Below are 56,476 nucleotides of genomic sequence, written 5' to 3' on the forward strand. Positions count from 1 at the left end.
GCACGGGCAACATGGACCTGCTCGTCGCACTCGGCACGTCGGCCGCGTTCGGCCTGAGCCTGTGGATGCTGCTGCGCGACCCCGCGCACCCCGGCCACCTGTATTTCGAGGCATCGGCCGTCATCGTCACGCTGGTGCGCTTCGGCAAATGGCTCGAAGCGCGCGCGAAACGCCAGACGACGGAGGCGATCCGCGCACTGAACGCACTGCGCCCGGACCGTGCGCGCGTCGTCGAGCACGGCGTCGAACGCGACGTGCCGCTCGCGCAGGTGCGCGTCGGCACGACCGTCAGCATCCGTCCCGGCGAGCGTGTGCCCGTCGATGGCCGGATCGTGTCGGGCCGCTCGCACGTCGACGAATCGCTGATCACCGGTGAAAGCCTGCCGGTGCCGAAGGACGACGGCGACCCGGTCACGGCCGGGTCGATCAACGGCGAAGGCGCGCTCGTCGTCGAAACCACCGCGATCGGCGCGGAAACGACGCTCGCACGCATCATCCGCCTCGTCGAATCCGCCCAGGCGGAGAAAGCGCCGATCCAGCGGCTCGTCGATCGCGTCAGCGAAGTGTTCGTGCCGGCGATCCTCGGCATCGCCGTGCTGACGCTGATCGGCTGGCTGATCGCCGGCGCCGGCACCGAAACGGCGATCCTCAACGCGGTCGCGGTGCTCGTCATCGCGTGCCCGTGCGCGCTCGGCCTCGCGACGCCCGCGGCGATCATGGCCGGCACCGGCGTCGCGGCCCGCCACGGCGTGCTGATCAAGGACGCCCAGGCGCTCGAACTCGCGCAGCGTACCACCGTGATCGCGTTCGACAAGACCGGCACGCTGACCGAAGGCAAGCCATCCGTGACGGCGTTCGACGCCGTCGGCATCCCGCGCGAGCAGGCGCTCGCGCTCGCGGCCGCGGTCCAGCGGCAAAGCGATCACCCGCTCGCGCGCGCGGTGGTCGCCGCACACGATGCTGACATCCTGGCTCGCGGCGGCGCGGGTTCGGCCGAGATCGTCGCGGCCGATGCGCGCGCGGTGGCCGGACGCGGCGTCGAAGCGCGTGTCGACGGGCAGCTTCTCGCACTCGGCAGCACCCGCTGGCGCGACGAACTCGGCATCGTCGTGCCGCCCGAACTCGACGCGCGTGCCGCGGAACTCGAACGCGCGGGCAACACGATTTCGTGGCTGATGCGCGCCGATGCGCCGCGTGCGCTGCTCGCGCTGATCGCGTTCGGCGACACCGTGAAGCCCGGCGCGCGCGACGCGGTCGCGGCCCTGTCGGCACGGGGCGTCGCGAGCGTGCTCGTGACGGGCGACAACCGCGGCAGCGCGGCGGCCGTCGCAGCGACGCTCGGGATCGGCGAAGTGCATGCGCAGGTGCTGCCCGACGACAAGGCACGCGTGGTGGCCGAACTGAAGCGTACGCACGGCGGAATCGTCGCGATGGTCGGCGACGGGATCAACGACGCGCCCGCGCTCGCCGCGGCCGATGTCGGCATCGCAATGGCCACCGGCACCGACGTCGCGATGCACACGGCCGGCATCACGCTGATGCGCGGCGACCCGGCGCTCGTCGCCGATGCGATCGACATCTCGAAGCGGACGTACCGGAAGATCCAGCAGAACCTGTTCTGGGCGTTCGTCTACAACCTGATCGGCGTGCCGCTCGCGGCGCTCGGCTGGTTGAATCCGGTGATCGCGGGGGCAGCGATGGCGTTCTCCAGCGTCAGCGTCGTGACGAATGCGTTGCTGCTGAGGAGATGGAAAGGGCGGGCGCGATGAGCCGGTGCGGCGCGAAAACGGGCGGGACTGCAACCCGCACGCTCGCCGCCGCGCGCAGGATTCAACGGCTTCGACGAATCCAGAAACAATACGCGCCGATCGCGACCAGCATTGCGCCATCGACAATACCCGGCAACGGGAGCGGATTCGTCCACTTGTCCATATTGGTCGTCCGCGCGTAGTAGGGTGGTCCGTCGCCGTATGCCTCTTCGAGATTGATCGCGTTGAACGCAAAAACGAGTAGGATCGAAATCAGCAGCGCCACACCAATCAAGATATGCAACGGGCGTTTTCGCATGTCAGTATTGAATCGTCAGTGGAACGTAGCACTCGGGCGCGTCCTTCGTCGCCGCCTCGATGTCTCGAACGAAATTTTCCATTCCGGAATGAAGATTGATGCATCCGGCAGATCCCGCGTTCGTGCCGCCATGGATGAAGAATCCACTGCGACCGAACGCTCGGGTTCCGGGCATGACATGAATGGTCAGTCGGTGATCGCCCCATGCTGCGTATGAGTACGCCAAACTGTTGGCCCGCTCATCATAGGATCCACACGGGATTTCGGTTGCCATGCCGGCTGGGGGGGCCCGCGTTCAAAAGGCCAAATCGGACTCGCAGGCCCATCCAGAGCGCACCACGGCCCGCGTGTGCGCTGACGTGAAATCGTGTCGAAACGAAAACGTTGCGCCTGCGGTGTCGAATCTTCGTCGTTAGCCAGAGACGACCGGCTTGATCAGCGTCGTCGTGATCGGCGCGAAGCCGCACGCCCGATACAGCGCACGGGCAGCCGTGTTGTGATTGAACACCGACAGCCCGATCTCGGTGACGCCATGGCGGCGTGCCTCGGCCTCCAGCGCATCGAGCGCGCGTGTGGCCCAGCCCTGGCGGCGCCGTGACGGGACGATGTCGAGGTCGTAGATGAACAGCGTGCGGTTCGGCCCTTCGGGCACGATCGCGTACCAGAGATCGCCGACCGTGTCGCCGCTGGCAGCGTCGATCAGTTGGACGAGTGTCTGGCCGGAAGTGAGCAGGCCGTCGGGCAGCAGCGTATCGAAGCAGGCGCGGGCGCGGCTCGCCGCGTCGTCGGCCGCATTCTGCCCGGACGACACGAGATCGCGCGCGTAGCCGTCGATGGCGCGCGTGCGGTATGCGTGGAATTCACCGGCCGTCATCGGCCGCATCTGCAGCATGGCCCGGGTGTCGCGAGGGAAGTCGGACTTCCAGTGTAGCGGGACGGTCACACCGGCGCGCGATGCGACGGCGGAAAGCGGGCAGGCAGTTGCAGCGAGCGCTGCGCCGGATCAGCGGATCAGCGGATCAGCGGATCAGCGGATCAGCGGATCAGCGGATCAGCGGATCAGCGGATCAGCGGATCAGCGACGATACAGGACGATCGGCACGAGATTCGCACGACGCACGCGCTCGGCTTCGGCGCGACGCGCAGCGTACGAATATTCCGCGTCGAGCGGCAGGTGCGGGGAGACGAACAGGTCGTCGATCTTTTGCAGCAGGGCAAGAATGAAGCTCATGTGAGACTCCTGACAGATGGCTCTAGGGTTTTCCCTTAGACGGACATCATTCTAAGGGTTTTCCCTGAAGTCTGCCAGCGCGCCGCATCAGTTTGCCGCACCCGTGCAACCGCCAACGGTCGGTCTCCCGCGACGCGCCTTGCCAGGCCGGGTTTGCAGGTAGGGTCGGACGATTTAGTGCGTTCGACGCACGCGCTTCGCGGCCGCCGCCTCGCGGTTCGCATTGCGTTGCAGCCGGTCGACCTGTGACAGCATCGCTTCGTGGTGTTCCGCGAGCGTCATCAGCGTTGCCTGCTGCGTCGACAGATCGGCAGCCAGCCGGTCGATCCGCTGTTGCCGGGCATCCAGTTCCTGCTTCAGGTGCGCAATCTGCCGTGTTTGCAGCACCAGTGCGGTGAGCCCCGCGAACACGACGATCGCCAGTGCCAGCAGCAGCCGGTTGACGCGACGCATCTCGCGATCGGCCGCCTGCTTCATGCCGGCCGTGTCGGCCTGCAGGGTGGCGAGCCGATCCGACAGCGGGCGCAGATGCGTGTCGGGATCGAAGGCTGGCCCGCTCGACGCGGCCGGTTGCGCGCGATCCGCCGACGGCTTCGTCACGAACGACGCCGCGGACGCCACCGGCTGCACGACCGGCGAGGCCGGCGCTGCGGCTGCTCGCGCAGCATCAAGGGTACTCGCGGCAATCGCGGCAGCGACCGGCCCGGCCGGTTCGGCGGTCGCTTGCGGTTCGGCGCTCGCCTGCGTTTCGGCCGTCGCTTGCGGTTCGGCGGACGGCGGAGTGTGCTGCGCCGGAGGCACCTCCGCCCCGGCGCCGACAGCCGCTGCTCCCGGCACACTACGCACCGCTGGCGCTGCCGCTTCGCGCGTGCCGGCAGTCGCACGTCGCTTGCCGCCGGAGGATGCGCGACGCCCCTTCGTGGTCTCGCCGGGCGCCCGCGCCGCGTCATCGTGTGTGACCGGCACGGCGGCACCTTCGGCCTCCCCGCCCGCTTTCACGAGACGATCGGCGATGGCCGCATCGACCGCACCACCCACCGCATCGGCATTCGCGGTCGAACGATCGGCGCTCGTCCCGGCCGCGCCGCCGGCTTCCGACACGCTGCCGGCCTTCATCTGGCCGCCGCCCGTTGCCGGCTCACCAGCTGCGCGCGCGCCGCCACCATCGGACAGCCGCGCCCCGCCGGGCTTCGTCGTGTCGGCAGCGGGCGCGGGCACGACATCGGCACCGACCGCATCGCCGTTTCCACGCGTCGAAGCAGGCTCCGTCGTCGTCGCGACGTCGGGAGCCGGATCGACCGCATCGGCAGCGGCGCCCGACGTGGCGAATCCATCCAGCGTCGCCTGCCGAGCGGCGTCCTCGCCGTCCACAACGGCGGCCACCGTCTCGGCGTCCGCCACCGCGTCATCACGCGAGACGGCCGGCGCACGCGCAGCCGGCTCGCGCACCGGATCGCCGAACAGGTCGAGCGTGTGTTCGTCCCGCGGCGCATCGCCGCCCGCGTTGCCGGACCGCGCGGTTGCCTTGGCGGCGGTGTCTGCCGCGGCCGCGGCGGAACGCGGGCGCGAACGGGCCGATGAACGGTCGGAGCGGGAATGGGAACGGGAGCGAGGCACGGAAACGGATTCGGTCATGGAGTCGGATTGCAGGCCCGCGAGCGCGGAACCGAAGGTCGAACGGAATCAGTGACCGGCCATTGTCGCATGACCGATCGCCGATCCGGCCGATCGGATGCCGTCTATTCGTCGCCCGGCACGCCGCCGCCTTGCTCGAATCGCGTCACGCACGACAGCCCGCGCAGCTTGTCGCAGATCGCGCGGTATTCGAGATCCGACACGCGCCCGAGCGCGATGCGCACCTCGTCGTGTTCGCCCGTGTCGTCGGCGCGCTGCACGATGAATTGCTTCACGCGCGCGCTGTCGGGGCCGAGCGCCGCGTGCAGCGAATCGAACGTCAGCGCGCCGCTCACCACCGTCAGCGCGAGCTGGCGCCGCTGCCGCACCGTGAAGTAGCGCCGCTCGAGCGGCTTGATGCCGGCCAGGATGATCAGGATGATGAGCGTCGCGGCAATCGCCGCGATGTACAGGCCGCCGCCCACCGCGAGGCCGATCGCGGCGACCGACCACAGGCTCGCGGCCGTCGTCAGCCCGCGCACGATCTCGCCGCGCAGCAGGATCGAGCCCGCGCCGAGAAAACCGATCCCCGATACCACCTGCGCGGCGATCCGCGACGGATCGAGCACGACGTGGTCGCTGCTGCCCAGCACATCGGCGAAACCGAATGCCGATACGATCATGATGAGCGTCGAGCCGACACAGACCAGCATGTGCGTGCGCAGGCCGGCCGCCCAGGAAAGGCGCTCGCGCTCGATGCCGATGACGCTGCCGAGCGCAGCCGCGAGAACCAGCCGCATCACGAGTTCCAGGTTGCCGAGCATCCGATTTCTCTCCTTTTTTGGCGTCGGCCGCGCGGAATGTTTTATCCTTGGCCCCGGCCGCGCCGATCCTCCGGGCCGCGCCGACACGTTTCGATCCAAGCGCATAACCCCGTCATGTCCGTTTCCGACTCCGCTTCCGCCCAGGCCGCCCAGCTGCGCCGTCATTTCGCGCACGTCGTCTTGCCGATCTGGCAGGGTTCAGGGTTCGACCACACGCTGCGGCTACCGTTCGAGGCCGTCGACCCGGCCAGCCATGCACCGCTGCCCGTCACCCGTTATCGCGCCATGGCCTGCGCGCGGCAGCTGTTCGTGTTCGCGCAGGCCGGCAACATCGCGCACGCGGCCACGCTGTTCGATTCGCTGTGCGGCCGCTTCCGCGACCCGCGCCACGGCGGCTGGTTCTACAGCGTCGACGCGCAAGGCGCGCCGCTCGACACGACCAAGGACCTCTATACGCACGCGTTCGTCGTGTTCGCGTGTGCCGCGTGGCATGCGGCGTCGGGCGACGCCGCGGCACGCGCGGCCGCCGAGGACACCGCCGCGCTGATCCAGGACCGCTTCGCGCCGCAGCCGGGCGACGCGCTGCTCGACGCCGCGCGTCACGCCGATTTCTCGTCGTCGGGCAGCGGCGCGCTGCAAAACCCGCTGATGCACCTGACCGAAGCGTGGCTCGCGGCCGCCGATGCGTTCGGCGACGCGGCGTTCGACGATGCGCTCGCGCGCACCGCGCAGGCCGTCGAACGCACGTTCGTCGATACCGCGACCGGCTGCGTCGCCGAGCTGCCGCTCGGGGCGGCCGACAACCGCTTCGAGCCCGGCCATCAGTTCGAGTGGTTCTATCTGGTCGACGCGGCAGGCGCGCGCCTCGCGCAAACCGGGCTGCCCGGCGCACTCGCGCGCGCGTTCGCGTTCGCCGAGCAGCACGGGGTCGATCCGCAGACGGGCGCCGTGTGCGCGGCGGTCGACGCACGAGGCGCATGCCTCGACGGCACGCAGCGGATCTGGGCGCAGACCGAATACCTGCGCGCGCTCGCGACGCACGGCGGCACGCCGGCGTCCGCGCCGCTCGCGCGGCAGATCGAGCGCTTCGCCGCGCGCTTCCTGCATCCGCGCGGCTGGTTCGAGTGCAAGACGGCCGACGGGCAGGTGTCGCGCGCCGACATGCCGTCGACGACGCCCTACCACCTCGCGACCGCTTACGCGGCGCTGCCCGCCGTTTCGTAACCGGCGTCGGCCGGCGACGGCGACCCGCGCTCGTCGCGAACCCCGCGAGCCGCGCGCGCGTCGCCCAGTTCGAACACCGACACCGCCTGCATCAGGTGCGCGGTCTGGTCGTTCAGCGACGCGGCCGCCGCCGCGACTTCCTCCACCAGTGCCGCGTTCTGCTGCGTCAGCTGGTCCATCTGCGTGACGGCCTGGTTGACCTGCTCGATGCCGACGGTCTGCTCGACCGACGCGGCCGTGATCTCCGACATCGTCTGCACGACCCGCGTGATCGACGCCGAAACCGTCCGCATCGCGTCGCCGGCCCGTTCGACGAGTTCCGAGCCGCCGTCGATCTGCGCGACCGACTCCTCGATCAGCGCCTTGATCTCCTTCGCCGATTGCGCGCTGCGCTGCGCGAGCGAGCGCACTTCGCCCGCGACCACCGCGAAGCCGCGGCCCTGCTCGCCGGCCCGCGCGGCTTCGACCGCCGCGTTCAGCGCGAGGATGTTGGTCTGGAAGGCGATGCCGTCGATCACCGAAATGATCTCCGCGATCCGCCCGGAGCTCTGGGCGATGCCGCGCATCCGGTCGATCACGCTGTCGACCACGCCGCCGCCGTGGCGCGTCGCGTCGAGCGCCGCGTCGGCCAGCGCGCTGGCCGCCCGTGCGCTGTCGGTGTTCTGGCGCACGGTCGCGGTCAGTTCCTCCATGCTCGCGGCGGTTTCCTCGAGCGACGCAGCCTGCGTGCCCGTGCGCGCGGACAGGTCCGCGTTGCCGCCGGCGATCTCGCCCGCGCCGAGGTGGATCGCGTCGGACGCGTGACGCACGGTGCGCACGGTGTCCGCGATGCTCGCCTGCATCGCGGCGAGGCCGCGCAGCATCCGGTCGATCTCGAACACGCCACCCGCCCGCACGGCTTCGTCGAGCCGGCCCTGCGCGATCCGCTCGAAATGGCGGCCGGCTTCATCCAGCGGCGCGACCACCGCGCGCCGCGCGGCCGCGTAAATGGCCGCGCTCGCCGCGAGCATCGCCACGAGCAGCACGATGCCGACCCACTTGAACCACTGCATCCCGCTGTCGATCGTGGCGAGCGCGTCGCGGCTCGACGCGCCGCCGTAGTCGGCGAAGCGGTGCAGTTCGGCGAGGTACGCGTCCTGGAAGCCTTGGGTCGGCTGGTCGAGGAACGCCTGGATGTTGTCGGCATCGAGGAACTGCACGAGTTCGCCCAGCGCGCCGCGCAGCGCGCGATAGCGCTCGGCGAGCGCGGCGACGCGCGCGCGGTTCGTCGCGTCGACGGCCTGTGCGGCCGTCAGCGCGGCGAACGCCTTGTCCGCTTCGCCGAGCGAAGCGCTGGCATGACGGATGATCTCGTCGGGCTTCGGGCCGCCGCGCACCATCCGCGTGCCGGCGCGCGACAGGTTCACGCGGGCGTCGAGCAGGCGCTCGGTCGCCTGGCTGGCCGCGTCGACCTGCGCGATCGCGACGTTCGACAGATCGTCGACGCCACTGCGCGTCGACGCGAGCGCCCAGAAGCCGAGCGCCTCGATCGCGAACAGAAAGAGGCAAAACACGGTCAACACGCCGAGCAGACCCGACGCGAGCTTGATTTTTCCGAACATGGGGGAGATTCCTGGAGAGCCGACGATGAAGCAATGCCCCGGCATTAGCGGCATTTCTTCGTCGGACTTTAGGAACATCCGGCGAGAGGCGCCCGGCCAGTGCCCGCCATTCCCGTCGAATCGCCGGCAAACGAGGACAACGCGCGCGTTCGACGCAATCATCACGTCGCATCGCGCCGGCATCTGCGCGAAATGCGGACGAATTTCCTTGCTTATCCGCGGCCCCCTTCCTAGAGTTCAGCGCAAGCGGACACGCATTGGGGAAGTCGATGACGGACATCACGGACCACGCGCGCGGCGCATTGCGCGCGCAACCGTTCAGCATGCTGCTGGGCACGGAGCTGATGCATATCGGCGACAACGAAGTGTCGCTGTGCCTGCCCGTGCGGGAAGAACTGCGGCAGCAGCACGGCTTCGTGCACGGCGGCGTGATCGGCTATCTCGCCGACAACGCGCTGACGTTCGCCGGCGCGCTGGTGCTCGGACCGCGCGTCATCACCGCCGAATACAAGATCAACTACCTGCGGCCGGCCGTGAACGGCACGCTCGTTGCGCGCGCGAAGGTCGTCTACGCGGGCCGGCACCAGGCGACCTGCCAGTGTCATGTGTTCGTCATCGACGGCGATCACGAACGGCTCGTCGCAATCGCGCAAGGCACGATCAACCGCGTCGGCGACGGCAAGATGCCGGATGCGCGGGAGGAAACGGCGTAAGGCAGATTCGTCGGCGAATCGTTCGGCTGTCTTATTGCTCGCCCTGAACCGAAAATTGAAATGGAATCTCGGGACGCGTAAATCGAAGCCGCACTTCGTTCAGGGCCGGAACAAAGCGCCGCTTTTCAAACGTGTAGTACGAAATTAATAGGCCGAGACGGGTCTCTTGTGCATCATCGAACAGATAGCTGTTCTTCGGAAATGCAAGCAATCCGGCCTTTGTTGCCAATACGGCCCGACAGGACGAAAGCAGACTCGGCAAATGAAGAAATGCCGCGCTTTTTCTAAACTCGAACGGGTTGGTCAGCAAGTAGATTTGGCGATGGCGGCCAGATTCACCAGACCCGCTGCTGTTTCCCTCCACACAGAGAGCCGACGGACGATGGTCCGCGGCTCCAGTAAAAAATATGCTCGCGCTTCCGGGGTAGATATCCACCGGATGTTCACCGGGGAAAGTCGTTGCGTTCGAAAAGCGATAGATCCTGCCGCCAATCGATATCTGGCGCTCCGCTACTGTGACGTGTACCGTCTTCCCGTCCAAGTCGATTTGAAAATTCTGGTATACGCCTCCATTGCCGCGATCGGAATATAGAAGGCTTGCGCGTTGCTGGACTGGACTGCCAAACAATGCACTCGATTGGGCCGCATAGAACTCGTCATAGCTGTCGTAGATCGTAGCGCCATGAGCGCTCCTTGCGAAGGCAACCAGGATCGCCGCCAAGGTCATTGCGGGTTTCATCGGTATGCTTTTCCTCCGCTCGCCTTCAGATAGTCGGGATTGTGCTTCCAAAATACCGTATCCCCGTGCGCGGCTGTCGAAACCCACACCGAATCGTAACGCCCGCGCTCACCCCCATCGACGATCTTCCCGGTCCTTTTATTGCGGATTTTCCATCGAACGATGACCTCGCGCCGCTTCTCCGGCACGCCAAAAATGTTGTCCGATTGCGAACCCCATTTGAAGCCATCACGAACCTTGGGATGGTTTCCGTAATTGGTTTTGAAGTCCAGGCCGTCCCACCAAAATGCCCCATTCGAGGGGTCCGGCCGCTCGTTGGCCAATGCTTTTTGAGCCCAGTCAACAGCCAGCGCCATGCCAGGATTCAACGCAATTTCGCTGTCAGGCGTGCGCATCAATTTGTTGAATCTTGCGTTGGAGCCATCCCATGCATACGAGTAATTCGGGTCCGCCGCACGCAGTTCCGACACCATTTTTCCTCCCCACGCTCGGCACCGATTTGCGACGGCAAACGCAATCCCTCCGATTTCCTGCGAATCGTTCGCCGTGGACGCCTCCCCATACGCAATCGCGGCAAGTAATCGCACGTTCCCATCAATCATGCCTCTCATCGTACGTCACCCTCGCGCCATGCCACGAAGATGAGATTCGGATGCGCCTTCACCGAGAAAGCGCGAGTTTCCCCTTCCGTTAGCGCCGCGTCGCAGACAAGGGATTGCTCGTCACTCGAGAGCCTGTAGATCATTCCCTCGACAGGGGTATCGGTCATCGCATCACGGATTTCGAAGTAGCACTCGAGATCGTCATCTACGTCCACGTGCGCCCGACTATGTGTGCGAGCGTGTGGAGTAACAAGAGTCGCCGCTTCCTCTGCCGTAAAAGACATGCTCATGCCGCGCTCCGCATAAAAAACGGGCGGCGGATTGCAACCACAGACGTTGATGTCACCGCTCAACGCCCAAGGCTTGCCATTCGGCCCGGTACCCGGCCAGCGTGGACCTGCCGGCGCAATAAATCCTTCCTGCTTGCAGGCTGCGCAGTACGTTTTCATGTAGAGCGTCGCGATATGCACGCGTGGCGGCGGATTGGAACACGTGACGTGCTCCAATCCTTCCGTAATGCTCGCACTGCCACCCTGATCGCCCCTCGCAAGGAAATAGCGGATCACGCGACGTCTCCTGGGCGTGCCGTAGTCGAACGCTTCACCAGCGTGAAGGTAAAGGCGGATACGAGACCCTCGCGCTCCGGGCTGTCCGTAATGATGTCGCCGTTATCGAGTTCGCTTCCGACAAAAGCCAGCGGCTCGAAGTCACGGTTATCCGCCAGGGCAAGACCGCTTACGATTCGCGCGGTAGAACCGTCCGCATAGTGGACCTGATTACCCACGATACCAGCCTTGCCAAGCCGGACACCGGTGTTCCAGGCACCGGTAGCGTTGCGCAGCACGCCACCTCGCGCAGTCGTTGCGCCTCGCACCGCGAGCCGGTGGCGCGGCGGCTCAGGCGAAGGCACATAAGCCGCATCGAACAAGCCTTCGACCGTCTCACCCGCCGGAACATGAATGCCCCATAACCGCTGAAGTGTTTCGACGATACGATCGCCATTGCTCAATCGGCTACCTACCAGTGCAAATGGCCTTTCTCGGCAAACCGCATAATTGCCCGCACCGTCGGTAATGACTGCCTCACTGCCATCCTCGTACGTGACGACATCGCCAACCCGGGCAACAGCAAGCCCAGCGACAGCAAGGCCGCTGCTAGCTTGGGTCACACGACCACCGCGCTCAGTGAGCGCTCCGATGGTGGCGAAAAGATAAGTCGGCGCGCTCTGCTCGTTCTTCATCTGGATGTCCTTTCTCGACGAATGGATAAGGATTGTTCGACGCAAAAATTTGCGTGATCGAGAAAGGAAAAACAATCAGACGAATTCGAAACTCCTACCGACAAGAGGATTATTTTTTTCTGTCTCAATACCTCGATGCGGTCGGCATTATCCGAGATATATCCGACTTGGGATGCGCTTAAGCTTCATCGCCCGTCAACGGCAGAAAACGTGGCGCCACGCGCGCCCGAACGTTGCCGCTCGCATCGGTACGATAGATCCCGCGCGCCGCATTGTGCGGATGCTCCAGCGCGTCGGCCACGCTCAGCACCGGCGCAAAGCATGCGTCCGTCCCTTCGAGCAGCGCGCGCCAGTGCGCGGACGGCTGCTGTGCGAACACCTCCGCGAAACGCACCTTCAGCGCCGGCCAGCGCGCGCGATCGTACTGCGACGCCGGATCGACATCGCTCAAACCGAGCCGCTCGACCAGCAACGCATAGAACGGCGGCTCGAGCGCGCCGATCGTCACGCATTCGCCGTCCTCGCAGCGATACACGTCGTAGAACGGCGCATCGTGGAAGAGGCTCGGCTGCGCGCCATCGAGCTGCCCGTTCGCGCGTGCCCACAACGCGAGCGAGCCGAGCATCGACACGATGTCGACGATCGCGCCGTCGACCACGCGCCCGGGGCCGCCGCCGCGCACGTCGAACAGCGCGCAGACGATCCCGAACGCGAGCCCGAGCGCGCCGCCCGCATCGCCGACGACGGTCGGCGGCACGCCGGGCCGGCCGTCGCGCGGTGCCGACAGCGACAGCAGCCCCGTCAGCGCGACGTAGTTCAGGTCGTGCCCGGCGGCCGTCGCGAGCGGTCCGTCCTGGCCCCAGCCCGTCATGCGTCCATACACGAGCTTCGGGTTGTGGCGCGCGCAATCGTCGGGCCCGAGGCCGAGGCGTTCCATCACGCCGGGACGCAGGCCCTCGATCAGCGCGTCGGCCTGCGCGATCAGCGCGAGCGCCGCGTCGCGGCCCGCCGGCGTCTTCAGATCGAGTTCGACGATCGTCTTGCCTTCGCGCAGCAGGTCGCCGTCGCGGCCCTGCAGCGCGTCCGGTGCGCTGGTGCGGCCGGCCGGACGCGCGATCAGCGTGATGCGCGCGCCCATCCCGGCGAGCATCCAGCCCGCGAGCGGGCCGGGGCCGAGGCCTTCGAATTCGACGATGTGGACGCCGGAAAGCGGCGCGTTCAATGACATGGCGACCTCGCGGAAATGCAACCGGACAGGGGCGAAACGAAACGGCGCTCCGATTTTATGCGAACGTGCGCGGCGCCGACGGCAAGACGGCCGATACGCGAGGTTCGCGTCGACACCGGATGACCACCCGCCGCCGTCCGCCCGATGCCGGCGGAGACCGCCGCAGGCGGACGGGTCGCCGCACAAGCGACCGCGCGACTAGCCGACCGCTTCGTCCATGCGCTCGGCCAGCGCCTCGCGCATCGCGAGCACGATCGCGCCGCGATGTTCTTCGATCCGCTCGACCGGCCCGGCGACGCCGATCGCGAGCGGCATGCCGTTCCAGCCGTCGGCGATCACCATCGAGATCATCGCCGCGCCTTGCGTCACCGTATGCGCCGAATACGAATAGCCGAGCCGGCGCGTCTCTTCGACCTTGTCCAGCACGACGTCCTCGTCGATCGTCCTGCCCGACCTTCCGATGCGCCGGATGCTGCGCGCCACGAGCCGGCGAATCGTGCTGTCCGGCTGCCGGCTCAGCAGCGCCCAGCCGAGCCCCGACATGCAGATCTCGCGACGCGTGCCGATCGGCGCATAGAACTGGACCGGAATCCGGTGCGCGCCCGCGACGGCGTCGATGTACTGCACGTACAGGTCGCTCTGCACCGCGATCACGACGGCCTCCCGCGTGCCGGCCGCCAGCCGTTTCGCCACGGCGTGCCAGTACCGCCGGCTGCCTGCCGCCGAATCGACGAGCGCTTCGCCGAGATTGACGAGCCGCGCCGTCGGCGCATACGCGTGCGTCCGTTCGTCATACGACAGGTAGCCGAGCATCTTCATGCTGGTCAGCAACGCCGCCGCGCTCGACCCGGGATAGCGGCAGCGCGTGGCGATCTCGCGCACGCTCAGCGGCCGCTGCAGTTCGCTGAACAGCTCCAGTACCTCGAACACCCGCGCCGCGCTCTTGACCACGTTTCCGTTCATCCCGCCCCTCCGCGCCCGTCACGGCGGCCCCTTCCACATATGTGGAACGGAATTTCCCGCCGCCAACCGTCGTGACGATACTAGGCTTCGGCCCGCGGCGTGAAGCCCCGCGGTACAGAACATACGGAGACGCCATGTCAGCCTTTCTGATCCGTGAACGGCAGGGACCGATCCTGACCGTCACGATGAACCGCCCCGAAACGCGCAACGCCATTTCGGATACCGATGCGATCGATGCACTGGTCGCGTGCTGCGACGAAGCGAACCGCGACGAGTCGATTCGCGTGCTGGTCCTGACCGGCGCCGGCGCCGTGTTTTCGTCGGGCGGCAACGTGAAGGCGATGCGTGCGCTCGCCGAGTCGGGCCTGCATGACCTCGCGGCGATCCGCACCCGCTATCGCCGCGGCATCCAGCGCCTCGCGCACGCGTTCCAGCAGCTCGAAGTGCCGGCCATCGCGGCGATCAACGGCCCGGCCATCGGCGCCGGTACCGACCTTGCTTGCATGTGCGACATCCGCATCGCCGCCGACAGCGCGCGCTTCGCGGAAAGCTTCATCGCGCTCGGCCTCGTGCCGGGCGACGGCGGCGCGTGGTTCCTGCCGCAGATCGTCGGCGCGGCCGTCGCCGCCGAGATGTCGTTCACGGGCGACGCAGTGGACGCGCAAACGGCGCTGCGCCACGGGCTGGTGTCGCGCGTCGTCCCCGACGGCGAACTGCTGGCCGACGCGCACGCGCTCGCCGCGCGCATCGCGCGCCATCCGGGCACCGCACTGCGCCTGACCAAGCGGCTGCTGCGCGAAGGCCGGCACGCAAGCCTCGATACGCTGCTCGACCTGTCCGCGTCGTACCAGGCGTTCGCCCATGCAACGCCGGAACACCGCGCGGCCGTCGAAGCGCTGTTCGCCGCGCGCGACTGAACCCGCGGCGCTTCGCCCGGCACCCAGCAGGCGAACGCCAGCATCGCCGACCATCGAAGGAAACATCGTCATGATCATCAGCAACGAAGGCGCGCTCGCGGGCGTGCGCGTAGTGGACCTGAGCCGCGTCTACGCGGGCCCGTTCTGCACGCAGACGCTCGCCGACCACGGCGCGGACGTCATCAAGATCGAACCGCCGCAAGGCGACGAAACACGCGACTGGGGGCCCGCGATGCCGAGCGGCCTCTCCAGTTACTACTGGGGGCTCAACCGCAACAAGCGCAACCTCGCGCTCGACCTGTCGCATCCCGACGGCCGCGACGTGCTGTTCCGCCTGCTCGAGACGGCCGACGTGCTGGTCGACAACTTCAAGCAGGGCACGCTCGAACGCTGGGGCATCGGTTACGCCGATTGCCTGCGCGAACGCTTTCCGCGCCTCGTCCATTGCTCGATCTCCGGCTACGGCACCGACGGCCCGCTCGCGCGGTTTCCGGGCTACGACGCCGTCGCGCAAGGGCTCGCCGGCTTCATGTCGATCAACGGCGAGCCGGGCGGCATGCCGCTGAAGGTACCGTTTCCGGTCGTCGACTACGCGGCCGGGCTGAGCGCCGTGTCGAGCATCCTGCTCGCGCTGGTGGAACGCACGCGCTCCGGGCTCGGGCAGCACGTCGACATCGACCTGTTCAGCACCGCGCTGTCGATGCTGCATCCGCTCAGCACGACCTGGATGGCGACGGGCGACGTGCCCGTCGCGACGGGGAACGTCTACGCCGCGATCGCGCCGTACGGCGTCTATCCTTGCAAAGACAAGCCGGTGGCGACGGGCGCGGGCAACAACCGCACGTTCGCGAAGCTGGTCGAAGCGCTCGGCGTGCCCGAGCTCGCGCGCGATCCGCGCTTCGCGACCAACGCGGAGCGCGTCGCGCACCGCGACGCGCTCGACTCGCTGATCGGGCAGCTGACCGCCGAGCTGCCCGCCGACGAGGTCGTCGACCGGCTGATGCGCGCCGGCGTCGCGACGGGACCGGTCAACACCATCGCCGACGGGTTCGGCCATCCGCAAGCGGTCCGCAACGCGATGTTCGTCAAGAACGACACCTACACCGGCGCGGGCATCCCGGCCAGGCTGTCGCGCACGCCCGGCTCGATCCGCCGGCCGCCGCGGCCGTTCGCGGCCGACACCGACGCGGTGCTCGACGCGCTCGGCCTCGACGCGGCCCGCCGCGACGCGCTGCGCAGGGCCGGCGTCGTTCACGACGAGCGCGCCACCACCGGGAGCGCGTCATGACCACGCCGCGCACGTTCTCCTCCCTGACCGGCGACGACGCCCCGTCGATCCTGCGCAGCGACGACGACAGCATCGCGTGGCTGACGATTCATCGCCCGCATGTCGCCAATGCACTGTCCGCCGACGCGATCCGGCGCCTGTGCGACGAGCTCGTCACGCTCGACGACAACCCCGCGGTGCGCGCGATCGTGATCCGCGGCGCGGGCGAGCGGGCCTTCAGCGCGGGCATCGATCTCGGCGATCCCGAGATGCGCGGCATGCGGCCGATGCGCGGACTTGAACGCAACGTGCACGAACTGATCCTCGAACTGCGCAAGCCGACCATCGCTGCCATCAACGGCTACGCGGTCGGCGGCGGCTTCGAAATCGCGCTCGCGTGCGACCTGCGGATCGCCGCCGATCACGCGTATTTCGCGCTGCCCGAAGCGCGAGTCGGCATGGGCGCGAACTTCGCAAGCGTGCTGCTGCCGCGCATCCTGCCGCGCGCGGTCGCGATGGAGCTCCTGTTCACGGGCCGCCGCTTCGACGCCGAAGAAGCGCTGCGCGTCGGGTTGCTAAGCCGGGTCGTCCCCGGCGCCGCGCTCGACGATACCGTGCGCGAACTGGCGCAGGCGATCGCCGCGAACGCGCCGCTCACGATCCGGCGCATCAAGGAAACGGCGACCCGCAGCTGGGGCCTGCCGGTTGCCGCGGCGCTGCGGCTCGACGTCGGTCCCGACGTCTATACAAGCGAGGACCGGGTCGAAGGCGCCCTCGCGTTTCTCGAGAAGCGCAAGCCGGTGTTCAAGGGACGCTGAGCCCGGCGGCGCGCGGCCCCGTCCGCCGCGCGCCGTCGATCGCCGCCCCGCACGCGGGCGCGGCGCATAACAAACATGGAACGGAGACACACATTCATGCAATGTAAAGCACTCCTGATCGGCGCCTGCGTGCTGTGCACGCCGCATGCGCACGCGTCGTCGGTGACACTGTACGGAATCGTCGACAGCTACGTCGAATTCGATCGGATCGGCAGCCGGTCGAGCTTCCGGCAGAGCGGCGGCGGCGGGTCGACGAGCCGCGTCGGTCTGACGGGCGTCGAGGATCTCGGCGGCGGCACCTCGACGAAATTCGTGCTGGAAAGCGGCTTCTTGCCGGCCGACGGTTCGCTCCAGGGCGGCACGCTGTTCTACCGGCAGGCGTACGTGGCGCTGCAGGACACGCGCTACGGCGACCTGCGGCTCGGCCGGCAATACACGCCGTCGTTCTACATCGTGTACGAGGGCGACCCGTTCGGCCTGAACGAACGCATGTCGCCGCTCGCGCTGCTCGCGACGTCGACGGACTCGATCACGACCGCCACGACGCCGCCGATTCCGCGCTTCAACCAGGCGGCGTCGTATCTCGGCCCAGACTGGAACGGCCTGCGCGTGATGGCCACCTACGGCTTTCCGACGCCGAACGCACTGTCCACGCAGGCCGGCCGCAACTACGGCGCGGGGCTCCAGTACCGGATCGGCGGCCTCTACGTCGGCGCCGGCTTCCAGGACGACATGTCGGCCGGCAACCTCGCACCCGTCGTCCAGCCGACGACCACCCGCCACTACGTATTCGCCGCCAACTACGCGTTCGCGCGGGTCAAGCTGTACGGCGCGTTCCTCCACGGCGCCAGCACGGCGCCCGGCTCGCCCGCGTTCTCGACGGCGGGCGTCGGCGCGACGGTCGACGTCGGCGCGCTCGACCGCCTGCTGGTGTCGGCCGTGCGCCGGGACGTGAAGGGCTCGGCAAACGACGCGACCGCGTTCGGCCTCGGCTACGACCATCCGCTATCGAAGCGGACCTCGCTCTATGCCCGCTACCTGTACATGAAGAACGGCGGCCGCGCGCGCAACACCGTCGTCGCCGGCTTGCAACCGCAACCGGGCGGCACCGAGCAGGTGCTGGCGCTCGGCATCACTCACCGCTTCTGACGGAGTGCCCATGACCTCGACCCTGTCCACCCCGGCCGGCGTACGCGACGACGCGATGCCGGCGCTCTACCGCCGGATCTCGCGGCGCCTGCTGCCGTTCCTGATTCTCTGCTACACGCTGTCGTTCATCGACCGCATCAACATCGGCTTCGCGCACGCGCAGATGGCCGCCGAGCTGCGCTTCTCCGACGCCGTCTACGGGCTCGGTGCGGGCATCTTCTTCATCGGTTACATGGCGTTCGAGATTCCGAGCAACGCGCTGCTCGCGCGGATCGGCGCGCGCCGGACCATCGCGCGGATCATGGTGCTGTGGGGGCTCGGCTCGGCCGCGACGATGTTCGTCGCGACGCCTGCGCAGTTCTACGTGTGCCGGTTCCTGCTCGGCGTGTTCGAGGCCGGCTTCTTCCCCGGCATCCTGTTCCATCTCGGCGCGTGGTATCCGCCGAAGCAGCGTGCGAAGGCGTTCGCCCTCTTCATGAGCGCGCTGTATCTGGCGGGGCTGATCGCCGGCCCCGTGTCGGGCGTGATTCTCACGGTCTTCGACGGCGTCGCCGGCCTGAGCGGCTGGCAATGGCTGTTCGTCGTCGAAGGGCTGCCGAGCAGCGCGCTCGGCTTCGTCGCGCTGCGCTTCCTCGACGACCGGCCGGAAGACGCGCGCTGGCTGTCGGACGCCGACAAGGCCGCGCTGCGCGATGCGCACGCGCAGGCCGATGCCGACGTTGGCAACGGCGTGGCGTCGACACGGCCGTTGCTCGCGCTTCGCGACTTCTGGCTGCTGTGCGCGGCCAATTTCTCGATCGCGGCGGCCGGCTACGCGCTCGTATTCTGGATGCCGGTGATCCTGCACCGCGGTGGCCTGCACGGCGCGATGCAGATCGGCGTGCTGTCCGCGCTGCCCTACCTGTGCGGCGTCATCGGCTTGCTCGGCATGGGCTGGCGCACCGAACGCCGGCAGGCGTGGCGCGAACACGGCGTGGCCGCGATGCTCGCGTGCGCGGCGGCGCTCGTCGTGCTGGCGCGCGTCGACGGCGCCGCGAACCTGACGATCGCGCTCTGCGTCGCGGTCGCCGCGCATGCCGCGGCGCTGCCCGCGTTCTGGGTGCTGCCCGGGCTCGTGCTGCCGAAGCGCTCGATGGCCATCGCGATCGCGGCGATCACGATGTCCGGCGCGATCGGCGGATTCGCGAGCCCGTTCCTGATGGGCGTGCTGAACACCGCCAGCGGCTCGATGCGCGGCGGCCTCTATTTCAACGCCGCGTTGCTCGCGGCCGGCTGCCTGGCGCTCTTCGGCACGCTGCGCGCCCGGGCGGCGTCCCCTGCGCGCGCGATCTGAGCGCGCACCCTGCCCTTCACTCCTTCATCGACACACCCATGAATTTCGAACTCGATCTCGACCACCGGATGATCAAGGATCTCGTCGCACGCTTCGTGAAAGACGAGCTGATGCCGCTCGAAGCGGCCGTGATGGCGCGCGAGGCCGACGGCCAGCGCTTCGCGCTGCTCGCCGACGAACGCGCGCAGCTCGACGAGCGCTCGCGGCAACTCGGTCTGTGGGGTCTCGACGCGCCCGCCGATGCCGGCGGCTCGGACCTGCCGGCCGTCGCGATGGTCGGTGTGAACGAAGCGATCGGCATGACCGTGACGCCGTACATCCTGCCGCCCGACTCACCGAACCTGCGGATGCTGTGCGACGCGGCCGACGACGCACAGCGCGCGCGCTACCTCGAACCGTACGCGCGCGGCATCACGCGTTCCGCGATGGCGATTTCCGAGCCTGGCGCCGGCTCGGACCCGGGCGCGCTGTCGACGACGGCCGAGCGCGACGGCGACACGTGGGTGCTGAACGGCCGGAAGATCTGGATCAGCCACGCGCGCGAAGCCGACTGGACGATCGTGATGGCGCTGACCGACCGAAGCAAGGGCAAGCGCGGCGGCATGTCGGCATTCATTGTCGAGCGCGACACGCCGGGGTTCGTCATCGAACGCCGCATTCCGATGATCGGCGGGCTGTCGACCTATGAAATCGTGCTGGAGGATTGCCGCATTCCCGCCACGCAGCTGCTCGGCCGCGAAGGCGCCGGTTTCGCGCCGATGCAGGCGCGCCTGTCGAACCGTCGGCTGGAGATGGCCGCTTGGTGCATCGGCCGCGCCGAGCGCGCGGTCGCGCTGCTGTGCGACCATGCGAAACAGCGCAAGACCTTCGGCGTGCCGCTGGCCGAGCGCCAGGCGGTCCAGTGGTGGGTCGCCGACGCGCTGACGCAGATCCACGCGTGCCGCCTGATGACCTATGAAGCGGCCGCGCGGGTGGATGCCGGACAGGATGCGCGCACGCAGATCTCGATGGTCAAGGTGTTCGCGACGGAGATGGCGTCGGGCGTCATCGATCATGCGATGCAGACGCTCGGCGCGATGGGCATGACGAAGGAGTTGCCGCTGCATCAGATGGCGAACGAAGCGCGGCTGATGCGCATCTTCGAAGGCCCGACCGAAGTGCATCGCTGGGTCGTCGCACGCAGCGTGCTGTGACACCGCCATCATCGGTTCCCCGGTCGCGCGCGCGTTGCGCCGTTTTCCTCACGGAGTCGCACCTTGGACACACGTCATCTCGTCGATCCCGACATCCGCCCCTGGCTGGACGTCTGGCCGACCGTCACGCTCACCGCCGACAACCTCGCCCGGCATCGCGACCGCGTCCTGCCGCTGCCGCCGATCGACACGGTCGGCAACACGCTCCAGCATCGGCGCGTGCCGGGCTCCGGCGGCTCGCCGGACGTGCCGGTGCGCGTATACCTGCCCGACGACGCAACGCGCCCGCTGCCGGCGATCGTGCACATGCACGGCGGCGGCTATGTGCGCGGGGCCGCGAAAGATCTCGAAGCCGTGCATCGCCCCCTGGTGAAGACGCTGGGGTGCGCGCTGGTGTCGCTCGACTACCGCCTCGCGCCCGAAACGCCGTTTCCCGGCGCGATCGACGACTGCTACGCGACACTCGCCTGGACCTTCCACCACGCGGACGCGCTCGGCATCGATCCGGCACGCATCGGCGTGATGGGTGAAAGCGCGGGCGGCGGGCTCGCGGCCGCGCTGGCGCTGCTGGCGCGCGATCGCGGCGAATACCCGCTGGCGTTCCAGCACCTGATGTATCCGATGCTCGACGACCGCACCTGCGTGCGCGCACCGCATCCGCATGCCGGCGAATTCGTCTGGCACGCGGCCAACAACCGGTTCGCGTGGACGTCACTGCTCGGCCACGCGCCGGGCCTCGACGGCGTGTCGCCATACGCGGCGGCCGCCCGCGCGGAACGGCTCGACGGGCTGCCGCCGGCGTTCATCGCCGTCGGCACGGTCGACCTGTTCGTCGACGAGAACATCGGCTACGCGCAGCGGCTCATCCGGGCCGGCGTGCCCACCGAGCTGCACGTCTTCCCGGGCGGCGTGCACGGCTTCGACATCGTGCCCGACGCGCGTGTATCGACGGCCGCGCGGCGCATCAGCCACGACGCACTGCGCCGCTTCCTGCACGGCTGACCGCCATCTAAGCAGAGACGAAAAAGGGCGGCCGAAGCCGCCCTTGCCGGTCGTCGATACGACGCCCGGAACGATCAGAACGCATCCCCCGGCACCCGCACCCAGCCTTCCATCAGCACGCGCGCGCTGCGGCTCATGATCGCCTTCGTGACGGTCCATTCGCCGTTCTCGAGTTGCGCTTCCGCGCCGACGCGCAGCGTGCCCGACGGATGCCCGAAGCGCACCGCATTACGCTCACCGCCGCCCGCCGCAAGGTTGACGAGCGTGCCGGGGATCGCCGCGGCCGTGCCAATCGCGACCGCCGCCGTGCCCATCATCGCGTGGTGCAGCTTGCCCATCGACATCGCCCGCACCAGCAGGTCGACGTCGCCCGCATTCACGCGCTTGCCGCTCGACGCGACATAGTCGGCCGGCTTCGCGACGAACGCGACCTTCGGCGTGTGCTGCCGCGTCGCGATTTCATCGAGCGTATCGATCAGCCCCATGCGCAGCGCGCCGTGCGCGCGGATCGTCTCGAACTTCTCGAGCGCCTTCGGGTCGCCGTTGATCGCGTCCTGCAGCTCCGTGCCCGTATAGCCGATCGCCTCCGCCTCGACGAAGATGGTCGGAATCCCCGCGTTGATCATCGTCGCCTTCAGCGTGCCGATGCCCGGCACGGCGAGGTCGTCGACCAGGTTGCCGGTCGGGAACATCGAGCCGCCCGCGCCCTCTTCGTCGGCGGCCGGGTCCATGAACTCGAGCTGCACTTCGGCGGCCGGGAACGTGACGCCATCCAGCTCGAAGTCGCCCGTCTCCTGCACCGCGCCGTTCGTGACCGGCACGTGCGCGACGATCGTCTTGCCGATGTTCGCCTGCCAGATCCGCACGGTCGCGACGCCGTCGCGCGGCACGCGCGACGCATCGACGAGGCCGCCGCTGATCGCGAACGGGCCGACCGCCGCCGACAGGTTGCCGCAGTTGCCGGTCCAGTCGACGAACGCGCGGTCGATCGCGACCTGCCCGAACAGGTAGTCGACATCATGCCCCGGCCGCGTGCTCTTCGACACGATCACCGTCTTGCTGGTGGACGACGTCGCGCCGCCCATCCCGTCGATCTGCTTGCCGTACGGATCGGGGCTGCCGATCACGCGCAAGAGCAGCGCGTCGCGCGCGGCGCCCGGCGCCTGCGCGGCGTCCGGCAGGTCCTGCAGCCGGAAGAACACGCCCTTGCTGGTGCCGCCGCGCATGTAGGTCGCGGGAATCCTGATTTGAGGAATGTGAGCCATGTTTGCATTGTCCCTGTATGACCCGGTCAAGCCGCCTGCGACGATTCGAGGAAGTCCTGCGCGAAACGCTGCAGCACGCCGCCCGCGTCGTAGATCGACACTTCCTCGGCCGTATCGAGCCGGCACGTCACCGGCACTTCCACGCGCTCGCCGTTCTTGCGGTGAATCACCAGCGTGAGATCGGCACGCGGCGTACGCTCGCCGATCACGTCGAAGGTCTCGGTGCCGTCGATGCCGAGCGTCGTGCGGTTCGTGCCCGGCTTGAACTCGAGCGGCAGCACGCCCATCCCGATCAGGTTCGTGCGGTGGATCCGCTCGAAGCCTTCGGCGACGATCGCCTCGACTCCCGCGAGCCGCACGCCCTTCGCGGCCCAGTCGCGCGACGAGCCCTGGCCGTAGTCGGCGCCCGCGATCACGATCAGCGGCTGCTTGCGATTCATGTACGTCTCGATCGCTTCCCACATCCGCATGACCTTGCCTTCCGGCTCGACGCGCGCGAGCGAGCCCTTCTTCACCGCGCCGTCGACGACCGCCATCTCGTTGATCAGCGTCGGGTTCGCGAAGGTCGCGCGCTGCGCGGTCAGGTGGTCTCCCCGGTGCGTCGCGTACGAGTTGAAGTCTTCTTCGGGCAGGCCCATCTTCGCGAGGTATTCGCCGGCCGCGCTGTTCGCGAGGATCGCGTTCGACGGCGACAGGTGGTCGGTCGTGATGTTGTCGCCGAGCACCGCGAGCGGGCGCATGCCCTTGAGCGTGCGCTCGCCGGCCAGCGCGCCTTCCCAATACGGCGGGCGGCGGATGTACGTGCTCTGCGCGCGCCAGTCGTACAGCGGCGCCGCGCGCTCGCCCGCATCGGCCGCGCGCGCGAACATCGGTTCGTAGACCTTGCGGAATTGCTCGGGCTTCACGCTCGATGCGACGATCGCATCGATCTCCTCGTCGGTCGGCCAGATGTCCTTCAGCGTGACGGGCTTGCCGTCCTGGTCGTGGCCCAGCACGTCCTTCTCGATGTCGAAGCGGATCGTGCCGGCGATCGCATACGCGACGACGAGCGGCGGCGACGCGAGGAACGCCTGCTTCGCATACGGGTGGATACGGCCGTCGAAGTTGCGGTTGCCCGACAGCACGGCCGTCGCGTACAGGTCGCGCTCGACGATCTCCTGCTGGATCTTCGGATCGAGCGCGCCCGACATCCCGTTGCAGGTCGTGCACGCGAACGCGACGATCCCGAAGCCGAGCTTCTCGAGCTCCGGCAGCAGGTTCGCTTCTTCCAGATACAGCTCGACCGCCTTCGAGCCCGGCGCGAGCGAGCTCTTCACCCACGGCTTGCGCGTGAGGCCGCGCGCGTTCGCGTTGCGCGCGAGCAAGGCGGCTGCGATCACGTTGCGCGGGTTGCTGGTGTTCGTGCAGCTCGTGATCGCGGCGATGATCACCGCGCCGTCAGGCATCTCGCCCGCCTTCTCTTCCCACTGGCCGGCGATGCCGCGCGCGGCGAGGTCGGACGTCGGCAGCCGCTTGTGCGGGTTCGACGGGCCGGCCATGTTGCGCACCACGCTCGACAGGTCGAACGTCAGCGTGCGCTCGTACTGCGCATCGTTCAGCGTATCGGCCCACAGGCCCGCCGCCTTCGCGTAGGCCTCGACCAGCTTCACCTGCTCGTCGCTGCGGCCGGTGAGGCGCAGGTAGTCGGTCGTCTGGCCGTCGATGAAGAACATCGCGGCCGTCGCGCCATATTCAGGCGCCATGTTCGAGATCGTCGCGCGATCGCCGAGCGTGAGGCTCGCGGCGCCTTCGCCACGGAATTCCAGATACGCGCCGACCACCTTTTCCTTGCGCAGGAACTCGGTCAGCGCGAGCACCACGTCGGTTGCCGTGATGCCGGGCTGGCGCTTGCCGGTCAGCTCGACGCCGACGATGTCGGGCAGGCGCATCCACGATGCGCGGCCCAGCATCACGTTTTCCGCTTCCAGCCCGCCCACGCCGATCGCGATCACGCCGAGCGCGTCGACGTGCGGCGTGTGGCTGTCGGTGCCGACGCAGGTGTCCGGGAACGCGACGCCGTCCTGCGCCTGGATCACCGGCGACATCTTCTCGAGGTTGATCTGGTGCATGATGCCGTTGCCCGGCGGGATCACGTCGACGTTCTCGAACGACCGCTTGGTCCATTCGATGAAGTGGAAGCGATCCTCGTTGCGGCGATCCTCGATCGCGCGGTTCTTCGCGAACGCGTCCGGATCGAAGCCGCCGCACTCGACGGCGAGCGAGTGGTCGACGATCAGCTGCACGGGCACGACCGGGTTCACCTTGGCCGGGTCGCCGCCGCGCTCGGCGATCGCGTCGCGCAGGCCCGCGAGGTCGACGAGCGCCGTCTGGCCGAGGATGTCGTGGCACACCACGCGCGCCGGGAACCACGGGAAGTCGCGTTCGCGCTTGCGCTCGATGATCTGCTTCAGCGAATCGGCGAGGATCGCCGGATCGCAGCGGCGCACGAGGTTTTCGGCGAGCACGCGCGACGTGTACGGCAGCGTGTCGTATGCGCCGGGAGCGATCGCTTCGACCGCGGCACGCGCGTCGAAGTAGTCCAGCGACGTGCCGGGCAGGGGTTTGCGGTTGGCGGTATTCATGATGTGGGGCGGAATTCGGGGTAAGACGTTGCGCGCGCGCCGGCGGCCCGCATCACGGGCGCCGGCGCGCGCGGCCGAAGATCAGCGCTTCTCGATCGGCACGAACTGCAGGTCTTCCGGACCCGTGTAGTTCGCGCTCGGGCGGATGATCTTGTTGTCGACGCGCTGCTCGATGATGTGCGCGCTCCAGCCGGACGTGCGCGAGATCACGAACAGCGGCGTGAACATCGCGGTCGGCACGCCCATCATGTGATACGACACCGCGCTGAACCAGTCGAGGTTCGGGAACATCTTCTTCGCTTCCCACATCACCGATTCCAGGCGCTCGGCGATGCTGTACAGCTTCAGGTCGCCCGCTTCCTTCGACAGCTTGTGCGCGACGCCCTTGATCACCTTGTTGCGCGGATCGGAGATCGTGTAGACCGGGTGGCCGAAGCCGATCACGACTTCCTTGTTCTCGACGCGGCGGCGGATGTCGGCTTCGGCGTCGTCCGGCGAGCTGTAGCGGCTCTGGATTTCATACGCGACTTCGTTCGCGCCGCCGTGCTTCGGCCCGCGCAGCGCGCCGATCGCGCCGGTGATCGCCGAATAGATGTCCGAGCCCGTGCCCGCGATCACGCGGCCGGTGAACGTCGACGCGTTGAACTCGTGCTCCGCGTACAGGATCAGCGACGTGTGCATCGCGTCGACCCACGACTTCGACGGCGTCTTGCCGTGCAGCAGGTGCAGGAAGTGGCCGCCGATCGAGTCGTCGTCGGTTTCCGTCTCGATGCGCTTGCCGTTGTGCGAGAAGTGATACCAGTAAAGCAGCATCGAGCCGAGCGACGCCATCAGGCGGTCGGCGATGTCGCGCGCGCCCGGCAGGTTGTGATCGTCCTTCTCCGGCAGCACGGTGCCGAGCACCGACACGCCGGTGCGCATCACGTCCATCGGATGAGCCGACGCCGGGATCTGCTCGAGCGCGGCCTTCAGCGCGCTCGGCAGGCCGCGCAGCGCGCGCAGCTTGGTCTTGTATGCGGCGAGTTCGGTCAGGTTCGGCAGCGTGCCGTGCACGAGCAGGTGCGCGATTTCCTCGAATTCGCACGATTCGGCGACGTCGAGAATGTCGTAGCCGCGATAGTGCAGGTCGTTGCCGGTCTTGCCGACCGTGCACAGCGCCGTGTTGCCGGCCGTCACGCCCGACAGCGCCACCGACTTCTTCGGCTTGAATGCGCCTGCGGCGGCCGGTGCTGCTGCGTCTTTCGTCTCGCTCATGTTTCCGTTCTCCAATGGGTATCTGGGGTGTCACGTCGGCCGGGCGCGGCGCTCGTGCGCGCGGCCCGACTTCATGCAAAAGCGTTCCGGGAACCATGTCCCGGCGCGCGGGTCGCGTTACTTCTTGCCCTGCGCGAACAGTTCGTCGAGCTTCTGCTCGTACGCGTGATAGCCGAGGAAGTCGTACAGCTCGGCGCGGGTCTGCATGGTCGGCACCGCCGCCTTCTGCGTGCCGTCGCGGCGCAGCGTCTCGTAGAAATTCAGCGCGGCCTTGTTCATCGCGCGATACGCGCCGCAGCAGTACAGCGCGATGTCGACGTTCGCCTCGCGCAGCTCGTCGAGCGTGAACAGCGGCGTCGAGCCGAACTCGGTCAGGTTCGCGAGGATCGGCACCTTCACCGCGGCCTTGAAGCGGCGATAGTCGTCGAGCGTCTTCATCGCTTCCGGGAAGATCATGTCCGCGCCGGCTTCCACGTAGGCGATCGCGCGCTCGATCGCGGCGTCGATCCCTTCTGCAGCGGCCGCGTCGGTGCGGGCCATGATCACGAACTGGTCGTCGGTGCGCGCGTCGACCGCGGCCTTCACGCGATCGACCATTTCGTCGGTCGGCACGACTTCCTTGCCCGGACGGTGGCCGCAACGCTTCTGGCCGACCTGGTCCTCGAGGTGCACGGCCGCGACACCGGCCTTGATGAACGAACGGACCGTGCGCGCGATGTTGAACGCGCCGCCCCAGCCCGTATCGATGTCGACGAGCAGCGGCAGGTCGGTCGCGTTGGTGATCCGGTTCGCGTCGATGAGCACGTCTTCCATCGTGCTGATGCCGAGATCGGGAATGCCGAGCGAATTCGCGGCGACGCCGCCGCCCGACAGGTACACGGCCTTGAAGCCGACGGCCTGCGCCATCTTGGCTGCGTACGCGGTGATCGCGCCGACCACCTGCAGCGGCTGCTCGGCCGCGACTGCCGCGCGGAATTTCGCGCCGGCGCTCTGAAGATGCGTGTTGCTCATGAACGGCCTCCTGAAGGAATGACCATGAACAGCAAGGACCGGGCCAGCTCGTGAATCGGGGCTAACCCACTGATTCTTAAGCAACCGGCACGGGCGAGGCAGCGCCCGATGATTTCATTTCAGCAATTTCATGTTTCAAAAATGAAATCGCGCGCGCATAATCGGTCGCCATGGACCTCTCCTCGACCAAGCCCGTCGGCCCGGCCGACCGCACGGCGCGTCCGCGCATCTGGGCGATGGGCATCAGCCGCCTGCGCGACCTGTTTCGCGAGATCGCCGGCGAATTCGACGAACGCGCCGACGTGCGCATCGTCACGCGCGCGTACGAAGACGCATTGAGCGCGATCGCGGAGGCCGGCACCGCGCGCCCCGACGTGATCGTCGCGGCCGGCTCGAACGGCGGCTTCCTGAAAACGCGTGCGCAGGTGCCGGTCGTGGTCGTGTCGCCGACCGGCTTCGACGTGATGCAGGCGCTCGCGCGCGCGCGGCGCGACGCGTCGCGGATCGCGCTCGTCAGCGCCGGCGAGACGCCGCCCGAAGTGCGCCGCTTCGTCGCCGCCTACGGCCTCGACGTGCAGTTTGCGTCATATCAGTCCGCGCAGGAAGCGGAAGCCTGCGTGCACGACCTGCACGACCGCGGCATCGAGACGATCGTCGGCCCCGGCCTCGTCACCGATCTCGCGGCGAGCGCCGGCATGGGCGCGGTTTTCCTGTATTCGCACGCGTCGGTGCGCAAGGCGGTCGAGACGGCGCTCGAGGTCGCGTACGCGACGCACGCCGAGGCGTTTCGCCGCCAGCGACTCGACAACCTGCTGCAGCACCTGCGCGACGGCGTGGTCGCGCTCGACGCGCGCGGCCGCGTCGAAGCCATCAACGAGCGGCTCGCGTCGGCGCTCGGGGTCGAACCCGCGGCGGCCGTCGGCCGCGCGCTCGTCGACCTGCGTCCGGAACTGCGCACGCTGCGCGGCGAGGACGGCGACGCGCTCGCGACCGTGCGCGGCGTGCGCTACGTCGTGCATCGCGGGCCGCTCGTCGATCGCGGCGTCACGTCGGGCAGCGTGCTGACGTTCCAGGAATCGCGCGCGGTCGAACGGCTCGACCGCGCGCTGCGTTCGCAGCCGAACACGCAGCAGTTCGCGGCGCGCTACACGCTCGACGACGTGGTCGGCGCGTCCGCGCCGATGGCGCGCGTGCGCGATCTCGTGCGCCGCTACGCGAAATCCGATGCGACCGTGCTCGTGCTCGGCGAAAGCGGCACCGGCAAGGAAATGATCGCGCAGAGCCTGCACGCGCTGTCGGTGCGGCGCAGCTATCCGTTCGTCGCGATCAACTGCGGCGCGTTTCCGGAGGCGCTGCTCGAGAGCGAGCTGTTCGGTTACGAGGAAGGCGCGTTCACCGGCGCGCGGCGCGGTGGCAAGACCGGGCTGTTCGAGGCCGCGCACCGCGGCACGCTGTTTCTCGACGAGATCGGCGAGATGCCGCCGTCGCTGCAAAGCCGGCTGCTGCGCGTGCTGCAGGAGCGCGAGGTGATCCGTCTCGGCTCGACCGAGCCGATCCGCATCGATGTGCGCGTGATCGCCGCGACGCACCGGCCGCTGCTCGCGGCCGTCGAGGCAGGCACGTTCCGCGCGGACCTGTATTACCGGCTCAACATCCTGAACGTCGGCCTGCCGCCGCTGCGCGAGCGCGCCGCCGACATTCCGGCGCTCGCGGCCACGCTGCTCGTGCAGGCCGCGCGGCGCGAGCCGCGGCTGGCCGAACGCGTGCGCGAGGCCGACGATGCGATGCGCGTGCTCGGCGCGACGCAGGCGACGCTCGCGCGCTACCGCTGGCCCGGCAACGTGCGGGAACTGCAGAACGTGATCGAGCGGATCGCGGTGGAACTGGCCGAGGAGGTCGACGAGCACGATCCGGGTGCTGCGTGCGCGGCACTCGCGCCCGATGCGCTGCAGGCGATCGCACCCGAGCTGTTCGCGGCGCCGCCCGATGCGGCCGATGCCGACGCCACCGACGCGCAGACGCTCCACGCGCGCCGCCGTCGCGCGGAAGCCGACGAGATCCGCGCGGTGCTCGATGCGTGCGGCGGCGATCGCGATCGCGCGTGCGCGATGCTCGGCATCAGCAAGACGACGCTGTGGCGGAAGCTGTCGGCGAAATAGGTTCGGGCGGGATGGGCGCGATCGACGCGTGACGCACAGGGACGCGCGTTGCCGTCAATCGGCCTTGTGATAGTGGCGGTACGCCTTCGCGCGATTGCCGCAGGACGACATCGAGCACCAGCGGCGGCTGCCGTTCTTGCTGTCGTCGATGAACAGCCACTGGCATGCGTCGTTCGCGCAGCGCTTGACCTTCGCGAGGCGCGCGCCGCCCAGCAGATCGGTCGCCGACCACAGCACCGGGCTCAGCAGCCCCGCGAGCGTCGCGCCCGCTGCCCCGATCCGCCACGCGTAACCACCATCGATCCGCGCGAGCGCGACGCGCGGCGCCGCTTCCGCCAGAAAACCGCCCAGCAGCGCGAGATCGTCGGCTTGCGGCTCGCGCCGCTCGGCCTGCGCGTGAAAGAGCCGGTACAACGCCTCGCGCAGCGCGAGCGCGCGCGCCAGCATCGCCGGCGCGTCCTCCTTCTCGTTCTCTTGTGCTCGTGCGCGACACGCGTCGGCCAGGCCGGCCGGCACGCCAGCCTGCTCGCGGCACCACGTGAACAGGTCGTCCAGCGTGCCGAAGGTTTCGGTCGGCACGTCGGCGCCACGCCAGTACAGCGTGTTCGCGAAATCGATGCTCAGCGTTTCGGACGGCGCCGGAACCAGGCAGTCCGTCGTGACGGAAGGTTGCGTTTTGCTCATGACGCGATCGTATCTAACCACCATGCCGGTTGACAAGCATCCGGACGCTTCCTAACATAACCAGCATGGTGGTTAAAAACGGGTTTGCTGCTGTGATGTCCCCTCTTTAGTTCAAGGAGCCACAGATGATCGATCGTTTTTCGCACGACGTTGTCCACACCGGCCGCAGCCGCGCATTCCACGACAGCATGCTCGGCGCGCTTCGTCACAAGCGGATGGCCTGGTGGTTGTAAACAGGTTTGCTGCACTGATGCCCCCCTTCAGTTCAAGGAGCCACAGATGATCGATCACCTTTCGTTCGGCGTTGCCCACATCGACCGCAGCCGCGCGTTCTACGACAGCACGCTCGGCGCGCTCGGCTACAAGCGGCTGTACAGCGACGACGGATCCCTCGGCTACGGCACCAGCGAACCGGTGCTGTGGTTGCAGCACGCGGCACGTCCGGTCGTCGCCGATCCCGATTCAGGGTTGCACCTGTCGTTTCGCGCGGCGTCGCCGGTGGAAGTCGATGCGTTCTACCGCGCCGCGCTGCAGCACGGCGGACAGGACAACGGCGGGCCGGGCAAACGCGAGCACTACGGCCCCGGCTATTACGCGGCGTTCGTCATCGATCCCGACGGGTATCGCCTCGAAGCCCATTGCGAGCTGGGCAACGTCGTCTGATCCGCCGAGTCCCAACGCGGATGAACGACAAGGGCCCGGTTCCGCGTCATGCGGAACCGGGCCCTTGTCTTTGTTGCATCGGGGTCGGCGTTCGACTCGCGTCGGTCGCCGCCGGCGATCCGGCGACGGGTCCGGCGGCGCTGGCGGATAGCCAGCCGGTTACGTCCGCCAGCCTCGCCCGCGCCGCGCGAGCGCTCACTGCGCGTTGCGCGTGCCCTGCAACTGCTCGCCGAGCCCCGCGATCCCGAGGCGCACCGTCTGACCCGCCTTCAGGAACACCGGCGACGGCTTGATGCCCATCCCGACGCCCGGCGGTGTACCGGTCGTGATCACGTCGCCCGGTTGCAGCGTCATGCAGGTCGACAGGTAGGCGATCAGTTGCGCGACGGTGAACACCATCGTGCGCGTGTTGCCGTTCTGGTAGCGGTGGCCGTCGATCTCGAGCCACAGGTCGAGGCGCTGCGGATCGGGCACCTCGTCGCGCGTGACGAGCCACGGGCCGATCGGGCCGAACGTGTCGAAGCCCTTGCCCTTGTCCCACTGGCCGCCGCGCTCGATCTGCCACTCGCGCTCGGACACGTCGTTGACGACGCAGTAGCCGGCGACGTAATCCAGCGCGCGCGCTTCGTCGACGTCCTTGCACGTCGCGCCGATCACGACGCCCAGTTCGACTTCCCAGTCCGTCTTCACGGAGCCCTTCGGGATGTCGATGCCGTCGTTCGGGCCGCAGATCGAACTGGTCCACTTGCCGAACACCACGGGTTCCTTCGGCACCGGCATGCCGGCTTCGGCTGCGTGATCGGCATAGTTGAGACCAATGCCGATGAACTTGCCGACGCGCCCGACGCAGGCGCCGATGCGCGGCTCGCCGGAGACGAGCGGCAGCGTGGCCGGGTCGATCGCGCGCAGGCGCGCGAGACCGGCGTCGGACAGCGCGTCGCCGGCAAGATCCGGCACGTGCGCGGACAGGTCGCGAATCCGGCCGTCCGCGTCGAGAATACCGGGCTTTTCCTGGCCCGACGGGCCATAGCGAAGCAGTTTCATCGTGCTCAACCTCTGTTGTCGAATGTGACAGGATACCGGCCGACGCGGCCGCTGACGGCCACGCGCTGGACTGAATGCCGATCGTCGATGACGCGCGTCGGCCCCCGAATCCGGCAGGCCAATCGACACGCGAGGCTCGCGCAGGCGCAGCGATCGCGGCGCCGCACCGGGTGCGACGCGCATCGAACGGGCGGCCGCCGGTCTGCGCATCGGCGACGACGGCCCGGCCTCCGCGCCATGTGCCGGTCGGCTTCACGCGCGGCCGCACCGTCGCTGGCCCGCCGCTCTTTGTACCATCGGCGGCCCGCCGTGAAATGGCGCGCGACGGATACCGACTATTGGTGCGCCTGCGGAGATTGCACAGCAGCATCGGGGCCGCCGAACCATCCGGCTTTACGCCCAATGCCGCGGTCCTTCGATACCGAAAGATGAATGTCGAATATTTCTTACGACCCTGTCATCGGGAACGGCACGTGATCCGTTCTTGCTGGACAACGATCGGCAAAAAGACGCCGCATTGCACACTGAACGTTTATTGTCAGGCTCGTCCGGACGGCAGTCACATCCGCATGCGGCTTCGCGAATCTGCGTGCAAACCGGCCAGCGTGCGTCGCCAACCGATTGGCCATTCCCGGACTTCCTACCATGACGCAAACGACCAATAACCCGCTCCCCGGCAGCGACGCACGGGCGTCGATGGGCGCAGCCGACCGCTATCGCGCACCCGCCCTCGACAAGGGGCTCGACATTCTCGAACTCCTGTCGGAACAAAAGGAAGGGCTCACCCGCACCGAAATCACGAAGGAGCTCGGCCGCAACGCGAGCGAGATCTACCGGATGCTCGAACGTCTCGTCGCGCGCCGCTACGTGATGCGCTCGAGCGGCGGCGACCGTTACACGCTCAGCCTGAAACTGTTCGCGCTCGCGCACCGCCATCCGCCGATGAACCGGCTGATCGCCGAGGCCTTGCCGCTGATGCAGCGCTTCGCCGATGCGGCCGAACAGTCGTGCCATCTGACCGTCTACGATCGCGGCAACCTGCTCGTGATCGCACAGGTGGACGGCCCCGGCCCGTGGGGCGTGTCGGTGCGGCTCGGCTCGCGCGTCGGGCTTGCCGATACGGCGTCGGGACGCGTGATGCTGTCGTTCCAGGGTACCGAGCAGCGCGCGCACATGCTGGTCGAGCATCGCAAGGTCAAGGGTGAAACGCCGATGAACGAGCAGGAACTCGCGCACGCGTGCCAGTCCATTCGCCAGTCCGGCTACGTGCGCCAGGACAGCCGCCAGGCATACGGCGTCACCGACCTGAGCGCGCCGATCCTCGGCCCGGCCGGCCATGCGATCGCGGTGCTGACCTGCCCATACATGCGCCGGATCGACGCGCACATGGCGCCGTCCGTGGAGGTGGTCGTCGCAAGGCTGCGCGATACGGCAGGCCAGTTGTCGATGTGCCGCGCGGAGACTTGCTGATTGTTGTCGAGCGGGCGACCGGGTTGAAATTGGTCGGGCGAGCGGGCGGGCGCGGCGGGCGGTCGTTCGGTCAGCGGGTCGGGCAGGCCGGTGCGACGCCGCCCACGCGGTATGCGATGTGCGCCGGTCGCGCAGGCGTTCGTACCGGCATTCCGCAGACCGTTTCCGGATGCGCGGACGCCGCGCTACGCTAGAATAGCGGCCCTCTCAAAAACTACGGCGGCCGGCTGTCGCGGCCGTCGTATCCGATGGATGTCATGGCCAAACTTCTGAACGATCAAGAATTCCAGCGTTTCTCCGAACTTCAGCAGAAGCAGGCGAGCTTCACGATCACGTCCGAGGAAGCGGACGAGCTGCGCGACATCGTCGCGCGCGCGCAGAAGAAGCGCGACGATCGCGCCGCAGCGATGCGGGCGATCGAGAACTACATCGAGCAGTTCGACATCACGCCCGACGAACTCTTTTCGCCCGAGCAGATCGGCGACGCCGCACGTACCTACGGCCTCATCACGGCCACCAAGAAGGAACGCACGCTGCCGCCGTCGATCACGTTCAACGGCAAGCCGTACCAATGGACCAAGACGCTTCCGGACGACGTGCGCGGCGCGCTGTTCGATGCATTCACGTCCGGCGAATCGGTCAAGCGCTTCATCGCGATGCCGAAGGACATCGCGCGTTGCGCGCTGACGATCGCCCGCCTCGAGCGCGAAACCGGCGGCATCTATGCCGACGCGCACCTCGAAGAACTCGCGATTTCGCGTGAGCAGGTGAACGACGCGGCATCGAAACTCGCTGCATAAACGCTGCCGCGGGCACGGTTCATGCGTGCCCGCACCGGTGCGGACGCCGGCAACAGCCGGCGCCGCGCCAGCCGGAGCACTGCGTTCGCAAGCTCCCGAAAAGTCTCACCGAAGCGTCCCGTAAACGCTCACCCAGACATCCCGGAAAAGCTCACCTGAAGCCCCCGGAGATGCTCACCAACCCCTTCCCGAACGTTCTCACCGACGCCTCCCGGAGATGCTCACCGGGCCCTCCCGGAAAGGCTCACCAGGGCTTCCCGCAAGGGCTCACCGGCAGATCCCCGGAAAGGCTCACCGAGCGCTCCCGTATCGGCTCACTCGACAGCTCCCGGAAAAGCTCACTCGTGGCTCCCGAAAAGTCTCACCTTTGCTCTGTTTCCGATCCTGCGCATGCGAAATGCCGGCGTTCATGCGCTCGACCATGACACCCCGGAACCGGTGATACGCGGAGGTCATCGGCACAAGCAACGCGCCCGCCGCGGATGCCGTGACTCGACGCGTTCGCCGTTTCCCGCCGGTCACCGAGCGACTGTCGTACCGATCCGCGCAATCGAGCGAACCAGTCGAACGATCGGCATGCCGAACGTCGACGAATTCGCTCGGCAGTGCCTGTACACCATCGACATCATGCATGCCGTACCGACTCTGCACGATGCCGCCGGACGTGCGAGCATGCTCACCCACGCGATTACGGTTGCAGCTTCATCCTGAACCCCACCACGCCGGGTTCCTCCGTCGTCGACACGGCGAAGCCGCACGCCTTCGCCAGCGAGATCATCGCGGTGTTCTCGCGCAGCGCCTCGCCGATCATCCATCCGGTGCCGCGCGAGCGTGCATAGTCGATGATGCGGGTCATCATCAGCCGCCCGAGCCCCTTGCCCTTCTGATCGGGCCGCACGGCGATCGCGAACTCCGCCGTCTCGTTGTCGGGATCGGTAACCGCACGCGCCACCGCGAGCGTGTGCGACCGGCCCGACACGTCGGTGAACGACACGATGAAAGCCATCTCGCGGTCGTAGTCGATCTGCGTCATGCGCGCGACTTGCGAATGATCGAAGCTGCGCACCGCGCCGAAGAACCGCATCCGCAGATCGTCCGGCGTCATCGCGCCGAGCAGTTCGTTGTGTGCTTCCTCGTCTTCCGGACGGATCGGACGGATCGTCACGGTCTCGCCGCGCCATTCGAGCGTCTGCTCGAGATGGCGCGGATACGGCATGATCGCGAGCCGGCTGCGCCCGGCCGCCACCGTGATGCGCGGCGCGACCACGTATGCCCGATCGGACAGCACGCGCAGCGTGACCGACATCGCGACGACTTCGCGCACGTCGCAAACGACTTGCGACAGTGCCGTCAGCGCATCGAGCGTGGGTTCGACGGGCGTGCGGCGCGCATATGGCGAACGCTCCATCACCGCGCGGGCGAGCACCGTATTCAACGGCGGCAGCCCGTACACGACGAACGGCGCCGATACGCCATCCGCCGGCGGCACGGCATAACGGAACACCGGGCCGAAGTTCGAATCGTCGTACATGTCGACCGTGACGTCGACGATTCTGGCGCCGGCCGATTCGTCGGCCGATTCGTCGGCCGGTGAATCGGCCGGCTCGCCGTGCAGGCCGAAGTGGGAGAGCCAATGCAACGCCGCTTCGCCGGCCAGTTCATGCTCGCCGGCCTCGACCATCCGTCGCGCCTCGGCCTGCGCGGACGCAACGCATTCAGCCGGCTGCGGCGGCGTGCCCTCGGGCGTCTGCATCAGCAACTGCCGCCCGAGGTTGTAGTCGACGAGCCGTGCGTATGCGCGCGCAAGCCGCTGCGGCGTGGTGTGCACGGGAATGCCGTTCGCGTGCAGCGCGTCGCGCGTCGCCGCGTCGACCGCGCCGAAGAAACACGCGAGGATGCCGCGGTACGCGTACTGCCGCGACTCGATCAGCGTACGCGCGACCGCGTCGGCCGGCGCGCTGTGAGACGTCGAATGCACGACGAACAGCGTGCCCGTTTGCGGAAACGGCGCGAGCGCCTTGATGGCGGCGCCGAAATGTTCGGGACGCGCATCGTCGCCGAGCGTCAGCGGATTGCCGGGCGCGGCCAGATGCGGCAGCGCGGCCGCGACCGCCGACGTGGCCGCCGCGGGCCAGTCGGCCAGCACGTCGCGCACCTCCGCGACCGCATCGACCGCGAGTTTCGCGACGCCTGCGTCGCTCGTCACGAGCGTCGCCGCGCCACGCGCGGTGACGCGCCCGACGCCGAGCGTCTCGATCTCGTCGAGCAGATCGTCGAGCGCATCGACACGCACCAACCCCGCGCGCTGGAACGCCGCCGTGTAAAGCGCGTCGCCGGGATCGGCGCGCCCGGTGCGCAGCGCGAGCACCGGCTTGTTGCGCGCCGCTGCCCGCGCAGCCGACATGAACTTGCGCGCGGCGCACACGGTGTCGAGTTCCAGCAGGATCGCGCGCGTGCCGGGATCGCTGGCGAGGTAGTCGAGCACGTCGCCCGCGTCGACATCGGCTTCACGGCCCAGCGCGACGACATGCGAAAAACCGAGGCCTCGCGCATCGGCCCAGCCGAGTACCGCGTTCGTCAGCGCGTTCGATTGCGACACCCACGCGACGCCGCCCGATCGTGCCGTATAGGCCGGCGCGCCGAAATGCGCATGCCGCGCGGGCGACAGCACGCCGAGACTGCCGGGCCCGACGATTCGGAGCACGAACGGCTTCGCGGCCTTGAGCGTGCGATCGAGCGCGGCGCGATCGGCGTCGGTGCGCGCCTCGCCGACGATCACCGCGACGCGCGTGCCGATCTCGCCGAGCTTGCGCACGATGCCGGCCCACGTGACAGGCGGCGTGCAGATCACGGCGACCGACGGCGGCGCTGGCAGCCGGTCGACGTCGGCCACGACCGAGTGCCCGTTCAGCTCGCGATGCTTCGGATTGACGGGCCACACGGGCCCCTCGAACGCACCGTCGAGCACGCGCGCCCACACCATCGCGCCGATACTGCCCGCGCGCGACGATGCACCGACGACCGCGACGGACCTGGGCTGGAACAAGGCATCGAGATGGCGGACGGTCACATCGGCTCCATACGGTAACGAAAGACGACCCGACCGGCACACGGGCACGGATGGCCGTGCACCGGTCGACGCGAACTCCAAGCATAGGCGAACCCGATGCGGCTGCCTATATGCCGAACGGCCGACTGTGCGACGCGCATCAATGCCCGCAACATGGGCCGGTCGCCGACGCCTTCGCACGACGGAATGGGCGAAGGCGACACGATGCGGTCATTCGGCCGTCACTTCAAAGGTGAGGATTTACAGGAACCATGGTGAGCAAGTTCGGGAATTGCACGGCGCAATGCGCCAATGCGCGAGAGGTGAAGGCAATCGGCGATACATCAGCACCGCGGCGATCGACAACACCAATGCACGCATGCCGCGTAATTGCAGGGTTGTTTACCGGAATTCGCGGCGATATCCGGTCGAATCGCGGTGAATTCGCAAAACGGGATCCGTCAATCGCGCGGCATTGGCGTTCAATTCGCGGTTTCAAGTCGTGCTGTCGCCACCCAAAAACAAAACGGTGCGACGGCCGCATGGCCGTTCGCACCGTCAGTCAGCGCACGAAAGGTGAGGATTTTCGGGAGTCAGTCCTTGATCAGGAAACGCGCGCGGTTCTTGCCGAGCCATGCCGGCGCACGCCCGCGGCCACTCCACGTTTCGCCCGTCTTCGGATTCAGGTACTTCGGCGGCAACGGACGCTTCGGTTTCGCGGCGGCAGCAGCGCCGATCGGCCGGAAACCGAGCTCTTCCGCGGTAATGTCGAACTCCTCGATTTTCGCCCGAATGGCGGCAATCGCATCGGCAATCGCCTTTTCGCGTTCCTTGTCGATCTTTTGCTGAAGTCTTTCGAGCTGCGCTGTCAGTTGCCTGTAGGTCGCCATATTGGATGGGACTCCGTGAGTGTTATTCATGAAAAATAGCCGACTCCAAGCGAATGGAAAAGCGCTTCACCCGCTTATGGTCTCCTTATCCAGGCATATCGGGATCAATAGCCGCTTTTCCTCTTGCATGCGAAGAGAAGATTTCGCACGGCGTCATCGGTCGATTGCTGGAGGACGTCGTATTCCCCATTGCAGATGGCGCGGGCATTGTCCGTGCAATTGCTCCAGTCGCTGCCGGTGCACTGCACCTGCGTAGTCGGGCGCCCGTCAGAAGTGAACAGCGGCGCCCCACCGCCGCAGCCGCCGAGCCCCGCAACCAGGGCCAACAATCCGGCCCGACGCCAATGCGTTCGAGGCCACCGACAGACCGACGCAAGCATGTGATTCATTGTTCTTTCCGTCAACCGATTTTTGAATGCCGCGAGTATGCCACGCACCGTCGTCACACGTTCAGTCCCGCGCTCGGTCCGGCGTCCGGTCCGGGCGTCCCCGCGTCTTGTACGGCACGGCCCGGTGCGGATCGTCGGTGATGCGAACGAACACCTGCTCGACGTCGGGGAGCGCGCCGAGTTCGCGCGCCAGCGCCTCCCGATCGAATGCCGGATCGGCGCACCCTTCGACATAGATGAAGCGCCGCTGCACGGTGATCCACAGGCTCGTGCCCTGCAGACGATCGGTGCCCGCGAAATGCGCTTTCGCCGCCTCGGCGATCGGCGCGTCATACATATAGGAATTCGGTTTCGTGCAGCGGTGAGCGAGCCAGCAGGTGGTCCCGCGCTCGGCGCGGTAATGCGCGTCGTCCGTCATCTCGGCACGCGTCATCCACGGGCCGAGCGGCAGCGGGCATTCCGCGAAGCCCCGCGACAACGCGACGAACGGATCGTTGTACCAGTTGCGCCGCACCGCAGGCGAATCCTCGTCGGCCGCCTGAGCGAACGAGGACGTCGCCGCCAGGATGGCCAGCCATCCGGCCATGCCGATTCGCTTCATCGTTGTCTCCTGTCAGGCACATCACCGGTGCCGTTCGTCATGTCCGGGCGCATCGGCCACCGCTTGCTACCGCTCGATCCCGAGCGCCGCGAGTTTCTTGTAGAGCGTCGCCCGGCCAATGCCGATGCGGGCGGCCGCTTCCACGACCTTCCCGTCACAGGCCGCGAGCGCGTCGATCAGGAACTGGCGCTCCCACGCGGCCAATGCATCGGCATACGAAACGACCGGCACACCGGCGGCACCCGATGCGTCGCCCGCGTCTCGGCCGAGCGGCAACGGAACAGCCCGCGTGCCCGCCGGCACGCTGTCCGGCGCCACGCGCACCGGCCCGAGGAACGGCGCGAGCGCACCCGCATCGATCACCGAGCGATCCGACAGCATCAGCGCGCGCTCGAGCGTGTTGCGCAACTCGCGCACATTGCCGGGCCACGGGTACGCGCACAGCATCCGCAGCGCATCGTCGGTCAGTTCGCAGTGCGCGGCACGGCCGTGCTGCGCGGCGAGTTCCTCGAGCGTCGCATAGACGAGCGCCGCGATGTCGGACGCGCGCTCGCGCAAGGGCGGCGCGTGAATCGTCAGCACGTTGAGCCGGTAATAGAGATCCGCGCGAAAGCGGCCGGCCTCGACCAGCGCCGGCAGGTCGGCCGACGTCGCGGCGATGATCCGCACGTCGGCGCGCACGATCCGGTTCGAGCCGACCGGTTCGAACTCCTTGTCCTGCAGCACACGCAGCAGCTTGCCCTGCAGCGGCAACGGCATGTCGCCGATCTCGTCGAGAAACAGCGTGCCGCGATCGGCCAGTTCGAACTTGCCGACGCGTCCCTTGCGGTCGGCGCCGGTATACGCGCCCGGCGCCGCGCCGAAGAATTCGGTTTCGAGCAGCGTGTCGGGAATCGCCGCGACGTTGACGGTCACGAGCGGCTGGAGCGCGCGCGCCGACGCCGCGTGGATCGCATGCGCGAGCAGTTCCTTGCCGGTCCCCGTCTCGCCGAGCAGCAGCACCGGCGAATCGACCTGTGCCGCGCGCCGCGCCTGCCGCTTGGTTTCGAGGCTTGCGGCGCTCGTGCCGACGAAGCTCGCGAACGTGTATTTCGCGCGGCGCGCCTGCGCGAGCGAACGCTGTGTCGCGATCAGTTGCTGCTGAAGCTGCGCGTAACGGGAAAAGATCGGTGTGAGCGTCTTCAACTGGTCGAACAGCGCGAAGCCGATCGCGCCGACCGTCTCGCCCGCCTCGTTCTTCAACGGCAGGCGCGTGACGACGAGCGGCTCGCGGCCCGTCTCCATGATGTCGAGCAGGATCGGCTGTCCGGTCGACACGACCTCGCGCATCAGGCTGTTCGGAATCACCGCCTCGCAGTCGAGGCCGACTGCCTGCTGCGGATCGGCGAACCCGAAGCGCGCCGCATAACGCTCGTTCATCCACACGACGCGCGCGTCGCGATCGACGACCACCGTGCCCGCACTCGAATCCTCGAAGGTCCGAAACAGCGACTCGGCGGCGCGCAGCAGCACGTCGCCGTAATTGACGGGCAGGCGCGCCCAGTCGTTCATCATCGTGTCGTCGTCTCCGCATATGCTTGGCCGGATGTCTCCGGAACGGGACGCAGTATCTCATTTTGGAGACACGCCGGAATGCCTTGTCCGGGAAAGCCCTGCCCGATTCGATGGGCTGTCCCGACGGCCAAAGCGTCTCCGGATGGAGACGATTTATGTAGAATCTTCAGACATTGGCCGGCGCGGGCCCGCCGGCCTGCCCCGGACCCATGTCCGGCGGCGCAATGCGGCCGATGGCACGAAATCTGCAAGAACCTGGGCCGGTCCGCGGCGCGCTCCGCGATCGAACAACAACCAAAGCCATTCCAAGCTATTAGGAGACTCCCTTGTCTTTCGTGATCGTCCTCGCCGCGCTGGCGTTCCTGATGTTCGCCGCGTATCGCGGCTACAGCGTGATCCTGTTCGCGCCGATCGCCGCGCTCGGCGCAGTCCTGCTGATCGAACCCGCCGCCGTCGCACCGGTCTTCTCCGGCATCTTCATGGAGAAGATGGTCGGCTTCGTCAAACTGTATTTCCCGGTATTCATGCTCGGCGCCGTGTTCGGCAAGGTGATCGAACTGTCCGGGTTCTCCGAGTCGATCGTGCACGCCGCGATCCGCTACATCGGCCGCTCGCGCGCGAATGCGGTGATCGTCGCGGTGTGCGCGCTGCTCACCTATGGCGGCGTTTCGCTGTTCGTCGTGGTGTTCGCGGTGTACCCGTTCGCGGCCGAGCTCTATCGCCAGAGCAACATTCCGAAACGGCTGATGCCCGGCGCGATCGCGCTCGGCGCGTTCTCGTTCACGATGGACTCGCTGCCCGGCACGCCGCAGATCCAGAACATCATCCCGACCACGTTCTTCAAGACGACCGCCTGGGCCGCACCCGCACTCGGCACGATCGGCTCGCTGTTCATCATCGTCGTCGGCCTCGCGTACCTGGAATGGCGCCGCCGTTCGGCGATGGCGAAGGGCGAAGGCTACGGCACGTCGCTCGTCAACGAGCCGGAGCGCGTCGAAGCGACGGCACTGCCGAATCCGGCGCTGGCGATCCTGCCGCTGCTCCTCGTCGGCGCGTCGAACTTCACGTTCACGAAGCTGATTCCGCAGTGGTACGGCGCTGCGTCGTACACGGTCGCGCCGGACGTGCTGCCCGGCGTGCACACGCCGGTCACGACGTCGATCAAGACCGTCGTCGCGATCTGGTCGGTCGAGGCCGCGCTGCTGCTCGGCATCGTGCTGGTCGTCCTGACCGCGTTCAAGCGCGTCAGCGACCGCTTCGCGGCCGGTTCGAAGGCCGCCGTCGGCGGGGCGCTGCTCGCCGCGATGAATACCGCGTCGGAATACGGTTTCGGTGGCGTGATCGCCGCGCTGCCGGGCTTCCTCGTCGTCAGCGACGCGCTGAAGAGCATTCCGAACCCGCTCGTGAACGCGGCCGTGTCGGTCAGCTCGCTCGCAGGCATCACCGGGTCGGCGTCGGGCGGCATGAGCATCGCGCTCGCCGCGATGTCGGACCTGTTCATCAAGGGCGCGCAGGCCGCCAACATTCCGATGGAGGTGCTGCACCGGGTCGTCGCGATGGCCAGCGGCGGCATGGACACGCTGCCGCACAACGGCGCCGTCATCACGCTGCTCGCGGTCACGGGCCTCACGCACCGCGAGTCGTATCGCGACATCTTCGCGGTCACCGTGATCAAGACGCTCGCGGTGTTCTTCGTGATCGCCGTGTACTACACGACGGGCCTCGTGTAAGCGCCCGCATCGGGCGGCGTTCCGAGCGCCGCCCAACCCTGCCGGCCGCATCGACGCGGCCGGCGCGCCTTCCTCCCTCCGCGTGTTCCTGGCTGTTCGACCGGTCCGGCATTGCCGCAGCGGCACCACGGCGCGATGCTTGTCGCGACGCGCCGCACCTTCCCGACACCTCCGCTTGCAAACCAGCACGGATCGCCGGGATTCGCATCCGCCACTTCGTCCCCGGCCGACCGGAACCGCTCGACGCCATATTGCGGTGCAGACCTGACGACCTGTCGCCCGTCACGCGCCGCCATCCGGCGCCGTCCGCTCCACCGTTCATTGTTTCCGGCAGCAGAACACTGCGTTGGGAGCGATCGCATTTTTCCCGCGCGTGGTCGGGCCTACACTGCTTTCAACCGCCGCCGCTTCGTCAAACGAAGTCCGGCCGCCCAGCTGGAAACATGGAGGTCACGATCATGAAGCGCCTGATTCACGCAGTTGCCGTTGCCCTGGCTATATCCGCCCCGCTCGCCGCGCAAGCGCAGTCGAACCCGCCGCTCACGCGCGCGCAGGTCAGCGCCGAAGTGAAGGCGCTCAAGCAGGCTGGCTTCCAGCCGAGCGACTGGTTCTATCCGGCCAGCATCGTTTCCGCCGAAGCGAAGATCGCCCGCCAGCAAGGTGCCGGATATGACAACGACCGCGGTGCATCAGCGGAGTCGGCCCGGTAATCGCCGCAACGACGCGGCCGTCCCGCCCGACCGCTCCGTCGCGAGCCGTCACGCCTTCACCGGCTCGATCAGTTTCGCGCATGCCGCTGCCTGCGGATCGCCCGCCGGCAGCTTCGCGCACACTCCGTCGAACTGCTTCACGACCGACCTGACCGACGCATCGTGCGCGCCGCCGCCGCGCCAGCGATTCAGCCGCGTGACGACCTTGGTCAGCGCGCGCAGGTTCGCCCCATAAAACGCATCCTTGGTCTTGCCGGCCTGCGCGAGCACGCTCGCGGCGATCGCTTCTATCCGCGCCGAATCGTCCGGCGCCAGCGCGACCGCATTCGCGAAATAGGTCGCGCCCCAGCGCAGCTTGGTCGCCGGTCCGCTCGCCGAGTCGTATGCCTTGCGGTACCAGTCGAGCGCCGCGGCCTTGTCGCCGCGCGCCTTCGCATTCGCGGCCAACCCCGACATGAAGTAGTACGGCGTCGCCGAACGCGGCAACTCGGCCTTCAGCAAGACGTCGGATTCGTCGTACAGCCCCGCGTCGGTCAGCGTGTCCGCCGCTTCGCTGACGAGCGCCTGCCGCTCGTACGCGTTCGCGGCGCCCTGCACCGATGCGGCGATCTGCTTGCGCGCGGTATCGACCAGCGCCGGCGGGGCGAGCGGCGCGCCGGCGTGCGCGTCGTTGCGCGCGAGCAGCACGCGGCCGTGCAGCGCCATCAGCCGGTCGATCGACGACAGCGTCGAATCGGTCGACAGGCGCGCGAGCGCCGTGTCGTACGCGTCGCGCAGCGTCGTGCGCTGCGCGGCGTCGCCGCCGAGGTATACGACCACGCGCGCGGGCGCCGCGACCAGCACGTCCGAATCCGCCCGCGCCAGCGCCGGTTCGCGCAGCACCGCGCGCAGCGCGTCGGCGAGCGCCGCCTTGTCGAGCGCGCCGGCCTGTGCTGGATCGTCCGATGCCGCCACCACCGCCGACTTCAGCGCGAAGCGCGCGGCGTCCGCCTTCGCGCCGGCGGCACGCGCACGTTGCGACAGCGTCTGCAGCGTCAGCGCGACACGATCGGCCGGCACCGGCAGCGCGCCGTCGGTGTCCCAGGAATAGTCGGCCAGCAGATGCCATTCGGCCGGCGTCAGCGCCGCGCCGTTGTTCAGCGCGGTCGAGAGCGTCTGCCGCACCGGATGCGCGGCCGTCATCCCGAGCGACAGCGCCTGCATGTAGCGCTCGAGATCGGCCTCGCCCGGCAGCCGCGTCACTTCGGTGCCGTCCGGACGGAACAGGATCATCGTCGGATAGCCGTGCACCTTGAAGCGCTCGCCGAGCTTCTGCGCGCTTTCGGTATCGCCGTCGAGATACACGGGCACGAAGAACGACGAGCGAGCCTTGAATGCGTGCTGGCTGAAGATCGTCGACTTCACCTGGTTGCACGACGGGCACCATACGGCACCCCAGTACAGCAGCAGCGGCTTGCCGGTGCGCTTGGCGAGCGCGAACGCGGCATCGACGTCGCCCTGCTGCCAAGCGATGCCGGGCGGCAGATGCGCGCCGCCGCTCGACGGGCCCGATACGGGAGCGCCCTGCGGCGCGTTGGTGGCAAACGCCGCACCCGCGGCGGCGAACAGGCAGGCTGCAGTCAGGTTACGGAGGACGGTTTTCATCAAGGCGGGTTCCGTTGAAAGAGACGGTTGCGGATAGCGGCGTCGCGCGACGGCGGAACCGGTACGCTGCGATGGCCGGCCCTTGCGCACGAAACGGCGAAGCGAAAACACGACGAAGCGATGCAACAACGAAGGGCATCGACGGATGGCACGACGCATGCCGGCATCGGCCGTGGGCATCGCGTAGGGATCACGCAGGCATCGATGCGAAAGGCCCAGACCGGCCGCTGCATGCGCACACCGCGCAGCCGTACCAACCGCGACAACCACGGCGACCGGCAAATCATTTGACGATACGATTCTCGCCGCCGGTTGAAAACGAACGAATTCTCGAATGGATATGAAGCGTGACGTCGCCGACGTGCGCGCCTGGGCGGTCGACGCGACCACTCACTGCGCTGCATGCGGCGCTGCATTGACTGCCGTCGGTCGCTGCACGCGATCGGGTACACGGAGGCAGGTACGACAAGGCGCACGGCATGGCCAATACATGCACATGCCGCGGCCGATGCAACGACGCGCCGGCCCGCACGCGCTTCAGCACGCGTCCATCACTGCCGCCCCTTGATCCGCGCCATCTGAAACACCGATGCATACGCACCGTCGCGCAGCGCATAGTCCGGCGCCTCGCCTTCTATCCGGAAGCCGTGCTTTTCGTACAGTGCGATCGCCGCCGGGTTGTCGACGAACACCGTCAATTCGAGACGCGTGATGTTCAGCCAGTTTTCGGCGAGTTCGATGGCGGCGGCCAGGAGCCGGCTTCCGATGCCGCGCCCGTGATGCGACGCATCGACCATCATCCCGAGCGACGCGGCATGACGCCGGCGCGGGTTCTGCTCCGGATGCAGCCCGAGATGGCCGACCACCGCGCCGTCGAGTTCGGCGACGAGGCTCACGCCCTGTTCGCGCAGGCGTTCGAGCCGCTGCTGCCATTTCTCGTGCGACGGAAACGGATGCTGGAGCGTGTTCATGTACACCGCGGGGTGCGCGATGATGTGCCGGATCGCGTCGACGTCGTGCGTCTCGCTGTGCCGGATCGTGATATCGGTCATGACTGGATGGAGTCGAAGGTATCGGGCCGGGGCATGTTGCCGCGCGTATGCAACAACGCATCGAGCTTATCCGATTTCACGCCGATGAAACATGGTTGCCGCACGACACGATGCCGTTGCACGCACAACCACATCGCGTAACGCCAGCTTCACGAAATCGGCAATTCCCGACCGTTGTCGCCAAGCGCAATCGGTAATTTTCGACCACTCCGACGTCTTCCCCGCGCGTCGCAGATTAGTTGTACACGCAACGTCATAAAAGCGACACACCCTGTCATTTCCACATCACGCCGACGTCATCTGCGCTCCCTAGACTGGCCGCGCCCTGCCCGGCACTCGCCGGGCCCGCATGTGCCGGCCGCGCAACGCGGACGGCTCGCTCGCGGACGCCGACGTCGCCGTCGAGTACCACGACTTCACGCCGGCCACGTCGAGCCAGCCCGCGGCCGACGGCCGTCCGTACGGCCCGGGCCCGCGCGTGCCGATGTGGGTCGTGTCGCCGTGGAGCCGCGGCGGCTGGGCGGCGCTCGCCGCCGACGACGGTAAATATGACCTGTGGGTGCTCGGCCCGAACGGCTATCACCGCCGCTTCACCGGCGACCTGGCCCGGCTGGCCGGCGCGCGCGTCGCATCCGGAGATCCGGGTCGGCTACGCGGGCGCGAGCGGCACCCTGCATCTGCGGCTGCGGCTGCGGCTGCGCAACGACGGCGGCGGCAAGGTGCGCTTCACGGTGAAGTCGGACAAGGTGTACGGCCTGTCCGGCCGCGGTGCGAACGACGAGCGCGGCCACGGCAACGAGGACGGCATCAGCCAGGGTCGCGGGCACGGCAGCGACGCCGGCACGACGTGGACAGTCACGGTGCGCGCCGGCGGCCAGTCGGAGCTGCACTGGCAGTTCGACTCGACCGGCCACTGGTACGACTTCGTCGTCACCACCGACAGCGACGCCAGCTTCTCCCGCCGCATGGCCGGCCGCGTCGAAACGGGCCGCCACTCGGTCAGCGACCCGGCGATGGGCCTCGCCGACCGCTTCTGACGGCACCCGCGCCTCCCGGCCGCGCACCGGCCGGGCGCCGGGCGCGGATCGGTCCGATCCGGCCAAAACGCCCGCCCGGCGCGGCTCAAACATCAGAAGGATGGCCGGTGCAGCCCTCATTCAGGGACCACGAAAATGCTCCGTGTTGTGGCCCATTCGCGTTAAACTTCGTCAAGCTGCATTCAACAACGACATCTTCGCCAACCTGGCACACACGATACGAGGATAGGTTCGATGCGCACTACCGGCTCATCCGGGGCAATGACCCTGCTCACCGAACATGACCCGGCCGACGGCCGCGAACTGCGCTCGCTCCGGCTCGAATCGACCGACGACGGCAAGAGCGTGCTGCTGATCGACATCGACGAGCGCAAGCCCGGCATTCACCGCGAGGTTCGCTACGAGATCACGCCGGCCGAGCTGATCGCGGCGATCCGCTCGCACGGCGCCGAACTGCCTGGCGAAAACCACGGCGCCGCCTCGCTCGTCCGCACCCCTACCCCTTCGTGATGTCGACCGGTGAGCCGCGCACAACGCACCGGCTCACCGATCCGCCCGCATCACCCTGCCGCCGTCAGGCGCTTTGCGTCATTCCCCGCCGTCCGCTTGAAAATGGCCGATAATCGGCCCATCTTCGTACCTTCCACACGCGCTTCCTTTTCGGCCAGCCGTCATGCTCCGTGACCTCGTCGCCCAATACGGGCCGCTTCTCGTCTTCGCCAACGTGCTCGCGGCGGCCATCGGCCTGCCCGTACCGGCGATGCCGACGCTCGTGCTGTTCGGCGCGATGGCCGCGATGAATCCGGCGATGATCGGCTCGCAGCTCCTGACGGTGCTGGCGCTGTCGGTGCTCGGCGCGCTGATCGGCGACACCGTGTGGTACGTCGCCGGGCGGCGCTACGGCGGCACGACGCTGAAGACGATCTGCCGGCTGTCGCTGTCGCGCGACACCTGCGTGAAGAAGACCGAACGATTCTTCGGCCGCTACGGCGTGCGCGTGCTCGCGGTCGCCCGCTTCATTCCCGGGCTGTCGCTCGTGTCGGTGCCGATGGCCGGCGCGCTCGGCACGCGCTATCGCACGTTCGCCGGCTACGATGCGCTCGGCGCCGCGCTGTGGACGATCGTCGGCCTCCTCGCGGGGCTCGTGTTCTATCGGCAGATCGACTGGCTGTTCGCCGGCGCGAGCCGGCTCGGCCGCGCGGTACTGCTGGTGATCGTCGCACTGCTGGCCGTCTACGCGGCCGTGCGCTGGATGCGCCGCCGCGCGCTGATCCGCCAGCTCGCGACTGCGCGGATCGGCGTCGACGAGCTCGAAGAACTGCTGCGCGATGCGGCCGCGCCGGTGGTGCTCGACGTGCGTTCGCCCGAACACCGCAAGCTCGACCCGTTCACGATTCCCGGCGCGCAGTTCGCGGACGAACGGCACATCGAGGACATCGTCGCGCGCTATCCGTTCTCACAGAAGTTCGTCGTGTATTGCTCGTGCCCGAACGAAGTGACGGCCGCGCTGATGGCCAAGCGCCTGCTCGACGCAGGCTTCACCGATGCGCTGCCGCTGCGCGGCGGCCTCGACGCCTGGCGCGACACGGGCCGCCAGCTCACGTCGCTGGTGGAGGACATGCCCGCCGCGAACGATCCGGTGGCGGGGTTGCACAAGCCGGCCTGATCGAACGGGTCGCAGGCCGGCCGCGCGAGACGAAAACGACTGAAGGGGACGTTGCGTCCCCCCTTCGATCAGAACGCGTGCAGCGGCACGTTCACGACCAGGCGGTATTCCTTGTTGGTCGCGTCCGCGGTATGCGTGGAACCGGTGTGCCACATCGCGATGAACGTGACCTTCGTGTCCTTCAGCTTGCCGCTCTGGAACGTGTACGACGGGATGAAGCCGAACTCGTGGTGACGGCCCTGCACCGGCGCGCCGTTGCTCCAGTAGATGCTCGACTTGCTCGGATCGTTCGCAGCCCCTGCGCTGCCGTCCGCGCCCCAGCCCGTCACGCCCCAGACCATCGCCTTGAAGCCCGGCAGGCCCGCTTCCTTGCCGTAGAACGTGTAACGCAGCTGCAGCGACTTTTCGTGCGGCGCGTTGTAGTCGACGTCCATCGAGTTGGTCAGGAAGATGCCGTTCGTTTCGTTCAGGTAGTCGAAGAACTGGTCGCCGAGCACCTGCTGATAACCGAGCAGCAGTTCGTGCGGGCCGTGCTGCGCAGCCACCGACAGGCTGTACGCGTTGTTGTTGATCTTGCCCTGCAGCGCGTCGCCCGTGTCGTGCGTCGAGTAAACGTTACCAAAGCCGGTCCACTTGATCGACTTCGTATCGCCGATGCTGTGCTTCACCGACGCGTAGTACTGGTGCCACACGTCGTCGGCCTGGTTGGCGTACAGCGCGACTTCGCCGTCCGGCGAATAGTCCCACGTGCCGCCGACGTAGGTCAGGCGATTGATGCGCGTGCCGCCGTATTGCGTCGTGAGGTTGGTGAGCGTCGTGTGGCCGCGCGCATCGGTCTTCGTGAAGCTGCCGGCCTCGAGCATCACGTTCTTGAATTCGTTGCTGACGATCGTCGCGCCGAGGAACGTCGGCGGCAGCGCGCGGTTGTCGTGCTGTTCCATGAACGGGTTGTCGACGGCCTGCAGCCCGTACTTGACCACCGTGTTCGAGATGCGCGCCTTCACGTCGTAGATGCCCGGATAGGCCCATGCGAGCTGGTTCGAACCGCCGCCGCCCTTCGCGATGTGCACCATGCTGCCCGCGCCGGCACCGCCGTCGAGCTTCAGCGCCGCATACAACGACGCGTCGAAGCCGATGCCGATCAGGCCGGTCGTGTAGCCCGACTCGAAGTTCGCCATCGCGCCCTGGACCCACGCGTGACGGTGCGGGCCGCCCTTGTTGTCGAGCGTGTCCGCATAGTTGCGGAACAGGAAATTCAGGTGGCTGTCGGCAATGAAGCCGTTCGACTTCGACTGTGCCGAAGGCTCGTCGGGCGGCGTGACGGCCTGGGTCGCCTCGGCGTTGATAATGGCGTTCGGGGTCGTTGCCTGCGCAACCGACGTGCCTGCGCCGGCGGACGGCGCCGCCTGCGCGACCGTCAGCGGTGCGGGGGCCGCGTCGTCGGCGTACGCCACGCCGCTCAGCGATACGCCGGCAAGCGCCGGCAAGCCCCATGCAAGCAGCATCTTCGATGCCGTCCCGATCGTCTTTTGCTTGTTCATCGTCATTCTCGTCTTGTGTTGATGTCGTCCACGCCGGTTGCGATCCGCTTCCAGCCCCCCGGCGAGCCCGGTTAAGGACGCGCCTTTACCCGCGGCGCGAAGATCATTCGCGCCGCACCCTACCCCTGTTGACCTGCCTGGTTATGTTTGCTGCGTCACTTCACGCCGCCACGCCCGCCCGGATGCACGCGACACGCGCCGGCGAGCCCTGCCGCACTTCCGGCAACGGCACGTCCTGCGCGCACGCGTCGATCGCGACCGGGCAGCGCGTGCGGAACGCGCAGCCGGACGGCGGGTTGAGCGGCGACGGCATCTCGCCCGCCAGCAGCATCGGACGGCGAGCACGCTCGCGCGCCGGCTCCGGCGTCGGCGCCGCATCGAGCAGCGCCTTCGTGTACGGGTGCTGCGGCACGCCGTACACGTCATGCCGCGTGCCGAACTCCATCACGCGGCCGAGATACATCACGAGCACGCGCTGGCTGATGGCCTTCACCACCGCCAGGTCGTGCGCGACGAAAAGATAGGACAACGACAGTTCGCGTTGCAGGTCGCGCAGCAGGTTCACGATCTGCGCCTGGATCGATACGTCGAGTGCCGATACGGGCTCGTCGCAGATCACGAGCTTCGGCTCGCCGATCAGCGCGCGCGCGATGCCGACGCGCTGGCACTGTCCGCCGGAGAACTCGTGCGGATAGCGCAGCAGGTGATGCGCGTTCAGGCCGACACGTTCGAGCATCGTGACCACGCGGCGCCGCACTTCGGCGCGGCCGAGGCCCGCGTGGTGCGTGACGAGCGGCTCCGCGACGATTTGTTCGATCGTCATGCGCGGATCGAGCGACGCGAGCGGATCCTGGAAGATCATCTGCACTTCGCGGCGCATCGCGGTGCCGCGCAGGTGATCGGGCGCGACGGCTTCGCCGCGCCAGCGCACCGTGCCGGCCGTCATCGGCACGAGGCCGATCAGCGCGCGCGCGAGCGTCGACTTCCCGCAGCCCGACTCGCCGACGAGCCCGACTGTCTCGCCGCGCTTCACGTCGAACGACACGCCGTCGACCGCGCGCAGCGTGCCCTTCGGCGACCACGGATAGCCGCCGAGCGGCACGCGGAAATGCACCTTCAGATCGTCGACGGACAGCAGCGTATCGCTCGTCGTGCCCGTCGCGCCGGCATTGCGGCGTTCATCGACGCTCATCGCAGACCTCCCGTCAGATCGGCCAGCGGCCGGTGGCACGCGCGCACCGCGCCCGCCGCGCCATAGGTTTCGAGCGCGGGGCGCGCGGTACCGCAGCGCGCCTCCGCATACGTGCAGCGTTTCGCGAACGCGCAGCCGGCCGGCGCGGTGCCGGGCATCGGCGGATTGCCGGGAATCGCGACGAGCGGCGCGTCGTCGGCGTCGGTCAGGCGCGGCAGCGCGTTGAGCAGGCCGATCGTGTACGGATGCGACGGCGCCGCGAAGATCGAGTCGGCCGGCGCGTATTCGACGGTGCGGCCCGCATACATGACCATCACGTCGTCCGCGAGGCCCGCGACCACGCCCATGTCGTGCGTGATCAGCACGATCGCGGTGCCGCGCTCGCGGTTCAGCTCGCGCAGCAGGTCGATGATCTGCGCCTGCACGGTCACGTCGAGCGCGGTGGTCGGCTCGTCGGCGATCAGGATTTCCGGCTCGGACAGGAGCGCCATCGCGATCATCACGCGCTGGCGCATGCCGCCGGAAAACTCGTGCGGATACATGCGGATGCGGCGCGCGGCGTCGGGAATGCGCACCGACTCGAGCGCCTCGATCGCGCGCTTCGTCGCTTCCTTGCGCGACAGCTTGCGATGCAGCTGCAGCGTCTCGGTCATCTGCCGCTCGATCGTCAGGAACGGATTGAGCGACGTCATCGGATCCTGGAAGATCATCGCGATCCGGTCGCCGCGCACCGCGTTCAGCGCGCGCGTATCCATCTCGAGCAGGTTGTCGCCGCGATAGCGCGCGGCGCCCGTCGTCGCGCCGTTGCCGGCCAGCAGGCCGAGCAGCGCCATCACGGTCTGGCTCTTGCCCGAGCCCGATTCGCCGACGATGCCGAGCGTCTTGCCGGCTTCGAGCGAGAACGACACGCCGCTCACGGCGTCGATCGGCGGCGCGTCCTTGCGCGAGAAGCGCACGCCGAGGTTTTCTACTTCCAACAGAGCAGCCATCTTCAGCGATCCTTCGGGTCGAGCGCGTCACGCAGGCCGTCGCCAACGAAGTTCACGCAGTAGAGCGTCACGCACAGCATGACGGCCGGTGCCAGCAGCAGCCACGGCATCGATTCCAGTTTCTGCGCGCCGTCCTGGATCAGCACGCCCCAGCTCGTCATCGGTTCCTGCACGCCGAGGCCGAGGAACGACAGCACCGATTCGGTCAGCACGATGTTCGGCACCGACACGGTCGCGTACACGACGACCACGCCGAGCAGGTTCGGCACGACGTGGCGCAGCACGATCGACGCCGGCGACACGCCGATCGCGCGCGCCGCGTCGACGAACTCGCGATTGCGCAGCGACAGCGTCTGGCCGCGCACGACGCGCGCCATGTCGATCCACGAGAACGCGCTGATGGTCAGCACGACCAGCATGAACGAGCGGCCGAACAGGGTCATCATCAGGATCGCGATCAGCAGGTACGGGATCGCGTACATCATGTCGACGACGCGCATCATCGCGGAGTCGACCCGCCCGCCCGCGAAGCCGGCGGTCGCGCCCCACGCCACGCCGAACAGGCCGGACACCAGCGTGCCGAGCAGGCCGACCTCGATCGACACGCGGCCGCCGATCAGCGTGCGCACGAGCAGGTCGCGGCCGAGCTCGTCGGTGCCGAACCAGTGCTGGTTCGCGAGCGTCGGTGCGAGGCTGATCGAGCCCCAGTCGCTCGCGGCGGGATCGGCCGCGAGCAGCCACGGACCGACGAAACATGCGAGCGTGATCAGCGCGAGCAGCACGAGGCTGAACACGGCCGCCCGGTTGTGAAGGAAGCGCGCGAACGCGAGCGCGAGCGGCGAGCGCGAACGCGGCGGCGAGTCGGTCTGCACAGGCAGACTGACGACGGGAGTAGTCGGAGTCATCGCAGTGCCTCGCTCAATAACGGATGCGCGGATCGAGCCATGCGTACGCGAGGTCGACCAGCAGGTTGAACAGCACGGCACAGACGGTCGTCAGCACGACGAGGCCGAGCACCAGCGTGTAGTCGCGGTTGATCGCGCCGTTCACGACGAGCTGCCCGAGCCCCGGCAGCGCGAACACCGATTCGGTGACGACGGCCGCCGTGATCGACGTGATGCAGACCGTGCCGAACAGCGACACGACCGGCATCAGCGCGGGCTTGAGCGCGTGGCGCAGCACGATCGTCGAGCCCGGCAGGCCCTTCGCGCGCGCGGTGCGGATGAAGTTGCTCGACAGCGTCTCGATCATCGAGCCGCGCATCACGCGCGCGAGCAGCGACACGTTGATGAAGGTCAGCAGCACGATCGGCAGCAGCCGGTACTGCCAGCCGCCGTCGCCCCAGCCGCCGGCCGGCAGCCAGCCGTTGCCGGCCGAGGTCTTCAGCAGGATCGCGAAGATCCACACCAGCACCGGGCCGAGCACGAACGGCGGCACGACGTTGCCGAAGTTGCCGATCAGCATCACGAAGCGGTCGATCACGCTGTCGCGGCGCACGGCCGCGACGGTGCCGAGCAGCACGCCGAACCCGATCGAGAGCGGGATCGAGATGCCGCCCACGCCGAGACTCACGGGCAGCGCCTTCTTCACGAGATCGTTCACCGACCAGTCGACGTAGCGGAACGACGGGCCGAGATCGCCGTGCAGCAGCGAACCGAGATACAGCAGGTACTGCTTCCACAGCGGCTCGTCGAGGTGGTACTTCGCGTTCAGGTTCGCGAGCGTCGCCGCGGACAGCTGCTTCTCCGTATCGAACGGACCGCCGGGCGTGAAGTGCAGCAGCAGGTAGCAGACGGTGATGACGGCGAGAATCGTCGGCACCGCCCACAACGTGCGTCTCAATGCGTAGGCCAGCATGATCGCTCCGCTCAGTGCTTGATCAGGTACATGTCCTGCGAAGCACGCATGTCGATCACGTTCTTCAGCGAGTAGCCGCCCACGTAGGGCTTCACGAGCCGGTCCGCGGAATACTGGAACAGCGGCACCATCGGCGTGTCGTTCATCGCCGCGTCGTGCGCCTGCGTGAGCAGCGTGGCGCGCGCCTTGTCGTCGAGCTTCTGGTTGCCTTCTTCGACGAGCGTGTCGGCCTGCTTGTTGCAGTAGCCGACGGTATTCTGCGAGCTGCCGCAGCGGATCAGGTCGAAGAAGGTCATCGCGTCGTTGTAGTCGGCGAACCAGCCGTCGCGCGCGATCTGCACCTTGCCGTCATGCCGCTCCTTCATCAGCACCTTGAACTCGACGTTCTCGAGCTTCGTGTCGATGCCGAGCTTCGTGCGCCATTCCGATGCGGTGAACAGCGCGACCTTCTTGTGCAGGTCGTTGGTGTTGTACGTGAGCGTGAACGACAGCGGCTTCGCATCGGAGAAGCCGGCCTGCTTCAGCAGGTCCTTCGCGGTCGCGACGCGCTTGGCCATCGGCCACGACGCCCATTCCGGCGTGAACGGGTGCACGCCCTTCGTGCCGTTCGGCATCAGGCCATACATCGGCTTCTCGCCGGCCTGCGTGAGCTTCGACGTCAGCACGTCGCGATCGATCACCATCGACAGCGCCTGGCGCACGCGCTTGTCCTTCAGCGCCGCGTCGCTGTTGTTCAGATAGTAGTAGTAGGTCGCGAGCTGCAGGCCCGGGCGCAGTTCGCCGCCGAACTGCTTGCTGACCTGCTGGAAGATGCCCGACGGGATCGAGTAGCTGTAGTCGATCTGGCCGGCCTGGTACATGCGCATCGCCGTTTCGTCGCTTTCGATCGGCAGGTACGTGACCTTGTTGATCACGACCTTCGGCGCGTTCCAGTACTTCGCGTCCTTCGAGATCACGATGCGGTTGTTCGGCTGCCAGTCGACGAGCTGGTACGCGCCGTTGCTGACGATGTTGCCGGGACGCGTCCATGCGTCGCCGAACTTCGCGACGGTGTCCTTGTTCACCGGCGCGAGCGGCACCATCGCGGTCAGTTCGGGGAAGAACGCGACCGGCACGTCGGTCGTCACTTCCAGCGTGTACGGGTCGACTGCGCGCACGCCGAGCGTCGTCGGCGCGGCCTTGCCGGCGATGATGTCCTTCGAGTTCTTCACGAACTCGACGAGGATCGTGTACTTCGAGCCCGTCTTCGGGTCGACGAGGCGCTGCCACGAGTAGACGAAATCGGCGGCCGTCACGGGCTGGCCGTTGCTCCACTTCGCATCGTGGCGCAGCTTGAAGATCCAGGTCTGCGGCGTCTTGCGCTCCCACGACTGCGCGACACCCGGCACGACCTGGCCGGCCGCGTCGATGCGGGCAAGCCCTTCGAACAGGTCGAGGCCGATCGTGTTGCCGGTCCACGATTCGATGTGCGCCGGGTCGAGCGACTCGACTTCGGCGGGCACCTGGCGCGTCAGGTCCTGTTGAGGAGCGAGCGTGACGTTCGACGGAACGGTAACGGCGTGGGCGACGGGCGTCGTCAGGGCGAGCGCGGCCAGCACGGCCGACATGGCATGCAAGGATTTCATCGTGGCAGTCTTGAGAAAGTTGTTCGGCGAGCGATGCGCGGCGGATGCCGCGGTTACGCGTGAGACGCTGACGGGTACAGCGATTGAGGAGGCCCGTGATTCTCGTATTGCATCTTAGTATTCCTTACGTTTCTTTCGACAGGCATTCCGTCTTGGAAACGAAGGAATACCTGTGCGTTAGAACAGCCGCGGCGTACCGACCCAGACCACCACCGACTCGACCTTCGCGGTGTTGACCCAGCTGTGCGGGACCG

51 protein-coding genes and 1 pseudogene (2 of these 52 running past the window's edge) are annotated in these 56,476 nt (G+C 67.8%); 20 read left to right on the top strand and 32 right to left on the bottom strand.

Going from position 1 to position 56,476, the window contains the following annotated elements; all coding sequences use genetic code 11:
• Positions 1-1,769 carry the 3' portion of a heavy metal translocating P-type ATPase gene (locus DIE17_RS16860; protein WP_124921159.1) on the top strand. The gene continues 1,105 nt to the left of window position 1, outside the view, so only the last 1,769 of its 2,874 coding nucleotides appear in the window; the start codon falls outside the window, past its left edge; it ends in the stop codon at positions 1,767-1,769.
• 61 nt (positions 1,770-1,830) lie between these two features.
• On the opposite strand, the gene DIE17_RS16865 is transcribed toward DIE17_RS16860, so the two are convergent.
• Positions 1,831-2,067, bottom strand: coding sequence for a hypothetical protein (locus DIE17_RS16865; protein WP_124921160.1), 237 nt, complete (start codon positions 2,065-2,067; stop codon positions 1,831-1,833).
• On the opposite strand from DIE17_RS16865, the gene DIE17_RS37455 reads away from it, so the two are divergent.
• Entirely contained in the window at positions 2,066-2,284 is a 219-nt protein-coding gene (locus tag DIE17_RS37455) for a hypothetical protein (protein WP_185735385.1), read from the top strand. The genes DIE17_RS16865 and DIE17_RS37455 overlap by 2 nt on opposite strands.
• 195 nt (positions 2,285-2,479) lie before the next feature.
• On the opposite strand, the gene DIE17_RS16875 is transcribed toward DIE17_RS37455, so the two are convergent.
• The 4 genes from DIE17_RS16875 to DIE17_RS16885 all read right to left on the bottom strand — a co-directional run bounded on the left by DIE17_RS16875 (position 2,480) and on the right by DIE17_RS16885 (position 5,736).
• Entirely contained in the window at positions 2,480-2,959 is a 480-nt protein-coding gene (locus DIE17_RS16875) for an N-acetyltransferase (protein WP_124486078.1), read from the bottom strand.
• Between the two features lie 183 nt (positions 2,960-3,142).
• On the bottom strand, positions 3,143-3,298 hold the full coding sequence (locus tag DIE17_RS37460) for a hypothetical protein (protein WP_167359264.1): 156 nt from the start codon (positions 3,296-3,298) through the stop codon (positions 3,143-3,145).
• A 174-nt stretch (positions 3,299-3,472) separates the two neighbouring features.
• Positions 3,473-4,933, bottom strand: a complete 1,461-nt coding sequence (locus tag DIE17_RS16880) for a flagellar hook-length control protein FliK (RefSeq protein WP_124921161.1) — start codon at positions 4,931-4,933, stop codon at positions 3,473-3,475.
• Between the two features lie 104 nt (positions 4,934-5,037).
• Positions 5,038-5,736, bottom strand: a complete 699-nt coding sequence (locus DIE17_RS16885) for an MgtC/SapB family protein (RefSeq protein WP_124921162.1) — start codon at positions 5,734-5,736, stop codon at positions 5,038-5,040.
• A gap of 114 nt (positions 5,737-5,850) precedes the next feature.
• On the opposite strand from DIE17_RS16885, the gene DIE17_RS16890 reads away from it, so the two are divergent.
• Entirely contained in the window at positions 5,851-6,960 is a 1,110-nt protein-coding gene (locus tag DIE17_RS16890; RefSeq protein WP_124666327.1) for an AGE family epimerase/isomerase, read from the top strand.
• On the opposite strand, the gene DIE17_RS16895 is transcribed toward DIE17_RS16890, so the two are convergent.
• Positions 6,933-8,561 carry a methyl-accepting chemotaxis protein gene (locus tag DIE17_RS16895; protein WP_124921163.1) on the bottom strand — a complete coding sequence of 543 codons (1,629 nt, stop codon included), beginning with the start codon at positions 8,559-8,561 and terminating at the stop codon, positions 6,933-6,935. The genes DIE17_RS16890 and DIE17_RS16895 overlap by 28 nt on opposite strands.
• 269 nt (positions 8,562-8,830) lie before the next feature.
• Here DIE17_RS16895 and DIE17_RS16900 point away from each other — a divergent pair, with 269 nt between their 5' ends.
• Positions 8,831-9,274: a PaaI family thioesterase gene (locus DIE17_RS16900; protein ID WP_044845017.1), complete on the top strand. Its 444-nt coding sequence runs from the start codon at positions 8,831-8,833 to the stop codon at positions 9,272-9,274.
• Positions 9,275-9,305: 31 nt separating this feature from the next.
• Here the strand turns inward: DIE17_RS16900 and DIE17_RS16905 are convergent, their stop codons facing one another.
• From DIE17_RS16905 to DIE17_RS16930, 6 genes are all read right to left on the bottom strand, one after another.
• Entirely contained in the window at positions 9,306-10,013 is a 708-nt protein-coding gene (locus DIE17_RS16905) for a hypothetical protein (RefSeq protein WP_124921164.1), read from the bottom strand.
• The gene (locus DIE17_RS16910) at positions 10,010-10,615 is read right to left on the bottom strand and encodes a hypothetical protein (RefSeq protein WP_260439251.1); all 606 of its coding nucleotides are present in this window, start codon (positions 10,613-10,615) and stop codon (positions 10,010-10,012) included. Before DIE17_RS16910 ends, DIE17_RS16905 begins: the two co-directional genes overlap by 4 nt.
• 5 nt (positions 10,616-10,620) lie before the next feature.
• Positions 10,621-11,181: a hypothetical protein gene (locus DIE17_RS16915; RefSeq protein WP_124921166.1), complete on the bottom strand. Its 561-nt coding sequence runs from the start codon at positions 11,179-11,181 to the stop codon at positions 10,621-10,623.
• Positions 11,178-11,855, bottom strand: a complete 678-nt coding sequence (locus tag DIE17_RS16920) for a PAAR domain-containing protein (RefSeq protein ID WP_124486070.1) — start codon at positions 11,853-11,855, stop codon at positions 11,178-11,180. Before DIE17_RS16920 ends, DIE17_RS16915 begins: the two co-directional genes overlap by 4 nt.
• A gap of 178 nt (positions 11,856-12,033) precedes the next feature.
• Positions 12,034-13,083, bottom strand: coding sequence for a CaiB/BaiF CoA-transferase family protein (locus DIE17_RS16925; protein ID WP_124921167.1), 1,050 nt, complete (start codon positions 13,081-13,083; stop codon positions 12,034-12,036).
• 198 nt (positions 13,084-13,281) lie between these two features.
• Complete coding sequence (locus tag DIE17_RS16930) at positions 13,282-14,046, bottom strand: IclR family transcriptional regulator (RefSeq protein WP_124921168.1); 765 nt, start codon at positions 14,044-14,046, stop codon at positions 13,282-13,284.
• A 134-nt stretch (positions 14,047-14,180) separates the two neighbouring features.
• Between DIE17_RS16930 and DIE17_RS16935 the strand changes: the two genes are divergently transcribed.
• The 7 genes from DIE17_RS16935 to DIE17_RS16965 all read left to right on the top strand — a co-directional run bounded on the left by DIE17_RS16935 (position 14,181) and on the right by DIE17_RS16965 (position 21,725).
• Positions 14,181-14,963 (top strand): crotonase/enoyl-CoA hydratase family protein, encoded by a 783-nt coding sequence (locus DIE17_RS16935; RefSeq protein ID WP_124921169.1) that lies wholly within the window; start codon positions 14,181-14,183, stop codon positions 14,961-14,963.
• A 70-nt stretch (positions 14,964-15,033) separates the two neighbouring features.
• Positions 15,034-16,251, top strand: coding sequence for a CaiB/BaiF CoA-transferase family protein (locus DIE17_RS16940; RefSeq protein WP_124921170.1), 1,218 nt, complete (start codon positions 15,034-15,036; stop codon positions 16,249-16,251).
• Positions 16,248-17,048, top strand: a complete 801-nt coding sequence (locus tag DIE17_RS16945; protein ID WP_124921171.1) for an enoyl-CoA hydratase/isomerase family protein — start codon at positions 16,248-16,250, stop codon at positions 17,046-17,048. Before DIE17_RS16940 ends, DIE17_RS16945 begins: the two co-directional genes overlap by 4 nt.
• A 96-nt stretch (positions 17,049-17,144) precedes the next feature.
• Positions 17,145-18,197: a porin gene (locus DIE17_RS16950; RefSeq protein ID WP_124486064.1), complete on the top strand. Its 1,053-nt coding sequence runs from the start codon at positions 17,145-17,147 to the stop codon at positions 18,195-18,197.
• Between the two features lie 10 nt (positions 18,198-18,207).
• On the top strand, positions 18,208-19,530 hold the full coding sequence (locus DIE17_RS16955; RefSeq protein ID WP_124529158.1) for an MFS transporter: 1,323 nt from the start codon (positions 18,208-18,210) through the stop codon (positions 19,528-19,530).
• A 38-nt stretch (positions 19,531-19,568) separates the two neighbouring features.
• The gene (locus tag DIE17_RS16960) at positions 19,569-20,723 is read left to right on the top strand and encodes an acyl-CoA dehydrogenase family protein (RefSeq protein ID WP_124486062.1); all 1,155 of its coding nucleotides are present in this window, start codon (positions 19,569-19,571) and stop codon (positions 20,721-20,723) included.
• A 63-nt stretch (positions 20,724-20,786) separates the two neighbouring features.
• Positions 20,787-21,725 (top strand): alpha/beta hydrolase, encoded by a 939-nt coding sequence (locus DIE17_RS16965; protein ID WP_124486061.1) that lies wholly within the window; start codon positions 20,787-20,789, stop codon positions 21,723-21,725.
• Between the two features lie 74 nt (positions 21,726-21,799).
• On the opposite strand, the gene prpF is transcribed toward DIE17_RS16965, so the two are convergent.
• From prpF to prpB, 4 genes are all read right to left on the bottom strand, one after another.
• A complete protein-coding gene (gene prpF, locus DIE17_RS16970) occupies positions 21,800-22,990 on the bottom strand; it encodes a 2-methylaconitate cis-trans isomerase PrpF (protein ID WP_124520243.1) in 1,191 nt (396 codons plus the stop codon).
• Positions 22,991-23,016: 26 nt separating this feature from the next.
• Entirely contained in the window at positions 23,017-25,611 is a 2,595-nt protein-coding gene (acnD, locus tag DIE17_RS16975) for a Fe/S-dependent 2-methylisocitrate dehydratase AcnD (RefSeq protein ID WP_124520244.1), read from the bottom strand.
• Positions 25,612-25,692: 81 nt separating this feature from the next.
• Positions 25,693-26,865 (bottom strand): 2-methylcitrate synthase, encoded by a 1,173-nt coding sequence (prpC, locus tag DIE17_RS16980; RefSeq protein ID WP_124520245.1) that lies wholly within the window; start codon positions 26,863-26,865, stop codon positions 25,693-25,695.
• A 117-nt stretch (positions 26,866-26,982) separates the two neighbouring features.
• Positions 26,983-27,876, bottom strand: a complete 894-nt coding sequence (gene prpB, locus DIE17_RS16985; protein WP_044845010.1) for a methylisocitrate lyase — start codon at positions 27,874-27,876, stop codon at positions 26,983-26,985.
• Between the two features lie 170 nt (positions 27,877-28,046).
• On the opposite strand from prpB, the gene prpR reads away from it, so the two are divergent.
• Complete coding sequence (gene prpR, locus DIE17_RS16990) at positions 28,047-30,035, top strand: propionate catabolism operon regulatory protein PrpR (protein ID WP_124921172.1); 1,989 nt, start codon at positions 28,047-28,049, stop codon at positions 30,033-30,035.
• A 54-nt stretch (positions 30,036-30,089) separates the two neighbouring features.
• Here the strand turns inward: prpR and DIE17_RS16995 are convergent, their stop codons facing one another.
• The gene (locus tag DIE17_RS16995; RefSeq protein WP_124921193.1) at positions 30,090-30,743 is read right to left on the bottom strand and encodes an ABATE domain-containing protein; all 654 of its coding nucleotides are present in this window, start codon (positions 30,741-30,743) and stop codon (positions 30,090-30,092) included.
• 255 nt (positions 30,744-30,998) lie between these two features.
• Here DIE17_RS16995 and DIE17_RS17000 point away from each other — a divergent pair, with 255 nt between their 5' ends.
• On the top strand, positions 30,999-31,382 hold the full coding sequence (locus DIE17_RS17000; RefSeq protein WP_124486057.1) for a VOC family protein: 384 nt from the start codon (positions 30,999-31,001) through the stop codon (positions 31,380-31,382).
• Between the two features lie 195 nt (positions 31,383-31,577).
• On the opposite strand, the gene DIE17_RS17005 is transcribed toward DIE17_RS17000, so the two are convergent.
• On the bottom strand, positions 31,578-32,426 hold the full coding sequence (locus tag DIE17_RS17005; RefSeq protein WP_124921173.1) for an ureidoglycolate lyase: 849 nt from the start codon (positions 32,424-32,426) through the stop codon (positions 31,578-31,580).
• A 645-nt stretch (positions 32,427-33,071) separates the two neighbouring features.
• Here DIE17_RS17005 and DIE17_RS17015 point away from each other — a divergent pair.
• On the top strand, positions 33,072-33,896 hold the full coding sequence (locus DIE17_RS17015) for an IclR family transcriptional regulator (RefSeq protein ID WP_185500306.1): 825 nt from the start codon (positions 33,072-33,074) through the stop codon (positions 33,894-33,896).
• 248 nt (positions 33,897-34,144) lie between these two features.
• Positions 34,145-34,696 (top strand): hypothetical protein, encoded by a 552-nt coding sequence (locus DIE17_RS17020; protein WP_124486055.1) that lies wholly within the window; start codon positions 34,145-34,147, stop codon positions 34,694-34,696.
• A gap of 688 nt (positions 34,697-35,384) precedes the next feature.
• Here DIE17_RS17020 and DIE17_RS17025 read toward each other — a convergent pair.
• From DIE17_RS17025 to DIE17_RS17045, 5 genes are all read right to left on the bottom strand, one after another.
• Positions 35,385-37,766, bottom strand: a complete 2,382-nt coding sequence (locus DIE17_RS17025; protein ID WP_124486054.1) for a GNAT family N-acetyltransferase — start codon at positions 37,764-37,766, stop codon at positions 35,385-35,387.
• A 572-nt stretch (positions 37,767-38,338) separates the two neighbouring features.
• Positions 38,339-38,635, bottom strand: a complete 297-nt coding sequence (locus DIE17_RS17030; RefSeq protein ID WP_059467298.1) for an H-NS family nucleoid-associated regulatory protein — start codon at positions 38,633-38,635, stop codon at positions 38,339-38,341.
• Positions 38,636-38,739: 104 nt separating this feature from the next.
• The gene (locus DIE17_RS37995) at positions 38,740-39,024 is read right to left on the bottom strand and encodes a hypothetical protein (protein WP_235879175.1); all 285 of its coding nucleotides are present in this window, start codon (positions 39,022-39,024) and stop codon (positions 38,740-38,742) included.
• Between the two features lie 61 nt (positions 39,025-39,085).
• On the bottom strand, positions 39,086-39,625 hold the full coding sequence (locus tag DIE17_RS17040) for a BON domain-containing protein (protein WP_124520091.1): 540 nt from the start codon (positions 39,623-39,625) through the stop codon (positions 39,086-39,088).
• Positions 39,626-39,691: 66 nt separating this feature from the next.
• Entirely contained in the window at positions 39,692-41,179 is a 1,488-nt protein-coding gene (locus DIE17_RS17045; RefSeq protein ID WP_124486052.1) for a sigma-54-dependent Fis family transcriptional regulator, read from the bottom strand.
• Between the two features lie 326 nt (positions 41,180-41,505).
• On the opposite strand from DIE17_RS17045, the gene DIE17_RS17050 reads away from it, so the two are divergent.
• Positions 41,506-42,909 (top strand): GntP family permease, encoded by a 1,404-nt coding sequence (locus tag DIE17_RS17050; protein WP_044845000.1) that lies wholly within the window; start codon positions 41,506-41,508, stop codon positions 42,907-42,909.
• A 458-nt stretch (positions 42,910-43,367) separates the two neighbouring features.
• Positions 43,368-43,619 carry a DUF4148 domain-containing protein gene (locus DIE17_RS17055; protein ID WP_124921174.1) on the top strand — a complete coding sequence of 84 codons (252 nt, stop codon included), beginning with the start codon at positions 43,368-43,370 and terminating at the stop codon, positions 43,617-43,619.
• A 48-nt stretch (positions 43,620-43,667) separates the two neighbouring features.
• On the opposite strand, the gene DIE17_RS17060 is transcribed toward DIE17_RS17055, so the two are convergent.
• Both DIE17_RS17060 and DIE17_RS17065 read right to left on the bottom strand, forming a co-directional pair.
• A complete protein-coding gene (locus DIE17_RS17060; protein WP_124921175.1) occupies positions 43,668-45,263 on the bottom strand; it encodes a thioredoxin family protein in 1,596 nt (531 codons plus the stop codon).
• Positions 45,264-45,814: 551 nt separating this feature from the next.
• Entirely contained in the window at positions 45,815-46,315 is a 501-nt protein-coding gene (locus tag DIE17_RS17065) for a GNAT family N-acetyltransferase (RefSeq protein ID WP_124921176.1), read from the bottom strand.
• Between the two features lie 333 nt (positions 46,316-46,648).
• On the opposite strand from DIE17_RS17065, the pseudogene DIE17_RS17070 reads away from it, so the two are divergent.
• The 3 genes and pseudogenes from DIE17_RS17070 to DIE17_RS17085 form a co-directional block, all read left to right on the top strand.
• Positions 46,649-47,352 (top strand): annotated as a pseudogene (locus tag DIE17_RS17070) (phospholipase domain-containing protein); the annotation flags it as partial.
• Between the two features lie 234 nt (positions 47,353-47,586).
• Positions 47,587-47,862: a hypothetical protein gene (locus DIE17_RS17075; protein ID WP_044844996.1), complete on the top strand. Its 276-nt coding sequence runs from the start codon at positions 47,587-47,589 to the stop codon at positions 47,860-47,862.
• 163 nt (positions 47,863-48,025) lie between these two features.
• Complete coding sequence (locus DIE17_RS17085) at positions 48,026-49,018, top strand: DedA family protein/thiosulfate sulfurtransferase GlpE (protein WP_044844995.1); 993 nt, start codon at positions 48,026-48,028, stop codon at positions 49,016-49,018.
• A 68-nt stretch (positions 49,019-49,086) separates the two neighbouring features.
• On the opposite strand, the gene DIE17_RS17090 is transcribed toward DIE17_RS17085, so the two are convergent.
• The 7 genes from DIE17_RS17090 to DIE17_RS17120 form a co-directional block, all read right to left on the bottom strand.
• Complete coding sequence (locus tag DIE17_RS17090) at positions 49,087-50,559, bottom strand: OprD family porin (RefSeq protein WP_044845036.1); 1,473 nt, start codon at positions 50,557-50,559, stop codon at positions 49,087-49,089.
• Between the two features lie 160 nt (positions 50,560-50,719).
• Positions 50,720-51,751: an ABC transporter ATP-binding protein gene (locus tag DIE17_RS17095; RefSeq protein WP_044844994.1), complete on the bottom strand. Its 1,032-nt coding sequence runs from the start codon at positions 51,749-51,751 to the stop codon at positions 50,720-50,722.
• Positions 51,748-52,740 (bottom strand): ABC transporter ATP-binding protein, encoded by a 993-nt coding sequence (locus tag DIE17_RS17100; protein ID WP_044844993.1) that lies wholly within the window; start codon positions 52,738-52,740, stop codon positions 51,748-51,750. Before DIE17_RS17100 ends, DIE17_RS17095 begins: the two co-directional genes overlap by 4 nt.
• 2 nt (positions 52,741-52,742) lie before the next feature.
• A complete protein-coding gene (locus DIE17_RS17105) occupies positions 52,743-53,645 on the bottom strand; it encodes an ABC transporter permease (RefSeq protein ID WP_044844992.1) in 903 nt (300 codons plus the stop codon).
• A 13-nt stretch (positions 53,646-53,658) separates the two neighbouring features.
• A complete protein-coding gene (locus DIE17_RS17110; RefSeq protein WP_124486048.1) occupies positions 53,659-54,597 on the bottom strand; it encodes an ABC transporter permease subunit in 939 nt (312 codons plus the stop codon).
• Between the two features lie 11 nt (positions 54,598-54,608).
• The gene (locus DIE17_RS17115; protein WP_044844990.1) at positions 54,609-56,222 is read right to left on the bottom strand and encodes a peptide ABC transporter substrate-binding protein; all 1,614 of its coding nucleotides are present in this window, start codon (positions 56,220-56,222) and stop codon (positions 54,609-54,611) included.
• 177 nt (positions 56,223-56,399) lie between these two features.
• A protein-coding gene (locus DIE17_RS17120; protein WP_044844989.1) for a cupin domain-containing protein crosses the window boundary here: on the bottom strand, positions 56,400-56,476 show its 3' portion. It continues 502 nt past the right edge of the window; 77 of the gene's 579 nt are visible here — the last part of the coding sequence; its start codon lies beyond the right edge, outside the window; the stop codon is at positions 56,400-56,402.

This window comes from Burkholderia sp. Bp9099, assembly GCF_003857805.1.
Lineage (GTDB): Bacteria > Pseudomonadota > Gammaproteobacteria > Burkholderiales > Burkholderiaceae > Burkholderia.

Bases quoted from the DNA above. Each gene is read 5' to 3' on its own strand.
- DIE17_RS37455 (WP_185735385.1), top strand. From the start codon at position 2,066: ATGTCAGTATTGAATCGTCAGTGGAACGTAGCACTCGGGCGCGTCCTT.
- DIE17_RS16865 (WP_124921160.1), bottom strand. From the start codon at position 2,067: ATGCGAAAACGCCCGTTGCATATCTTGATTGGTGTGGCGCTGCTGATT.
- DIE17_RS16875 (WP_124486078.1), bottom strand. From the start codon at position 2,959: ATGCTGCAGATGCGGCCGATGACGGCCGGTGAATTCCACGCATACCGC.
- DIE17_RS37460 (WP_167359264.1), bottom strand. From the start codon at position 3,298: ATGAGCTTCATTCTTGCCCTGCTGCAAAAGATCGACGACCTGTTCGTC.
- DIE17_RS16880 (WP_124921161.1), bottom strand. From the start codon at position 4,933: ATGACCGAATCCGTTTCCGTGCCTCGCTCCCGTTCCCATTCCCGCTCC.
- DIE17_RS16885 (WP_124921162.1), bottom strand. From the start codon at position 5,736: ATGCTCGGCAACCTGGAACTCGTGATGCGGCTGGTTCTCGCGGCTGCG.
- DIE17_RS16890 (WP_124666327.1), top strand. From the start codon at position 5,851: ATGTCCGTTTCCGACTCCGCTTCCGCCCAGGCCGCCCAGCTGCGCCGT.
- DIE17_RS16895 (WP_124921163.1), bottom strand. From the start codon at position 8,561: ATGTTCGGAAAAATCAAGCTCGCGTCGGGTCTGCTCGGCGTGTTGACC.
- DIE17_RS16900 (WP_044845017.1), top strand. From the start codon at position 8,831: ATGACGGACATCACGGACCACGCGCGCGGCGCATTGCGCGCGCAACCG.
- DIE17_RS16905 (WP_124921164.1), bottom strand. From the start codon at position 10,013: ATGAAACCCGCAATGACCTTGGCGGCGATCCTGGTTGCCTTCGCAAGG.
- DIE17_RS16910 (WP_260439251.1), bottom strand. From the start codon at position 10,615: ATGATTGATGGGAACGTGCGATTACTTGCCGCGATTGCGTATGGGGAG.
- DIE17_RS16920 (WP_124486070.1), bottom strand. From the start codon at position 11,855: ATGAAGAACGAGCAGAGCGCGCCGACTTATCTTTTCGCCACCATCGGA.
- DIE17_RS16925 (WP_124921167.1), bottom strand. From the start codon at position 13,083: ATGTCATTGAACGCGCCGCTTTCCGGCGTCCACATCGTCGAATTCGAA.
- DIE17_RS16930 (WP_124921168.1), bottom strand. From the start codon at position 14,046: ATGAACGGAAACGTGGTCAAGAGCGCGGCGCGGGTGTTCGAGGTACTG.
- DIE17_RS16935 (WP_124921169.1), top strand. From the start codon at position 14,181: ATGTCAGCCTTTCTGATCCGTGAACGGCAGGGACCGATCCTGACCGTC.
- DIE17_RS16940 (WP_124921170.1), top strand. From the start codon at position 15,034: ATGATCATCAGCAACGAAGGCGCGCTCGCGGGCGTGCGCGTAGTGGAC.
- DIE17_RS16945 (WP_124921171.1), top strand. From the start codon at position 16,248: ATGACCACGCCGCGCACGTTCTCCTCCCTGACCGGCGACGACGCCCCG.
- DIE17_RS16950 (WP_124486064.1), top strand. From the start codon at position 17,145: ATGCAATGTAAAGCACTCCTGATCGGCGCCTGCGTGCTGTGCACGCCG.
- DIE17_RS16955 (WP_124529158.1), top strand. From the start codon at position 18,208: ATGACCTCGACCCTGTCCACCCCGGCCGGCGTACGCGACGACGCGATG.
- DIE17_RS16960 (WP_124486062.1), top strand. From the start codon at position 19,569: ATGAATTTCGAACTCGATCTCGACCACCGGATGATCAAGGATCTCGTC.
- prpF (WP_124520243.1), bottom strand. From the start codon at position 22,990: ATGGCTCACATTCCTCAAATCAGGATTCCCGCGACCTACATGCGCGGC.
- acnD (WP_124520244.1), bottom strand. From the start codon at position 25,611: ATGAATACCGCCAACCGCAAACCCCTGCCCGGCACGTCGCTGGACTAC.
- prpC (WP_124520245.1), bottom strand. From the start codon at position 26,865: ATGAGCGAGACGAAAGACGCAGCAGCACCGGCCGCCGCAGGCGCATTC.
- prpB (WP_044845010.1), bottom strand. From the start codon at position 27,876: ATGAGCAACACGCATCTTCAGAGCGCCGGCGCGAAATTCCGCGCGGCA.
- prpR (WP_124921172.1), top strand. From the start codon at position 28,047: ATGGACCTCTCCTCGACCAAGCCCGTCGGCCCGGCCGACCGCACGGCG.
- DIE17_RS16995 (WP_124921193.1), bottom strand. From the start codon at position 30,743: ATGGTGGTTAGATACGATCGCGTCATGAGCAAAACGCAACCTTCCGTC.
- DIE17_RS17000 (WP_124486057.1), top strand. From the start codon at position 30,999: ATGATCGATCACCTTTCGTTCGGCGTTGCCCACATCGACCGCAGCCGC.
- DIE17_RS17005 (WP_124921173.1), bottom strand. From the start codon at position 32,426: ATGAAACTGCTTCGCTATGGCCCGTCGGGCCAGGAAAAGCCCGGTATT.
- DIE17_RS17015 (WP_185500306.1), top strand. From the start codon at position 33,072: ATGACGCAAACGACCAATAACCCGCTCCCCGGCAGCGACGCACGGGCG.
- DIE17_RS17020 (WP_124486055.1), top strand. From the start codon at position 34,145: ATGGATGTCATGGCCAAACTTCTGAACGATCAAGAATTCCAGCGTTTC.
- DIE17_RS17030 (WP_059467298.1), bottom strand. From the start codon at position 38,635: ATGGCGACCTACAGGCAACTGACAGCGCAGCTCGAAAGACTTCAGCAA.
- DIE17_RS37995 (WP_235879175.1), bottom strand. From the start codon at position 39,024: ATGAATCACATGCTTGCGTCGGTCTGTCGGTGGCCTCGAACGCATTGG.
- DIE17_RS17040 (WP_124520091.1), bottom strand. From the start codon at position 39,625: ATGAAGCGAATCGGCATGGCCGGATGGCTGGCCATCCTGGCGGCGACG.
- DIE17_RS17045 (WP_124486052.1), bottom strand. From the start codon at position 41,179: ATGATGAACGACTGGGCGCGCCTGCCCGTCAATTACGGCGACGTGCTG.
- DIE17_RS17055 (WP_124921174.1), top strand. From the start codon at position 43,368: ATGAAGCGCCTGATTCACGCAGTTGCCGTTGCCCTGGCTATATCCGCC.
- DIE17_RS17060 (WP_124921175.1), bottom strand. From the start codon at position 45,263: ATGAAAACCGTCCTCCGTAACCTGACTGCAGCCTGCCTGTTCGCCGCC.
- DIE17_RS17065 (WP_124921176.1), bottom strand. From the start codon at position 46,315: ATGACCGATATCACGATCCGGCACAGCGAGACGCACGACGTCGACGCG.
- DIE17_RS17075 (WP_044844996.1), top strand. From the start codon at position 47,587: ATGCGCACTACCGGCTCATCCGGGGCAATGACCCTGCTCACCGAACAT.
- DIE17_RS17085 (WP_044844995.1), top strand. From the start codon at position 48,026: ATGCTCCGTGACCTCGTCGCCCAATACGGGCCGCTTCTCGTCTTCGCC.
- DIE17_RS17090 (WP_044845036.1), bottom strand. From the start codon at position 50,559: ATGAACAAGCAAAAGACGATCGGGACGGCATCGAAGATGCTGCTTGCA.
- DIE17_RS17095 (WP_044844994.1), bottom strand. From the start codon at position 51,751: ATGAGCGTCGATGAACGCCGCAATGCCGGCGCGACGGGCACGACGAGC.
- DIE17_RS17100 (WP_044844993.1), bottom strand. From the start codon at position 52,740: ATGGCTGCTCTGTTGGAAGTAGAAAACCTCGGCGTGCGCTTCTCGCGC.
- DIE17_RS17105 (WP_044844992.1), bottom strand. From the start codon at position 53,645: ATGACTCCGACTACTCCCGTCGTCAGTCTGCCTGTGCAGACCGACTCG.
- DIE17_RS17110 (WP_124486048.1), bottom strand. From the start codon at position 54,597: ATGCTGGCCTACGCATTGAGACGCACGTTGTGGGCGGTGCCGACGATT.
- DIE17_RS17115 (WP_044844990.1), bottom strand. From the start codon at position 56,222: ATGAAATCCTTGCATGCCATGTCGGCCGTGCTGGCCGCGCTCGCCCTG.